Source organism: Candidatus Methylopumilus universalis (assembly GCF_006365315.1).
In the GTDB taxonomy this organism is placed as follows: domain Bacteria; phylum Pseudomonadota; class Gammaproteobacteria; order Burkholderiales; family Methylophilaceae; genus Methylopumilus; species Methylopumilus universalis.
Map to the genome: position 1 here is coordinate 916,957 of NZ_CP040968.1, position 57,016 is coordinate 973,972.

General features: G+C 36.1%; 64 protein-coding genes and 2 tRNA genes (2 of these 66 running past the window's edge). 48 read left to right on the forward strand and 18 right to left on the reverse strand.

The features are described 5' to 3' along the window. On the forward strand, nucleotides 1–1,186 hold the 3' portion of the coding sequence (dnaK, locus tag FIT79_RS04800; RefSeq protein ID WP_139870545.1) for a molecular chaperone DnaK. Its footprint begins 743 nt before the window's first position; only the last 1,186 of its 1,929 coding nucleotides appear in the window; its start codon lies beyond the left edge, outside the window; the stop codon is at nucleotides 1,184–1,186. 61 nt (nucleotides 1,187–1,247) lie between these two features. Further along, nucleotides 1,248–2,369 (forward strand): molecular chaperone DnaJ, encoded by a 1,122-nt coding sequence (dnaJ, locus tag FIT79_RS04805; RefSeq protein ID WP_139875817.1) that lies wholly within the window; start codon nucleotides 1,248–1,250, stop codon nucleotides 2,367–2,369. Here dnaJ and gloA read toward each other — a convergent pair whose 3' ends face one another. Genes gloA through FIT79_RS04835 form a run of 6 tightly spaced genes read right to left on the reverse strand, consistent with a single transcriptional unit; the run spans nucleotide 2,370 to nucleotide 6,722 of the window. Continuing rightward, nucleotides 2,370–2,759: a lactoylglutathione lyase gene (gloA, locus tag FIT79_RS04810; protein ID WP_139875818.1), complete on the reverse strand. Its 390-nt coding sequence runs from the start codon at nucleotides 2,757–2,759 to the stop codon at nucleotides 2,370–2,372. It abuts the gene before it with no gap. Between the two features lie 2 nt (nucleotides 2,760–2,761). Beyond that, nucleotides 2,762–3,019 carry a YfhL family 4Fe-4S dicluster ferredoxin gene (locus FIT79_RS04815; protein WP_139875819.1) on the reverse strand — a complete coding sequence of 86 codons (258 nt, stop codon included), beginning with the start codon at nucleotides 3,017–3,019 and terminating at the stop codon, nucleotides 2,762–2,764. Between the two features lie 2 nt (nucleotides 3,020–3,021). Continuing rightward, a complete protein-coding gene (gene coaD, locus FIT79_RS04820) occupies nucleotides 3,022–3,513 on the reverse strand; it encodes a pantetheine-phosphate adenylyltransferase (RefSeq protein WP_049814349.1) in 492 nt (163 codons plus the stop codon). Beyond that, a complete protein-coding gene (gene rsmD / locus FIT79_RS04825; RefSeq protein ID WP_139868145.1) occupies nucleotides 3,500–4,060 on the reverse strand; it encodes a 16S rRNA (guanine(966)-N(2))-methyltransferase RsmD in 561 nt (186 codons plus the stop codon). The genes coaD and rsmD overlap by 14 nt, the downstream gene beginning before the upstream one ends. Before the next feature lie 3 nt (nucleotides 4,061–4,063). Next, nucleotides 4,064–5,368 (reverse strand): M16 family metallopeptidase, encoded by a 1,305-nt coding sequence (locus tag FIT79_RS04830; RefSeq protein ID WP_189644850.1) that lies wholly within the window; start codon nucleotides 5,366–5,368, stop codon nucleotides 4,064–4,066. Next, entirely contained in the window at nucleotides 5,358–6,722 is a 1,365-nt protein-coding gene (locus tag FIT79_RS04835; protein WP_223259621.1) for a M16 family metallopeptidase, read from the reverse strand. The genes FIT79_RS04830 and FIT79_RS04835 overlap by 11 nt, the downstream gene beginning before the upstream one ends. Nucleotides 6,723–6,815: 93 nt before the next feature. Between FIT79_RS04835 and ftsY the strand changes: the two genes are divergently transcribed. From ftsY to FIT79_RS04880, 9 genes are all read left to right on the forward strand, one after another. Beyond that, the gene (gene ftsY, locus FIT79_RS04840; RefSeq protein WP_139875821.1) at nucleotides 6,816–7,982 is read left to right on the forward strand and encodes a signal recognition particle-docking protein FtsY; all 1,167 of its coding nucleotides are present in this window, start codon (nucleotides 6,816–6,818) and stop codon (nucleotides 7,980–7,982) included. Between the two features lie 15 nt (nucleotides 7,983–7,997). Further along, entirely contained in the window at nucleotides 7,998–8,660 is a 663-nt protein-coding gene (locus FIT79_RS04845; protein WP_139875822.1) for a cell division ATP-binding protein FtsE, read from the forward strand. Then, nucleotides 8,661–9,557 (forward strand): permease-like cell division protein FtsX, encoded by an 897-nt coding sequence (ftsX, locus tag FIT79_RS04850; protein ID WP_139875823.1) that lies wholly within the window; start codon nucleotides 8,661–8,663, stop codon nucleotides 9,555–9,557. Between the two features lie 126 nt (nucleotides 9,558–9,683). Next, a complete protein-coding gene (rpoH, locus tag FIT79_RS04855; RefSeq protein ID WP_139875824.1) occupies nucleotides 9,684–10,544 on the forward strand; it encodes an RNA polymerase sigma factor RpoH in 861 nt (286 codons plus the stop codon). A gap of 68 nt (nucleotides 10,545–10,612) precedes the next feature. Beyond that, entirely contained in the window at nucleotides 10,613–10,993 is a 381-nt protein-coding gene (locus tag FIT79_RS04860; protein WP_223259622.1) for a gamma-butyrobetaine hydroxylase family protein, read from the forward strand. After that, the gene (locus FIT79_RS04865) at nucleotides 10,986–11,738 is read left to right on the forward strand and encodes a class I SAM-dependent methyltransferase (protein WP_139875825.1); all 753 of its coding nucleotides are present in this window, start codon (nucleotides 10,986–10,988) and stop codon (nucleotides 11,736–11,738) included. Before FIT79_RS04860 ends, FIT79_RS04865 begins: the two co-directional genes overlap by 8 nt. Continuing rightward, nucleotides 11,735–12,295: a ubiquinone biosynthesis accessory factor UbiJ gene (locus FIT79_RS04870; RefSeq protein ID WP_139875826.1), complete on the forward strand. Its 561-nt coding sequence runs from the start codon at nucleotides 11,735–11,737 to the stop codon at nucleotides 12,293–12,295. The genes FIT79_RS04865 and FIT79_RS04870 overlap by 4 nt, the downstream gene beginning before the upstream one ends. Further along, nucleotides 12,292–13,836: a ubiquinone biosynthesis regulatory protein kinase UbiB gene (ubiB, locus tag FIT79_RS04875; RefSeq protein ID WP_139875827.1), complete on the forward strand. Its 1,545-nt coding sequence runs from the start codon at nucleotides 12,292–12,294 to the stop codon at nucleotides 13,834–13,836. Before FIT79_RS04870 ends, ubiB begins: the two co-directional genes overlap by 4 nt. A 17-nt stretch (nucleotides 13,837–13,853) precedes the next feature. Beyond that, complete coding sequence (locus tag FIT79_RS04880) at nucleotides 13,854–15,284, forward strand: high affinity choline transporter 1 (protein WP_139875828.1); 1,431 nt, start codon at nucleotides 13,854–13,856, stop codon at nucleotides 15,282–15,284. Here FIT79_RS04880 and mutM read toward each other — a convergent pair. The 5 genes from mutM to FIT79_RS04905 form a co-directional block, all read right to left on the reverse strand. Then, nucleotides 15,281–16,096 (reverse strand): bifunctional DNA-formamidopyrimidine glycosylase/DNA-(apurinic or apyrimidinic site) lyase, encoded by an 816-nt coding sequence (mutM, locus tag FIT79_RS04885; RefSeq protein ID WP_139875829.1) that lies wholly within the window; start codon nucleotides 16,094–16,096, stop codon nucleotides 15,281–15,283. The genes FIT79_RS04880 and mutM overlap by 4 nt on opposite strands. An 8-nt stretch (nucleotides 16,097–16,104) precedes the next feature. Continuing rightward, nucleotides 16,105–16,869, reverse strand: a complete 765-nt coding sequence (locus FIT79_RS04890) for a DUF4340 domain-containing protein (protein ID WP_190243285.1) — start codon at nucleotides 16,867–16,869, stop codon at nucleotides 16,105–16,107. 132 nt (nucleotides 16,870–17,001) lie between these two features. Then, complete coding sequence (locus tag FIT79_RS04895; RefSeq protein WP_028818242.1) at nucleotides 17,002–18,387, reverse strand: GldG family protein; 1,386 nt, start codon at nucleotides 18,385–18,387, stop codon at nucleotides 17,002–17,004. Nucleotides 18,388–18,389: 2 nt separating this feature from the next. Then, complete coding sequence (locus FIT79_RS04900; RefSeq protein ID WP_139868168.1) at nucleotides 18,390–19,136, reverse strand: ABC transporter permease; 747 nt, start codon at nucleotides 19,134–19,136, stop codon at nucleotides 18,390–18,392. Nucleotides 19,137–19,158: 22 nt separating this feature from the next. Continuing rightward, a complete protein-coding gene (locus tag FIT79_RS04905) occupies nucleotides 19,159–20,091 on the reverse strand; it encodes an ABC transporter ATP-binding protein (protein ID WP_139875831.1) in 933 nt (310 codons plus the stop codon). 151 nt (nucleotides 20,092–20,242) lie between these two features. Here FIT79_RS04905 and FIT79_RS04910 point away from each other — a divergent pair, with 151 nt between their 5' ends. The 9 genes from FIT79_RS04910 to FIT79_RS04950 all read left to right on the forward strand — a co-directional run bounded on the left by FIT79_RS04910 (nucleotide 20,243) and on the right by FIT79_RS04950 (nucleotide 27,135). Continuing rightward, nucleotides 20,243–21,913, forward strand: coding sequence for a tetratricopeptide repeat protein (locus FIT79_RS04910; RefSeq protein ID WP_139875832.1), 1,671 nt, complete (start codon nucleotides 20,243–20,245; stop codon nucleotides 21,911–21,913). A 22-nt stretch (nucleotides 21,914–21,935) separates the two neighbouring features. Then, entirely contained in the window at nucleotides 21,936–22,553 is a 618-nt protein-coding gene (locus FIT79_RS04915) for an outer membrane lipoprotein LolB (protein WP_139875833.1), read from the forward strand. Continuing rightward, entirely contained in the window at nucleotides 22,540–23,421 is an 882-nt protein-coding gene (gene ispE, locus FIT79_RS04920) for a 4-(cytidine 5'-diphospho)-2-C-methyl-D-erythritol kinase (RefSeq protein ID WP_139875834.1), read from the forward strand. Before FIT79_RS04915 ends, ispE begins: the two co-directional genes overlap by 14 nt. Nucleotide 23,422: 1 nt before the next feature. Continuing rightward, nucleotides 23,423–23,499, forward strand: a tRNA-Gln gene (locus FIT79_RS04925). Nucleotides 23,500–23,555: 56 nt separating this feature from the next. Further along, a complete protein-coding gene (locus FIT79_RS04930) occupies nucleotides 23,556–24,488 on the forward strand; it encodes a ribose-phosphate pyrophosphokinase (protein WP_189340216.1) in 933 nt (310 codons plus the stop codon). Between the two features lie 74 nt (nucleotides 24,489–24,562). Then, nucleotides 24,563–25,258 (forward strand): 50S ribosomal protein L25/general stress protein Ctc, encoded by a 696-nt coding sequence (locus FIT79_RS04935; protein WP_139875835.1) that lies wholly within the window; start codon nucleotides 24,563–24,565, stop codon nucleotides 25,256–25,258. 61 nt (nucleotides 25,259–25,319) lie between these two features. After that, on the forward strand, nucleotides 25,320–25,895 hold the full coding sequence (pth, locus tag FIT79_RS04940; protein WP_139868178.1) for an aminoacyl-tRNA hydrolase: 576 nt from the start codon (nucleotides 25,320–25,322) through the stop codon (nucleotides 25,893–25,895). A gap of 12 nt (nucleotides 25,896–25,907) precedes the next feature. After that, nucleotides 25,908–26,993 carry a redox-regulated ATPase YchF gene (gene ychF / locus FIT79_RS04945; RefSeq protein WP_139875836.1) on the forward strand — a complete coding sequence of 362 codons (1,086 nt, stop codon included), beginning with the start codon at nucleotides 25,908–25,910 and terminating at the stop codon, nucleotides 26,991–26,993. A gap of 65 nt (nucleotides 26,994–27,058) precedes the next feature. Next, nucleotides 27,059–27,135 (forward strand) — tRNA-Met (locus FIT79_RS04950). 4 nt (nucleotides 27,136–27,139) lie between these two features. Here FIT79_RS04950 and FIT79_RS04955 read toward each other — a convergent pair. After that, nucleotides 27,140–28,270: a GNAT family N-acetyltransferase gene (locus FIT79_RS04955; RefSeq protein WP_139875837.1), complete on the reverse strand. Its 1,131-nt coding sequence runs from the start codon at nucleotides 28,268–28,270 to the stop codon at nucleotides 27,140–27,142. A gap of 31 nt (nucleotides 28,271–28,301) precedes the next feature. Further along, complete coding sequence (locus tag FIT79_RS04960; protein ID WP_139868184.1) at nucleotides 28,302–28,811, reverse strand: EF-hand domain-containing protein; 510 nt, start codon at nucleotides 28,809–28,811, stop codon at nucleotides 28,302–28,304. Nucleotides 28,812–28,976: 165 nt separating this feature from the next. Between FIT79_RS04960 and ompR the strand changes: the two genes are divergently transcribed. Beyond that, the gene (gene ompR, locus FIT79_RS04965) at nucleotides 28,977–29,696 is read left to right on the forward strand and encodes an osmolarity response regulator transcription factor OmpR (RefSeq protein WP_139874744.1); all 720 of its coding nucleotides are present in this window, start codon (nucleotides 28,977–28,979) and stop codon (nucleotides 29,694–29,696) included. After that, entirely contained in the window at nucleotides 29,693–31,009 is a 1,317-nt protein-coding gene (locus tag FIT79_RS04970; protein ID WP_139875838.1) for an ATP-binding protein, read from the forward strand. Before ompR ends, FIT79_RS04970 begins: the two co-directional genes overlap by 4 nt. On the opposite strand, the gene cysG is transcribed toward FIT79_RS04970, so the two are convergent. Beyond that, a complete protein-coding gene (gene cysG, locus FIT79_RS04975; protein WP_139875839.1) occupies nucleotides 31,006–32,385 on the reverse strand; it encodes a siroheme synthase CysG in 1,380 nt (459 codons plus the stop codon). The two genes, FIT79_RS04970 and cysG, sit on opposite strands and share 4 nt — an antisense overlap. A 132-nt stretch (nucleotides 32,386–32,517) precedes the next feature. Here cysG and miaB point away from each other — a divergent pair, with 132 nt between their 5' ends. From miaB to FIT79_RS05030, 11 genes are all read left to right on the forward strand, one after another. After that, nucleotides 32,518–33,840, forward strand: coding sequence for a tRNA (N6-isopentenyl adenosine(37)-C2)-methylthiotransferase MiaB (gene miaB / locus FIT79_RS04980; RefSeq protein WP_139875840.1), 1,323 nt, complete (start codon nucleotides 32,518–32,520; stop codon nucleotides 33,838–33,840). 7 nt (nucleotides 33,841–33,847) lie between these two features. Then, the gene (locus FIT79_RS04985; RefSeq protein WP_139870865.1) at nucleotides 33,848–34,795 is read left to right on the forward strand and encodes a PhoH family protein; all 948 of its coding nucleotides are present in this window, start codon (nucleotides 33,848–33,850) and stop codon (nucleotides 34,793–34,795) included. A gap of 10 nt (nucleotides 34,796–34,805) precedes the next feature. Continuing rightward, a complete protein-coding gene (ybeY, locus tag FIT79_RS04990; protein ID WP_223259623.1) occupies nucleotides 34,806–35,261 on the forward strand; it encodes an rRNA maturation RNase YbeY in 456 nt (151 codons plus the stop codon). Further along, complete coding sequence (locus FIT79_RS04995; RefSeq protein ID WP_139868198.1) at nucleotides 35,258–36,091, forward strand: HlyC/CorC family transporter; 834 nt, start codon at nucleotides 35,258–35,260, stop codon at nucleotides 36,089–36,091. The genes ybeY and FIT79_RS04995 overlap by 4 nt, the downstream gene beginning before the upstream one ends. A 51-nt stretch (nucleotides 36,092–36,142) precedes the next feature. After that, nucleotides 36,143–36,517, forward strand: a complete 375-nt coding sequence (locus tag FIT79_RS05000; RefSeq protein WP_139875841.1) for a hypothetical protein — start codon at nucleotides 36,143–36,145, stop codon at nucleotides 36,515–36,517. Nucleotides 36,518–36,619: 102 nt separating this feature from the next. Beyond that, nucleotides 36,620–38,077 carry an apolipoprotein N-acyltransferase gene (gene lnt / locus FIT79_RS05005; RefSeq protein WP_223259624.1) on the forward strand — a complete coding sequence of 486 codons (1,458 nt, stop codon included), beginning with the start codon at nucleotides 36,620–36,622 and terminating at the stop codon, nucleotides 38,075–38,077. Between the two features lie 27 nt (nucleotides 38,078–38,104). After that, nucleotides 38,105–39,034: a glycine--tRNA ligase subunit alpha gene (glyQ, locus tag FIT79_RS05010; RefSeq protein WP_028818225.1), complete on the forward strand. Its 930-nt coding sequence runs from the start codon at nucleotides 38,105–38,107 to the stop codon at nucleotides 39,032–39,034. Then, nucleotides 39,031–41,130 (forward strand): glycine--tRNA ligase subunit beta, encoded by a 2,100-nt coding sequence (glyS, locus tag FIT79_RS05015; protein ID WP_139875843.1) that lies wholly within the window; start codon nucleotides 39,031–39,033, stop codon nucleotides 41,128–41,130. Before glyQ ends, glyS begins: the two co-directional genes overlap by 4 nt. Nucleotides 41,131–41,133: 3 nt before the next feature. Continuing rightward, the gene (gene gmhB, locus FIT79_RS05020) at nucleotides 41,134–41,676 is read left to right on the forward strand and encodes a D-glycero-beta-D-manno-heptose 1,7-bisphosphate 7-phosphatase (RefSeq protein ID WP_139868206.1); all 543 of its coding nucleotides are present in this window, start codon (nucleotides 41,134–41,136) and stop codon (nucleotides 41,674–41,676) included. 10 nt (nucleotides 41,677–41,686) lie between these two features. Continuing rightward, nucleotides 41,687–42,394, forward strand: a complete 708-nt coding sequence (locus FIT79_RS05025) for a lysophospholipid acyltransferase family protein (RefSeq protein ID WP_028818222.1) — start codon at nucleotides 41,687–41,689, stop codon at nucleotides 42,392–42,394. Then, a complete protein-coding gene (locus tag FIT79_RS05030) occupies nucleotides 42,387–43,109 on the forward strand; it encodes a M48 family metallopeptidase (RefSeq protein ID WP_028818221.1) in 723 nt (240 codons plus the stop codon). Before FIT79_RS05025 ends, FIT79_RS05030 begins: the two co-directional genes overlap by 8 nt. On the opposite strand, the gene FIT79_RS05035 is transcribed toward FIT79_RS05030, so the two are convergent. Then, nucleotides 43,106–43,681 carry an SCO family protein gene (locus FIT79_RS05035; protein WP_139875844.1) on the reverse strand — a complete coding sequence of 192 codons (576 nt, stop codon included), beginning with the start codon at nucleotides 43,679–43,681 and terminating at the stop codon, nucleotides 43,106–43,108. The genes FIT79_RS05030 and FIT79_RS05035 overlap by 4 nt on opposite strands. A 100-nt stretch (nucleotides 43,682–43,781) precedes the next feature. Between FIT79_RS05035 and FIT79_RS05045 the strand changes: the two genes are divergently transcribed. After that, nucleotides 43,782–44,714, forward strand: coding sequence for a branched-chain amino acid transaminase (locus FIT79_RS05045; protein WP_223255700.1), 933 nt, complete (start codon nucleotides 43,782–43,784; stop codon nucleotides 44,712–44,714). 3 nt (nucleotides 44,715–44,717) lie between these two features. After that, on the forward strand, nucleotides 44,718–44,879 hold the full coding sequence (locus FIT79_RS05050) for a zinc-finger domain-containing protein (RefSeq protein WP_139868214.1): 162 nt from the start codon (nucleotides 44,718–44,720) through the stop codon (nucleotides 44,877–44,879). Between the two features lies 1 nt (nucleotide 44,880). Here FIT79_RS05050 and murI read toward each other — a convergent pair whose 3' ends face one another. Further along, nucleotides 44,881–45,690 carry a glutamate racemase gene (gene murI / locus FIT79_RS05055; protein WP_139875845.1) on the reverse strand — a complete coding sequence of 270 codons (810 nt, stop codon included), beginning with the start codon at nucleotides 45,688–45,690 and terminating at the stop codon, nucleotides 44,881–44,883. Between the two features lie 79 nt (nucleotides 45,691–45,769). On the opposite strand from murI, the gene FIT79_RS05060 reads away from it, so the two are divergent. From FIT79_RS05060 to FIT79_RS05110, 11 genes are all read left to right on the forward strand, one after another. After that, nucleotides 45,770–46,318, forward strand: coding sequence for a cob(I)yrinic acid a,c-diamide adenosyltransferase (locus FIT79_RS05060; protein ID WP_028818218.1), 549 nt, complete (start codon nucleotides 45,770–45,772; stop codon nucleotides 46,316–46,318). A 15-nt stretch (nucleotides 46,319–46,333) separates the two neighbouring features. Further along, on the forward strand, nucleotides 46,334–47,596 hold the full coding sequence (gene pcnB, locus FIT79_RS05065; RefSeq protein WP_139875846.1) for a polynucleotide adenylyltransferase PcnB: 1,263 nt from the start codon (nucleotides 46,334–46,336) through the stop codon (nucleotides 47,594–47,596). A 6-nt stretch (nucleotides 47,597–47,602) separates the two neighbouring features. Beyond that, nucleotides 47,603–48,088, forward strand: a complete 486-nt coding sequence (gene folK / locus FIT79_RS05070; protein ID WP_139870569.1) for a 2-amino-4-hydroxy-6-hydroxymethyldihydropteridine diphosphokinase — start codon at nucleotides 47,603–47,605, stop codon at nucleotides 48,086–48,088. After that, nucleotides 48,085–48,732, forward strand: coding sequence for a deoxynucleoside kinase (locus FIT79_RS05075; protein WP_028818216.1), 648 nt, complete (start codon nucleotides 48,085–48,087; stop codon nucleotides 48,730–48,732). The genes folK and FIT79_RS05075 overlap by 4 nt, the downstream gene beginning before the upstream one ends. Next, nucleotides 48,729–49,484: a 3-methyl-2-oxobutanoate hydroxymethyltransferase gene (gene panB / locus FIT79_RS05080; protein WP_139875847.1), complete on the forward strand. Its 756-nt coding sequence runs from the start codon at nucleotides 48,729–48,731 to the stop codon at nucleotides 49,482–49,484. Before FIT79_RS05075 ends, panB begins: the two co-directional genes overlap by 4 nt. Before the next feature lie 3 nt (nucleotides 49,485–49,487). Continuing rightward, nucleotides 49,488–50,324, forward strand: a complete 837-nt coding sequence (panC, locus tag FIT79_RS05085) for a pantoate--beta-alanine ligase (RefSeq protein ID WP_139875848.1) — start codon at nucleotides 49,488–49,490, stop codon at nucleotides 50,322–50,324. Nucleotides 50,325–50,373: 49 nt separating this feature from the next. Beyond that, nucleotides 50,374–50,754, forward strand: a complete 381-nt coding sequence (gene panD, locus FIT79_RS05090; RefSeq protein WP_139875849.1) for an aspartate 1-decarboxylase — start codon at nucleotides 50,374–50,376, stop codon at nucleotides 50,752–50,754. Between the two features lie 6 nt (nucleotides 50,755–50,760). Beyond that, nucleotides 50,761–51,120: a ribosome silencing factor gene (rsfS, locus tag FIT79_RS05095; protein ID WP_139875850.1), complete on the forward strand. Its 360-nt coding sequence runs from the start codon at nucleotides 50,761–50,763 to the stop codon at nucleotides 51,118–51,120. Continuing rightward, nucleotides 51,117–51,578, forward strand: coding sequence for a 23S rRNA (pseudouridine(1915)-N(3))-methyltransferase RlmH (rlmH, locus tag FIT79_RS05100; RefSeq protein ID WP_139875851.1), 462 nt, complete (start codon nucleotides 51,117–51,119; stop codon nucleotides 51,576–51,578). Before rsfS ends, rlmH begins: the two co-directional genes overlap by 4 nt. Next, the gene (locus FIT79_RS05105; protein WP_189644851.1) at nucleotides 51,571–52,977 is read left to right on the forward strand and encodes a cryptochrome/photolyase family protein; all 1,407 of its coding nucleotides are present in this window, start codon (nucleotides 51,571–51,573) and stop codon (nucleotides 52,975–52,977) included. Before rlmH ends, FIT79_RS05105 begins: the two co-directional genes overlap by 8 nt. Before the next feature lie 112 nt (nucleotides 52,978–53,089). Continuing rightward, nucleotides 53,090–53,812 carry an MlaA family lipoprotein gene (locus FIT79_RS05110; protein ID WP_139875853.1) on the forward strand — a complete coding sequence of 241 codons (723 nt, stop codon included), beginning with the start codon at nucleotides 53,090–53,092 and terminating at the stop codon, nucleotides 53,810–53,812. Nucleotides 53,813–53,822: 10 nt separating this feature from the next. On the opposite strand, the gene pmbA is transcribed toward FIT79_RS05110, so the two are convergent. Further along, nucleotides 53,823–55,157, reverse strand: coding sequence for a metalloprotease PmbA (gene pmbA / locus FIT79_RS05115; RefSeq protein WP_139875854.1), 1,335 nt, complete (start codon nucleotides 55,155–55,157; stop codon nucleotides 53,823–53,825). A 75-nt stretch (nucleotides 55,158–55,232) separates the two neighbouring features. Here pmbA and yjgA point away from each other — a divergent pair, with 75 nt between their 5' ends. Beyond that, complete coding sequence (gene yjgA, locus FIT79_RS05120) at nucleotides 55,233–55,733, forward strand: ribosome biogenesis factor YjgA (protein ID WP_139875855.1); 501 nt, start codon at nucleotides 55,233–55,235, stop codon at nucleotides 55,731–55,733. 2 nt (nucleotides 55,734–55,735) lie between these two features. On the opposite strand, the gene FIT79_RS05125 is transcribed toward yjgA, so the two are convergent. Then, a complete protein-coding gene (locus tag FIT79_RS05125; RefSeq protein WP_139875856.1) occupies nucleotides 55,736–56,491 on the reverse strand; it encodes a PDZ domain-containing protein in 756 nt (251 codons plus the stop codon). A 56-nt stretch (nucleotides 56,492–56,547) separates the two neighbouring features. On the opposite strand from FIT79_RS05125, the gene mog reads away from it, so the two are divergent. After that, nucleotides 56,548–57,016, forward strand: the 5' portion of a protein-coding gene (gene mog / locus FIT79_RS05130) for a molybdopterin adenylyltransferase (RefSeq protein ID WP_139875857.1). It continues 107 nt past the right edge of the window; only the first 469 of its 576 coding nucleotides appear in the window; its start codon is at nucleotides 56,548–56,550; its stop codon lies off the right edge, out of view.

A 57,016-nucleotide genomic window follows, 5' to 3' on the forward strand; every position in this document is an offset into this window, starting at 1 on the left:
TGGGCTCGATTTAAGAAATGACTTGCTTGCTAAACAACGCCTTAAAGAAGCAGCTGAAAAAGCAAAGATTGAACTTTCAAGTAGCCAACAAACTGAAGTTAATCTTCCTTATATTACTGCTGATGCGAGCGGCCCAAAACATCTTGTCGTTAAAATCACGCGCGCAAAGTTTGAGTCTCTTGTAGATGATCTTATCGAAAGAACAATTGAGCCTTGCAAAGTTGCAATGAAGGATGCAGGCGTTTCTGGAAGTGACATCACAGATATCATTTTAGTGGGTGGGCAAAGTCGTATGCCTAAAGTCCAAGAAAAAGTAAAAGACATCTTTGGTAAAGAGCCAAGAAAAGATGTCAATCCTGATGAAGCCGTAGCTGTGGGCGCTGCAATTCAAGGAGGTGTTCTTCAAGGTGATGTAAAAGATGTGTTGCTTCTTGATGTTACCCCATTGAGTTTAGGCATTGAAACACTAGGAAGTGTAATGACTAAACTTATTAAGAAAAATACTACCATTCCTACAAAGGCATCTCAGGTATTCTCAACAGCGGAAGATAATCAAAATGCTGTGACGATTCATGTGCTTCAAGGTGAGCGAGAGGTTGCTTCAGGCAATAAGAGCTTGGGTCAATTTAATTTGACTGACATACCTCCTGCACAAAGGGGTTCACCGCAAATTGAAGTAACATTCGACATCGATGCTAATGGTATCTTGCATGTATCAGCTAAAGATAAAGCTACTGGCAAAGAAAATAAAATTACGATTAAAGCAAATAGCGGGCTTAGCGAAGAAGAAATTAAAAAAATGGAAGATGATGCCGTTAAGTATGCAGATGAAGACCGCAAAATTAGAGAGCTTGTAGATGTTAAAAACTCTGCAGATGGCATGATTCATTCAGTAAAAAAATCTATCACCGACCATGGAGATAAATTAGATGCTGCAGAAAAAGAAAAAATTGAAACTGCTATAAAATCTCTAGAAGAATCTTTGAAATCTGACAATAAAGAAGAGATTGAAGCTAAAACAAAAGAGCTTATGGAATCATCGCAAAAACTAGGTGAGAAAATATATGCCGAACAACAAGCACAACAACCTAACTCTAATTCAGCACCTCAGGAAGAAAAAACGGTGGATGCTGAAGTTGTTGATGCTGAATTTGAAGAAGTAAAACAAGACAAACAAGACAAATAACCTTTAACCACTAAAACAACATCAGAAATTCTGATGTTGTTTTATTATTTGAAAAAATACCATGGCAACTAAAAAAGATTATTACGAGATTCTTGGTGTATCTCGTGACGCTTCAGAAGATGAAATAAAAAAAGCTTATCGTAAGCTTGCAATGAAATTTCATCCTGATCGAAATCCTGATAATCCAAAAGCTGAAGAAAATTTTAAAGAAGCTAAGGAAGCATACGAAATACTGTCGGACTCACAAAAAAGAACAAGTTACGATCAATATGGTCATGCAGGTGTAGATCCCAGCATGGGTGGCCCTGGATCTGGAGGATTTTCAGATTTTAATGACGCCTTTGGTGATATCTTTGGTGATATTTTTGGCGGTGGTCGTGGCGGTCAAAAATCTAATGTATATCGAGGGGCTGATCTTCGTTACAACATGGAAATCAGTTTAGAAGATGCGGCAAAGGGAACGGAAACAAAAATACGCATCCCTGTCATGACTTCTTGTGAGCCATGTAAAGGGAGTGGCGCTAAACCGGGCACACAACCCGTCTCTTGTGATACATGTCATGGCCATGGCCAAGTCCGAATGCAACAAGGGTTTTTCTCTGTACAACAAACATGTCCTAAGTGTCATGGCACTGGAAAAATTATCAAAGAACCCTGTTCAACTTGTCATGGAGCTAGTCGTGTCAAACAAACTAAAACACTATCCGTCAAAATTCCTTCAGGCATAGATGAAGGCGATCGTATTCGATTGTCAGGTGAAGGTGAATCCGGCATAAATGGTGGTCCACCAGGAGATCTTTACGTTGTAGCTCATCTTAAAAAACATGATTTATTTGAACGTGATGGTGGAAATTTGCATTGCGAAATGCCAATCAGCTTTTCTACTGCAGCTCTTGGTGGCGAAATTGAAGTACCCACTTTAGACGGACATGCAAAAATGAAAATCCCTGCTGAAACACAAACTGGGGCTGTATTCAGATTAAAAGGTAAGGGCATTAAACCATTAAGACAAAATTCACCTGGTGATCTTCATTGTCATGTTTCTATAGAAACACCCGTTAAGCTGACAGACAGACAAAAAGAATTGTTAAAAGAGCTTGAAGAAATCAATCAATTAGATCGAGGCAAGCACAGCCCAAAATCAAAGGGTTGGCTTGATAAAATGAAAGGCTTATTTGATTAATTAAAAAGTACCTGCTTGAATTAACTCAATTTTATAGCCATCTGGATCTTCAATAAAAGCAATTACCGTTGTCCCATGTTGCATCGCACCAGCTTCACGAACAACTTTTCCACCTTTACTTTTAATTAGCTCGCAAGTTTTATATGCGTCTTCAACTTCAATTGCAATATGCCCAAAAGCGTTACCTTTATCATATGATGTAACACCCCAATTATAAGTAAGCTCAATCACAGCATGGTCTTTTTCATCTCCAAAACCCACAAAGGCTAATGTAAATTTTCCCTCTGGATACTCATGAAGTCTTAAGAGTTTCATGCCTAAAATATTAATATAAAAAGTGAGTGATTTTTCCAAATCACTCACACGAATCATGGTATGAAGGACACGCATATCTAATTCACTTTGTCTTTCTTCAGTTGATGATATTTGAGCATAAGATCTTCTTTAGACTCTGTGTATTCAGGATGGAGAGGAATACAATCTACCGGGCATACTTCTTGGCATTGAGGCTTATCAAAATGTCCAACACATTCCGTACATAACTGTGGATTAATTTCGTAAATGTTAACCCCCTGATAAATTGCATTATTTGGACATTCAGGCTCACATACATCACAGTTAATACATTCGTCCGTAATCATTAATGCCATGATTAACGTCCAGTTTTTTTCATAGCATCCTTGACGATTGGAGATACAAATTGCTCTATATTCCCACCTAAGGTAGCGACTTCTCTAACTAAGCTCGAAGATACAAAAGTAAATTGCTCAGAAGGTGTTAAAAAAAGCGTTTCAACATTTGGATATAATTTACGATTCATGCCTGCTAATTGAAACTCGTATTCAAAATCAGAAACAGCTCTGAGCCCCCTAATAACAACTTGAGCATTTTGTGCTTCAACAAAGTCCATTAAAAGTCCATTAAAACCAATAACTTCAATTTCTTTGTACTCTTTAAATACAGCCTTCACTAAGCCTACTCTTTCCTCAAAAGAGAAAAAGCATTGTTTACTTGAATTGGAAGCGACAGCCACAATAACTTTATCGAAAATTCTTGTGGCACGATGAGCAATATTTTCGTGACCTAATGTAATAGGGTCAAACGTTCCTGGATAGATAGCAATAGCTAGGTTAGATTGAGTCATTATTTTTTAATGTAACTAGATGGTAAAAGACATTGCCTGCTTTTCTTTTTTTTATAATTTTAAATAAACTATATTCATTTAAGCTCACTTCTGATTCAAAGTATATTAGCCCATCCGCCGTTAAATGGTTAGCTAATTGAGGAAATAATTTACCTTCCCAGCCCTCATTAAAAGGTGGATCGCAGAAAATAATATCGAACTTAGTATTATTCTTCTCAAGAAACATGAGCGCATCCGTGAGCAGAAGAGACGCTCGGTCAGCTTGTAGAAGTTTTTTATTTTCTTGAATTGTTTTAAAAACCTGAGGGGATTTCTCAACCATAACTACATTAAGAGCGCCTCTGGAAAGAGATTCAAAGCCGATGACACCGGAGCCCGAAAAGAGATCTAAACAAACTTTACCGGTTAAATCCTGTTCTAACCAATTAAATAGAGTTTCTCTAACTCTGCCTGGGGTAGGCCGCAGTCCTGGAGAATCAATAAAAGAAATATTTTTTCTTTTCCACTCTCCGCCAATAATTTTGACTTGATTTTTTACTGTCTTCAAAAACTATTCTGCACCAACAATTATGGTCGTAAGTTTATTAGGATCAATTTTATTTTTAAATGCTGTCTTTATTTGGCTAGTAGTAACTTTATTAATTTCTTGAATGTAAGTATCTATATAAGATATAGGTAGGTTATAGAAAGCAATCATACTTAGATAATCAACAATTTTTGCATTGCTATCCAACCTTAAAGGGAATCCCCCGACCAAATTTTGTTTAGCAGCAATAAGTTCTTTTTCAGTAGGCCCATCATCGATAAATTTTTTAATCGTGCTATTTACAATAGTAAGCGCTTCATCTGCTTGTTCTTTTTTAGTTTGCAACCCAATTTCAAGGGGGCCTTCAGCGTAGAGAGGCATAAAGTAACTATAGACACTATAAACTAGTCCTTTTTTTTCTCTGACCTCTTCAGTTAGCCTTGATACAAAACCACCACCTCCTAAAATATAATTACCAACATAAAGAGGAAAATAATCTTTATCTCCGCGCTTTAATGCAGGCATGCCCATCAATATATGCGCCTGTTTTGCAGGATGTTGTATTTTTTTAACACCAACATAATTTGAAGCCGTTACAGGACTGATTTTATGTTTTGTATTTCCTTGAGGCAATCCTTGGCTGATTGATTCAGTTATTTTTTTAGCTTCATCAATATTAAGATCACCAACAATTACAATAGAAGCTTCGGATGATAAATAATAGTTTTTATAGAACTGTTTCAAATCTTCTTGATTTAACTTTTGAAGCGTCTCGATGCTACCTGCTTCATCATGCGCATAGGGATGTTCACCATATATAGATTTCATGAATGCCAAATTAGCAATTGCTTCCGGCTGAGTCATGGCTTGCTTAATGCTTGCAATAAATCTATTTTTTTCTCTGTCTATCACTGGCACTGGAAAATCGGGCGAATGAATTACATTTTTAAAAAGAGTAAGCGCTTTGTCCTTTTGAGAAGAGGAGCTTAGTGTTCTTAATTTAAAATAGGCTCTGTCGAGATCAACATCCCCTTTAATGACTGCTCCAATATCTGAAAATTGATTAGCTAACTTTTCCTCATTAATGCCCCCAGCTCCCAAATTCATAAGGTGACGAGTTAAATTAGCAAGACCTTCTTTGCCAGCAGGATCTTGGGCGCTACCTGCAAAAAAATTTATATTGATATCAAGTATAGGAAGGTCATGATTCTCGACAAAAAAAACTTTTGTCCCTGCTTGTGTATTCCATGTATCAATTTTTAATGCAGCAAAAGAATTTTGCATAAAACATACAAACAAGAAAATAATTTGAATGAATTTAATGAACATGAGGCCGCCCCTTCGGTAAGGTAGCTTCCGTCATTGGCTGAGGGTCGAGAATTACTATAGATAATTTATCTCGAGTTAAGTATTTCGTAGCTACATTTTTTATTTGTTCAGAAGTAACGCTATTTACTTTTTCAATATAACCATCACTTAAGTGAAATGAATAACCCATTGTTTCAAGTTGACCAATTTCCATCGCCATCCCGAACATTGAGTCTTTTTGGTATACATCGCTTGCGATGACCATAGATTTAACTCTATCTAATTCTTCCTGGGTTACGCCATCTTTTTTAATTTTCTCAATTTCTTGGAGCAATGCATTTTCAAGCTCATTGATCTTCTTAAAGTCATTTGGAGTGCCCTCCAACTCAAAAAGACTAATTCTTCCTCTGGATGTTGAGTCATATCCAGCGCTCACATTCACTGCCAAACGTTGATTTCTGACAATGTTTTGATTAAGTCTTGATGAACCATTCCCAGCCAGAATATTAGATAACATCTCTAAAGCATAAGGCTCCCAAGATGATTCATTATTGCCCAAAGGATCCATTAGAGTTGGTGCCTGATAACCCATTAACAGATAAGATAATTCACTTGGCGCCTTAATAACCGATCTTCTTTCACCAATTTGTTTAGGCTCAACCTGAGGTTTTCTTTCTGGAATTTTTCGTGCAGGAATTTTTTCAAAATACTTCTTTGCTAAATTAAGCACATCATTAGCTTGAATATCTCCAACTACTACAAGAATTGCATTGTTGGGTGCATACCAGTTTTGATACCATTCTCTCGCATCTTCTACTGTCATGTTTTCTAAATCATTCATCCATCCAACTACAGGCTTGCTATAAGGGTGAGATTTAAAAGCTGTTGACGCAAATTGCTCTTTTACTTGTGAGGTTGGTTTATCGTCAGTCCTCCATCTTCGCTCCTCCATTACAACCTTAATTTCCTTATCGAATTCTTCCTTAGATAAATTAAGATTTTGCATGCGATCGGCCTCTAACCTGAACGAAAGTTCGAGATTTGATTTCTCAAGCTGCTGGTAATAACAGGTATAGTCGGCGCCTGTAAATGCATTTTCTTTTCCACCTGCCTTTGCGATCAACCTTGAAAATTCACCAGCCTTAATTTTCTTGGTTCCTTTAAACATCATATGCTCGAGAACATGAGCTACTCCAGTTTTCCCATTCACCTCATCAAGGCTCCCTGCTCGATACCAAACCTGAGATACAACCACAGGTGAGCGATGGTCTTCTCTCACAAAAACTTTTAACCCATTGGAAAGCTTAAATTCTTGAGTTTGTGCTACGAGCAAACTTGGAAACAACAACAAAAGAAGTAAAATATTTTTTAACAACGCGTCTCGTCCTTGGATGATTTAGCTATTATAATGAATATGAATGTTTCGTAGACTTTTCTTTATCTCATTAAGTTCTTAAAATTTTAAAAAATGTTTGAATTCCTAAAAAAAATCATTAAAAAAGATAGCCCAGAGAAAAAGCCTGCGGTAAAAAAAGAGGCTGTTAAAAAACCAGAGAAGAAGACCTCTGCTGCACCCAAACAAATAGTTACTAAAACACCCAATCTCCCAAAAAAGAAAAAAGCTTTAAAACCTGAGTCCTCAATTAAGCCTCCTCCAAAAGCTTTAAAAAATAAACCTCCCGAGATTAAAGAAGAAAAAGCGCCTCCAAAAGAAGAGAAAAAAGGTGGTTTTTTTGGTTTTGCAGATAAGATAAAGAAGGGTCTTACTAAGACCAGAGAAAAATTAACGACCGAACTTACCTCTTTATTTACTGGCAAAAAAATTGATGAGGCCCTTTTTGAAGAGTTAGAAACTATATTACTTACTTCTGATGTGGGTATTTCGGCTACCACTTACCTCCTTGATAGCATTAGGACCTCGATCAAAAAAAATAAGATTGAAAATGCAGATGAGATTAAAGGCTTGCTTAAAGAAAAATTAATCGAACTGTTAACACCTATTGAAAATCCACTTGTATTACAAGGCACAAGCCCTTTTGTTATTATGGTAGTTGGAGTTAATGGTGCAGGCAAAACAACCACCATTGGAAAGCTGACTAAAATTTTTCTTGAAGCAAATAAGTCTGTCTTAATTGCTGCAGGCGATACTTTTCGTGCAGCCGCCACAGAGCAGCTTGAAGTTTGGGGCGAAAGAAATAATGTACACGTTGTTTCACAAGCTTCCGGTGACCCAAGTGCTGTAATTTTCGATGCAATCAATTCTGCAAAAGCAAAAAATATTGATATTGTTATTGCTGACACAGCAGGAAGATTGCCGACCCAGAAACATTTAATTGATGAAATTACAAAAATTAAACGTGTAATTAATAAATGTCATTTGGAAGCTCCCCATGAAATTCTTCTCGTTTTAGATGCTAATACTGGCCAAAATGCTATCAGTCAGCTCAAAATATTTAATGAAGCCTTAGGAATTACAGGTCTTGCTTTAACTAAGCTTGACGGTACAGCCAAAGGAGGCGTAATTGCAGCTATCGCTAAAGAACAACCTACCCCATTAAGATATGTTGGTGTAGGAGAGTCTATAGATGATCTAAAAGTTTTTAATGCACAAGAGTATGTTGATGCACTTTTTTAAAATCGGCTTTTATCAATGATTAAATTTGACCAGGTTCATAAAAGATATCCGGGAAATTTAGGGGCATTACAAAATATTACTTTTGAAATTAATGCTGGCGAGCTGGTTTTTGTTACCGGTCCCTCAGGAGCAGGAAAATCAACACTATTAAAATTAATAACGGCCATTGAACCTGCTACTCATGGAACGATTATTTTCGAGAATCAAAATTTGGGCCAAGTAAAAAATGCTTCTATTCCTTACATTAGGAGAAAATTTGGTTTAGTTTTTCAAGACCATAAACTTTTATATGATCGCAATTGTTTTGAAAATATTACGCTAGCATTAGAAATTAACGAGGTAGAGGTCAATGATATCAGAGGTCGTGTTCGGGCAGCATTAGACAAGGTTGGATTACTAAACCGAGAAAGATCAATGCCAATTAGCTTATCAGGTGGCGAACAGCAACGTCTCGCTATTGCGAGAGCTATTGCATGTAGGCCTTCCATTCTTCTTGCAGACGAGCCCACAGGAAATTTAGATAAAAAATATGCAGATGAAATTATGAGTCTCTTTTACAGTTTTCAAGAGCTTGGTGTAACCGTAATTATTGCAACACATGAAATGCCAATAGTTTCAAAAAAACATAAACAACTTTATTTGCAAGACGGCAATCTCATAAAAATTACTGAGCAATAAATGAGCTATTTAACTGGTCACTATCAGATGTTTCTTAAAGCGCTTCAGCGAAGTCATGCATCATTACTTTCTACACTTATGATGTTTTTAGTCATAGGCGTTACCTTTATATTACCGAGCATATCTTTTCTTGTAGTGCAAAATTTAAAGTCTATTTCTGAGACCATTCAGCATGAATCACAAATAAGTATTTTTTTAAAAAAAGACACTTCATCCGATGCTAAAAATAAAATTGAAAAAGAATTAAAAAATCGTTCCGAAATTAATAGCTTTCATTTTGTGAAAAAAGAAGAGGCTTGGCCTAAGCTCCAAAAATCGATGGGCTTTAATGATTCAAATAATGGGCTATCTGAAAATCCATTACCTGATGCCTTCTTTATTTCTCCCAATACAGTGAATCCAAATCAAATCGTGGACTTAAAATCATTCATAGAAAAACTTGATGGTGTAGATCAAGTAGTTGTTGATACAGGATGGGTTAAAAAATTGAACTCGGTCCTTCATTTGGCAAATAAAGCTATTCTTTTGGCTTCAGTTTTACTTGCTTCTATGCTTACGGTAGTTATTGGAAATACAATTCGTCTTCAAATGACTTCCCACCATGAAGAAATTGAACTGAGTAAATTAATTGGCGCAACTAATCAATTTATTAGAAGGCCTTTTTTATACAGCGGATTTATTTACGGGCTTGGCGGTGGATTAACTGCTGCCATCTCGCTCAAATTAATTGTAATTTTCTTAAATCAAACCGTCATTGAGGTTGAAGCTCTTTATGGAGCTCAATTTAGTATTATTGACTTAAAACCTTTGGAGTATTTATTCATCGTAGGCGGCTCGATTTTGATCGCTGTCGCAGCATCTTTCATATCCATTAATCAATCGATTAAGAAATTCTAGCCATATAACCTATTGTATTTATTAGGTTAATTTATTATTTAAGGAACCTTATTAGACTAGCACTCTCTAAGGAAGAGTGCTAAAATTGTGTTTAATAATGAAGTTTTTACAAAGGATTTTAAAAAAATGACTTTGGATTTAAGCTTGTCTACATTGGGTTCTATTGATAGCTACGACCGCTATATGCAATCCATTAGAACTATTCCTTCGCTCACTGCGGAAGAAGAGATGGCTCTTGGCATGCGCCTTAAAAAATCAAACGATCTCGAGGCTGCGAAAACCCTCATTTTGTCGCACTTAAAATTAGTAGCTAAAGTAGCTAAAGGCTATTCTGGTTACGGGCTTCCTCAATCAGACTTAGTTCAAGAAGGCAATATAGGCCTAATGAAAGCTGTAAAAAGATTTGATCCCGAAAGGGGTGTAAGGCTTGTATCTTTTGCAATCTACTGGATTAAAGCTGAAATTCAAGAATACATTGTTAAAAACTGGCGTTTAGTTAAAACAGCCACTACAAAAGCACAACGTAAGTTGTTTTTTAATCTACGAAGCATGAAAAAAACTCTTCAACCGCTTAAATCCGATGAGATTAATGCGATCGCAAAAGAGCTTAATGTGAAGCCTGAAGATGTGCGCGAAATGGAATATCGCTTTAATGGTAATGAAATATCATTAGATTATGGATCTGAAGAATCAGAAGATGATGTTTATAGACCCATCGCTTACCTAAAAGATGAGGCGCCTGAACCATCAGAACAAATGGAAATAGACCAATCTGAAAGCAATAGTCTGTCCACCCTTAAAACAGCGCTTTTATCGCTCGATGAAAGAAGTCGTCTTATTTTAGAAGAAAGATGGCTTAAAGATAAAGATGCCTCAACTCTTCACGAACTTGCGGATAAGCTTGGCGTGTCTGCTGAAAGAATTAGACAGATCGAACAATCAGCAATGAAAAAAATTAAATCGTTACTACAATCTTCTATTCATTAATCATTTAATTTTTACCAAAAAAGCCAATAGAACTCCGATAATATAGTTTTTTTAGGCTTCCTCATAAAGTGACAACAAGTAACGCTAAAATATACCCTTTAGAAATTAAGCTTCATCAGTCATCCAATCTGTTAGAAATTAAATTTAACAATCTAACCGAATGCATGCTTTCTTCCGAATTTCTAAGAGTGCATTCTCCGTCCGCTGAGGTAAGAGGTCACGGGCCAGGGCAAGAAACACTTCAAGTACAAAAAGAAAATGTCGCCATTGAAAATATTGAGCCCATCGGCCAGTACGCTATTAAATTAACATTTTCAGACGGCCATAATACAGGCATATATACCTGGGATTATCTTTATGAACTTGCTGCAACTTATGATGCGCTCTGGGAAGAGTATTTAAGAAAATTATCTGTCGCCGGCATTCAAAGAACAAAAACGCATGCCTAATAAAAAAACACATTTTGGCTATAGTGAAGTAGATGAAACGGAAAAAGCCAGCAAGGTAGCCTCTGTTTTTCATTCTGTGGCATCAAATTATGATCTGATGAATGATCTGATGTCATTTGGGATGCATCATATTTGGAAAAAATTTCTTGTAAATACTTCTAACGTAAAGAAAAATGCACGGATTCTTGATATTGCAGGTGGAACAGCAGACTTGTCTATTCTGCTTGCAAAAAAAATAGGGGTGCAATCATCTGATTTTAAAGGGCAGATGATACATTCTGATATTAATTTATCCATGCTAAAAATTGGTCGTGATAAATTAATTGATCAAGGTATTTTTATACCTTCTATATTATGCGATGCGGAATCACTCCCCTTTCCTGATAATTATTTCGACTGCGTCACAATAGGCTTTGGTATTCGTAATATGACCGACAAAAAAAGAGCATTAAAAGAAATTTATCGCGTCTTATCTCCTGGCGGAAAAATTTTGATCCTAGAATTTTCAAAAGTTTGGAAGCCACTACAGTTTTTTTATGATCAATTTTCTTTTAAATTACTGCCAAAATTAGGTAAGTTATTTGCTAAAGATGAATCAAGTTATCAATACCTCGTCGAATCGATAAGAATGCATCCTGATCAAGAATCATTAAAAACTATGATGGAAGCAGAGTCTTTTTTAAAAGTGGAATATCTGAATTTGTCTTCGGGTGTAGTTGCTATACATATGGGATATAAATTTTGATCATTGACACAATTAAAAAAAAACTCACTAACCATTTATTTCAACAAAATGAGTGGTTAAAAAAAGGTCTTACCAAGCATAGATCAAAATCTATTTTATTTAATGTAGGGCCCATTCATTACGCATTAATAATTAATAAGAGCGGCCTCCCAGAATATAGAGATCAAATCGATGCTTATGATGCAGAAATTAAATTATCTATATCCTCAGCAATTGAACTTATGCGTGGAAATAAAAAAGCTTACATTGAAATTAAAGGTGATATCGAGTTTGCCTCGCTAATGAGTAACTTATTAAGAGATGTTGAGTGGGATTATGAAGATGATTTGAGTGAGATTATTGGAGATATTCCAGCATACCATCTCGTAAAACTTGCGAAAAAAGTAGTAACTTCAACAAAAGAAACATCATTTAATATTGCAGACACATTTAAAGAGTACTGGCTCGAAGAGAAGCCAATGATTGCTAAGAAAAGACTAGTAGAACAATTTAATAATGAAGTTGACCGCTTGCGATTTGACGTGGATCGTTTAGAACTTAGGCTTAAAAAGCTATGAAGTACTTTAGATTAATTTATATACTTTATATACTTATTAAGTATCGCCTCGAGGAGTTCATCACATTCAATCGACAACTGAATGTTTTCGCCTATTCTATCTCGATACTATTTTTCTTTAGATCAGTCAAAGAAAATAGAGGTACAAGACTTAGGCTTGCGCTCGAAGAATTAGGTCCAATTTTTGTTAAATTTGGTCAAATGTTATCCACCAGAAGAGATCTCATTCCTTTAGATATTGCAGATGAGCTAGCTAAACTTCAGGATCAAGTGCCCCCCTTTCCGTATAAGAATGTTGAAAAAATTATTACAGCTTCATATGGTATGTCGCCAGATAAAATTTTTAAAACGTTTGACCAAACCCCTATAGCAAGCGCATCAGTTGCCCAAGTTCACTTTGCAACGCTTCATGACGGAAAAGATGTTGCAGTCAAAATATTAAGACCTAATATTAAGCGCGTGATTAATAAAGATATAAATTTACTTTATCTCATTGCTTTCATGCTTGAATTGACATGGTCAGATGGCAAACGACTAAGGCCAAGAGAGGTTGTAGCTGAGTTTTCAAAACATGTTCAATGTGAATTAAATCTAATGTTAGATGCAGCAAATTGCAGTCGCTTAGGTGAGAATTTTAAAGATAAAAAACTGCTTATCGTGCCAGAAGTTTATTGGGATTACTGTAATGAAGATGTCATGGTCATGGAAAGAATGTATGGAACACCTATAAGCCACATCGAAATCCTTCGCAAGAAAAAAATCGATATTAAGCAACTCGCACGCAACGGGGTAGAAATTTTCTTTACGCAGGTATTTAGGGATAGTTTTTTTCATGCAGATATGCACCCCGGCAATATTCAGGTTGCTGATGATGGTCGCTATATTGCAATGGATTTTGGTATCATGGGGTCTCTTAGTGAGAATGATAAAAATTATCTAGCACGCAATTTTTTAGCCTTTTTTAAACGTGATTACCATGACGTAGCACTTGCTCATATCGAATCGGGCTGGGTTCCTAGGAATACTTCTTTAGATGAATTTGAAAATGCAATACGATCAGTATGTGAGCCTATTTTTAATAAGCCTTTAAAGGAAATATCATTTGGTCGTCTTCTTATCAGGCTATTTCAAACATCGAGACGATTTAATATGGAAATCCAGCCTCAGCTTACCATGCTTCAAAAGACACTTTTAAATGTTGAGGGTCTTGGTCGAAACCTAGATCCTGATTTAGACTTATGGAAAACAGCCGCTCCATTTTTGAAAAAATATATGTCAGAACAAAAAGGTATTAAACATATTTTAAAGAGTTTAAAAAATGAACTCCCGCATTGGCTTCACTTAACGCCACAATTGCCAAGACTTATTCATGAGTTTCTCGAACAAAAAAAACATGAAAATATAAATGCATTTAACCAAGATGACATTGATCACCTATTAAAAACGCAAAAAAAACAGAATCGCTGGTTTAAAATTGCTATTACTTTAATTGGAATTACTTTGTTGCTAAATTTAACAATCTTGTTTTATTTTATTAAATAAATTTAGGAAATTTTGATTTGCTTATTTGGTTTGTCTCTCTCTATCTTCTCGTCACAATTGGGATTGGTATTTTTGTATCCTCCCGTGTTAAAAATACGAAAGACTATGCTGTAGCCGGAAGGCACCTGCCACTCCCTATCGTGACTGCAACCGTTTTTGCAACTTGGTTTGGAGCAGAAGCAATTTTTGGTGTGTCGTCTACTTTTGTTAAAGAAGGCTTAAATGGGGTTGTGGCTGACCCTTTTGGGTCAAGTCTTTGTTTAGTTATTGCTGGTATTTTCTTCTCTTCTAAATTATATAAATTAAATATTATTACTTTGGGAGACTTTTACAGGGCGAGATACAACAGAACTATTGAGGTACTAACAACCATCGCAATTGTCATCTCATACTTGGGATGGGTAGCGGCACAGATTAAAGCGCTTGGATTAATATTTAACCTTATTACACATCAATATATTAGCGAAGAACTGGGCATGATTATTGGGATATTAATTGTGCTGACTTTCACTACCTTTGGCGGCATGTTATCTGTAGCCATCTTAGATTTTATCCAAATGATCGTAGTTATTGGTGGGCTTCTATATATTGCATATGCTATTTCTCATTTAACAGGGGGAGTTGCCCCGGTTATTGAAAGTGCCTCTATAAATCATAAGTTAGACTTTTTCCCAAAAGGTAATATTTGGACATGGATAACTTTTTTGGGTACATGGATTACTATGATGCTGGGGTCGGTTCCTCAACAAGACGTTTTTCAACGCGTAACATCAGCTAAAACTGCCAAAATTGCGTTATACGGCTCGATACTTGGCGCTTCAATTTATTTTATATTTACGTTTGTACCAATGTTTATTGCATATTCGGCAACTTTAATTGATGCTGAATATTTTAACGGACTCGTCAATACAAACTCACAGCATGTCTTGCCCATGCTTGTGCTTAACTATATGCCACTCTTTGCACAAGTGATATTTTTTGGAGCTGTTCTATCAGCAATAATGAGTTGCTCTTCAGCGACGCTTCTAGCACCATCTATTTCTTTTGCAGAAAATATTGTTAAAGGTTATTTTCCAAAAATCAGCGACAAACATTTACTCAAAATTATGAGAATTACCCTCGTCTGTTTTTCTGCTGTTGTCTTGCTATATGCCCTTAGTTCAAATCTTTCCATTTTTGGGATGGTTGAATCAGCCTATAAAATTACCTTAGCAGGTGCTTTTGTGCCTCTCGTATTTGGTGCATTTTGGAAAAAAGCTAATAGCCAAGGGGCTTTAATGGCCATTATTGGCGGTATAGGTTCGTGGTTATTCGTAGAAGTATTCTTAGGTGATAGCGCGCTGATTCCTGCTCAACTAATTGGCCTGGGTAATAGTATTATTGGGATGATTGTAGGGTCTTTATTGCCGAAGATTATCAAAGAAACAAATAAGCTTAATATTAATTAGTTCTGACACTTAATACAGAAGAAACTTGAGCGCTGTCCAATTTTCATGTTTTCAATAATTGACTTGCACTTTCGGCAAGGCTTACCTTTCATTCCATAAACATTATAAGTCTGCTGAAAATAACCAGACTGTCCATTAACGTTATAAAAATCTTTAAGAGAACTTCCGCCAAGTTCAATTGCTTTTATTAATGTAGCTTTAATATGTTTAACGATCTTTGTGCATTCGTCCAGTGAAGTGTCTTTACCTAATTTACTGGGAATCACACCAGCTTTAAATAATGATTCACTTGCATAGATATTACCAACGCCAACAACGATATGACTATCCATGATGATATTTTTAATAGGTGATTTTTTATTCTGCGCTTTTGAAAATAAATAATCTCCAGTAAATAAACTTTCTAATGGTTCAGGACCTAACCTAGAAATTAAAAAATGATCTTTAATATCTCCATCTATCCAGAATATAGATCCAAATCTTCTTGGGTCTGTATACCTCAAAATATTTTTTGAATTATGAAACGTGATATCAACATGATCATGCTTTTTAGGAGGTGTCTCTTTGTTTAAGATTTCAAGCCGTCCTGACATGCCTAGATGAATCATGAGGGTGCCTTTTTCAAATTGAATAAGAATATATTTCGCGCGTCTTTTTATGAAGAGTATTTTCTGGTTAGGAAGTGTTTTCTTTAAGTGCGATGGAATTGGCCATCTTAAAGATGGATTCCTGATAATAATATTTGAAATAGACTTTTGAAGAATGGGTTTGAGACCGATACAGGTGATCTCAACCTCTGGAAGTTCAGGCATAAATGAATTTATTTATTAGAATGTTCGACGGGAGGATTCAGCATAGTAAATCCAATATCACTCCCAAAGTGGTACAGTAAACCTTCATCTACTCTATAGAGTTGCGTCTCCGGTGATTCCTGGACACGTAAAAATGTAATTTTTTTCCCATCTGTCGTATGGATATCAAAACTCTTATATGGGATCCTTAAATCAATGGCGAATTTTTCAACCGACTTTGCTGGATTTTTAACCCATGTCATATCAAACCATTCAGCCATATCGCTTTGTTTAAGTTGATTGCCTTCGTTAGCAGACCATTCGTTATTATTGCGCGTGACTTTTAATTTTTTTGATTTCCATTGTTCAAGACGAGAAAAATCGAAATCCTTAATTTGTTCTGACTTGCTTAAGGGAGACTTATCAATGAGCTCAATTGGCTGCGTAGATGCAGATTCAGAATAAGAACCGCTAATAAGGTACACATTGTCTTTATACAAAAGGTATTGGTCTTCTGTTACAGAGTTGTATGTGCCAAAAATAAACTCCTCTTCCACCCCCTTATGAATTAATTTTAAATTCATAGTAGGTTTATCTAAACCATATTTTGCTAGATCGTTTGAAGGTAATTTTTCGCTACTTGATGTTGCTACGATGGATATTATTTTTTGCACTGAAAATTGGTCTGCTCTACCTTTTATAGGCTCAACCATATCCCATGACTCGGTAGATTTTTTAAAAATTACAGAAGCTCTAGATGGAAAATCTACCTTTATAGAGTCAAAATCGCTCAAATTAAAAGTGCTAATTGAAAATTGTTTGGTTTGCTTTATCTGTGAAGGCTTTAGAAATAAAAAGAGTGATATCGATAAAACCATCACTAACAAGATAATATTAATTAGCCAACGATTTTTCATAATTACAAACTAAGCTTTTCTTCGTTTGAACCAAAACAATATGCCTACAACAAAAAAACCAATCGGTATGAAGTATTGAAAACTATGGAATATGGTCCAGGCAATAATGAATGAAATTTTGTTATCAGGAATAGTGACATTGACATCTTTTAATGGCATGGGCTGTATAGAAATTAAATTATCATCGCCTGATAGCCAGTTAATCATGTTGATACCGAGATCTAAATTGCCACCATTTATAATAAATGTATTAGATAAGAAGTTACCATTACCCACTACAACCACTCTTTGGCCCTTTTTTCCATAAACTCTTTGAAGTGCAACTGCTATATTAATTGGGCCAGGCTTATCTTTGCTTTTATCGAAAGTAGGTTTTTGATTTGCCATTACTTGAGTAGACTCCAGCCATCCGTTGGGCGATACCTCTATTAATTTACTAACTTCCCAACCATTATCTAATGTTCCTTTAGCATTAACTTCGTGTGCATTAGAAAATCGAGTTCCTAGCATAAAGTTTTTAGTAATAGCGTGCTCACCATAAGAAGAAGCATAAGCAATATTTTCATTACTCCCCTCACTCCTATCTGCTGGATCTATAACTTGTCCGCTTGAAACGCTTAGTCCAAGATAGGTAGCAATTTCATCTAGGCCATGAAAGTTATTATCATCAAGAAGCCAAAGTAAATTTCCGCCTGACTCTAAGAATTTTTTAATTTTTTTTGCTTCAATTGGAGAAATATTTTTTTGCGGGCTTGCAATCACTAACATCGAACCATTCAAAGGAACTTCTGGCTCAATAGTTAAATTTAAATTAGCGAATTTCAAACCTTTAGATTCTAATTGCTTACCAAATTCGCCTACGTCATTATTCTTCAGACCAATTAAGTTTCTTTCACCATGTCCATCTAAATACATAACTGCCTGTTGGCTTGTTCTTGATAAGCGCATAAAAAGATTTGTCATCTCTTGTTCTGCAAAAGGAGGTTTAATATGCTCAGATCTTTTTTGATATTCAACCACAACTTCGCCGTCTTCTTTAATGCCATTTTCCTGGGCTAATTTTGGTTCTTTTATTGGGCTAATAAATTTAACATTGATATCAGGTTTCGTTCTCTGATATCTGGCCATAAAATTAATAATGCCCTGCCTAAATGTGTCACCGTTATTCACGTCATCTTCCGAAGCAAAGACAGTTAATGTTATTGGGCCTTGCATTTGCTTCAATACATTAATACTTCCGGTTGTTAATGTATTTCTATTAGCTTGGGTTATATCTTTAGCAAACTTGTATTGATTTGCAACAAATCCTAATAAAAATATTAAGGCTATGAATAAAACTACGAAAAAACTATTTTGTATAAGAATCTGTAATCTTAATTTTGGATTAACTTTCATAATTATCCACGAAGCCTTTCTGCATCAAGACGTCTTATAGTTAATGTTAAGAATGTTGAAATGAATAAAAAGAAATATATTAAATCCGAGGTGTCAATCATTCCCCTTGAAAAGCTTTGGAAGTGTTTCATTAAGGATACGTATGCAAACCAGTGATTAGGATCGCTCGCAAACATACTTTCAAGAAAAATTAATGCAAATAAGGAGATAAAACTTAGTATTGCAGCAATAATAGGCTGTTTTGTTAAGCTTGAAAAATAAATACCTAAAGCAGAAAAGCTTCCTAAAAGAAGCCAAAGACCAAATGAATTTGCGATTAAATACCCAAAATCTATATCCGACCAAATATTAAGCGTTATGAGCATCATAAAAATATAAACAATAAGAATGCTTAAGAAAATAATCAATCCGACAAATTTACCTAAAACAATTTCAGTTAACGAAATGGGTGCGCTAAATAAAAATGGCAATGTTTGATTGCGTCTCTCTTCGCTAATAAGACGCATAGTCAAAAGTGGAACGGCGAAAAGCATAATATAGCGCGCTATGCCAAAAACTGTCTGACCTACAAAAATTGTAACTCCAACTCTTTCAGCAGGTCGAACTGCACCCGACATCACTTCAAAGTATTTATTTACTCCTGTCAGATAAAAATTACCAAGCAAAGCCATAAGAAGGGCCAATATAGTCCACCCCATTGGTGAAGCAAATAAACTTTTAAGCTCTTTTCTTGCGATATTTAAAATCATTTTAGCGATCACTCATATTCATTTAATTTGTTTGTTTCTTTTCAGTTAATTGCACAAAAACATCTTCTAGGCTCGTTTGATCAGGAGCTATTTGATAAAGCCCCCAGCGATTTTTTACCGATAACTTCACGATAGCATCTGCTGGAGACTGTTTATTTTTAAAGTGAATGCGATACATACGATCTTCTGCTTTTTCAACTTTAATAACACCTTCAATATCTTTAAGCGCTGAGACTGTAGGTGCTTTTGCAAAGCCCACCATAAGCTTATTGCCTTGCCGATGCTGTTTTAATTCATCAATTGACCCATGAAATACTAAATTACCTTTATCGATAATTTGAACACGATCACATACCATTTCAACTTCAGGAAGAATATGTGTAGATAAAATTACACTATGTTTTTGACCTATTTCTCTAATAAGCGACCTAATTTCTCTAATTTGAATCGGATCAAGTCCTACTGTAGGCTCATCAAGAATTACAACTAAAGGATTATGAATAATTGCTTGAGCAATTGCTACGCGTTGCTGATAGCCATTAGATAAGTTTTCAATTAATCGCTTGCTCATATGGCTTAGGCCACATTTTTGTTTGGCAATTTCTACAGCTTTTTTAATTTGTTTACTAGGTACCTTATGAAGACGGGCAGCAATGGTTAAAAATTCATCCACCGTAAGTTCCTTATATATTGGACGCATTTCAGGCAAATACCCTATTAATGCTTTTGCTTCCTTAGGATTTTCAATCATATCAATGCCACAAATTTTTACGGTACCGATCGAGGGGGCTAAATTTCCCGTAAGCATTCGCATTGTGGTCGACTTACCGGCTCCATTAGGTCCAAGAAAGCCTAGAACCTCACCTTTTTCTAGTTGAAAACTTACATTTTTAACGGCCTCGCGACCCCCAAAAAGGCGCGTTAGCTCAATAGCTTCTAAGGTTAGATTTGACATAGATGTTTTTTTGAATTTTTATTGAAAAAATGAATCATAGATTATACATATTAAAATATCTTGTTTTGCTTTATTAAGCCCCGGATCATTGCTGACAGCTATTTGTCAAATTAGTTTAAACTATTGTGGAAATCAAATCTCAGGAATCTTTATGCATCTGCTTAGAATATTTACACTTATTACCATTCTCCTGTTTAGTATTTTAGCTAATGCAAAGCCGGGCACATCTAGTTCTGCTAATAATTATACCAATCCTGATCTTGTTTTTAGGCTCTTATTAGCTGAAATTGCATCTCAACGCGGGGAGCTTAATCTTGCCAGCGAACTTTTTTTGGATTTAGCCAAGCAAACTGATAACGCTCTATTAGCTGAACGCGCAACAAAAATTACTGGCTACACAAGAAATGCTGCTTTAGCTTTGGAGGCTTCCAAGGTATGGAATGAGCTTAATAAAGATTCTATTGATGCTCAACAAGCCTTAAGTGAAATACTTATAGCCAACAATAAACTTAACGAAGCAAAGCCAGTTTTACAAAAGTTACTCCTCAAAGATAAAACAAGGGCGAGTGGCTTTTTGTACTTGAATAGCATGCTTTCTCGAGTGCCAGATAAGAAAGCTGTATTGACTTTAGTAACCGAGCTTGCTCAACCTTATCCCAAACTAGCAGAGGCACATTTTGCGGTCGTGCATGCAGCTTGGATTGGTAAAGATCAAAAAGTGTACGAAAAAGAATTGGCTGCTATAAATCAAATTAAACCGGAATGGGAGATGCCAGTCTTATTTAAAGGGCAAATCTTGGCTCAAGAAAGTCCAGAAAATGCCCTTAATTTCTATAGTGGTTTCTTAAGTAAATATCCAAAATCAAACGATGTAAGACTCGAATATGCAAAGCTTCTAACAAATGGTCGCAAATTTAATGAAGCTAAAAATGAATTTATTAAACTTGTAAATACAGCAAATAGTTCTGCGGAGGTTACACTTGCTGTGGGTTTGTTATCAGTTGAGCTTGAAGATTACGATCTTGCTGAAAAGTATTTTTTACAAAGCCTTAAAAGAAACCCAAAAGACAAAGATCAAGTCTTTATCTACCTTGCAAAAATTGCAGACAAAAAGAATCTGACTGATGCGGCAATTACTTGGCTTAATAAAGTAGGCAATGGAAATCATTTTATTGAATCAAAATTAATTACAGCAGAAATCATTGCGAAAAAAGAATCCGTCGATAAAGCATTGGAATTTTTAAGTACAATAAAATCTAATTCGGCAGATGAAAAATTAAGTGTCGTTCAATTAAAAACATCTTTACTCACTCGATTTAACCGCCACCAAGAAGCGTTTCAGCTCATGCAGAGTGAGGCGCCTAACTTTGCTAAATCTGCTGAATTCAAATTTGATTATGCACTCCTCGCGGATAAGTTAAATAAATATGACTTAATGGAAAATCTTTTAAGGGAAGCTATCAAGATTAAACCTGACTACGCTGTAGCTTATAATGCACTGGGCTATTCATTTGCTGATAGAAATATTTATTTAGAAGATGCAAGAAAATATATTGAGGTTGCTTTATCGATATCACCTAATAATCATTATATTTTAGATAGTATGGGTTGGTTGTATTTCAGACTTGGCAAATTAGATTCTGCTCTTTCTTTCATTCAGAAAGCCTATGATATTCAAGCGGACCCAGAGATCGCAGCACATCTTAGTGAAATTTTGTGGGCCCAAGGAAAAAAGAAAGAAGCTAGCGATGTTCTAGAATTATCACTTCAATCATTTCCCGATAATGAAGTTCTGAAAGAAACGTTTAAAAGATTACGTTAACTCTTACAGAGCTTTTATTTAATTGAATTTTTCTAGCGCCTCCCTTCTTGTTGTAGTATTTTTTTTCTCAGGCTGCACAACATTGAATGATCCATTTGAGATATTTAGATCTCATTCTCCTGCAATTGAAACCTCGCAAGCGATTGACGAAAATCGTTTTATAGAAAAATTTTCCATAAAAGCTAAATTTTCTTACTCTATCGATTCTAAAGGAGGCTCAGGCCGTCTCATTTGGCACTATGAAAATAATCAAGATGAGATTGATATCTTTTCGCCCTTTAATACCCAAGTTGCAAAAATTATTTACTCATCTCATGATAAACGCATCATTGATGCCAATGGAAAAGTACTATCAGGTGATGACTTTGATCGCTATATACAATCTTTATTTGGTAAGAATATTTCACCAGATCTCTTTAGAAATCTGATTACAAATCATGTTGATCGAATTAAAAATTTACGTAAAGATGAAAATCAACTTAATCGTGCAACTCATTTTTATAATGATGAGTGGAATATTTTAATTAATGCTTTCAAAACTCAGGATGGCTATACCGTTCCATCTAAAATATCAATTACTCAAGGTACATTTAATTTTAATTTTATCGTAGAAGAGATTATTAACATTGCAGGCAAATGAACTTAAAGAAAATGGTTATCAAGAATTTTTGGCGCCAGCAAAGTTAAACTTATTTCTTCATGTAATAAATAAGAGACTTGATGGTTATCACAATATTCAAACAGTCTTTCAGCTCATCGATCTTTATGACAATCTTTTTATAAAGACAAACGAGTCTGGGTTGATACGTCGTACTTCTCATCACGCTAACATTCAAGAAAGTGATGATTTAACCATTAAAGCTGCTCACTTATTAAAGCCATTTGCAAACAAGCAATCAGGTGCAGATATCTTCATTAAAAAAACTATCCCAATGGGCGGTGGTCTTGGAGGGGGAAGCTCAGATGCTGCAACTGCACTTATTGCCCTCAATGCTTTATGGGATTGCCAATTGACTCAGCAAGAATTACAAGAATTAGCTCTTAAGCTAGGGGCGGATGTTCCATTCTTTATTTTTGGTCAAAATGCTTGGGCTGAAGGTATAGGTGAAAAGCTCACCCCTTTCCAGACCACACCGCAAGATTACCTTGTCATAGCGCCTAGGGAGACGGTTTCCACGAGAGAGGTTTTTGAGTCACTTGAATTGACAAAAGACCGGATTCCATTGAAAATAGCAGGCTTTTCCAATGAATTAGACCCTAAAAATTTGGTCAACGATTTGGAAAAAGGAGTCTTAAAAGAATTTAAAGGAATTACCCTTGTTTTTGACTGGTTAAACCAGTTTGGCCGCGCAAAAATGACGGGTTCAGGATCATGTTTTTTTATCTCTTTAAGTTCGGTAGATGAAGGTAAAAAAATAGCAGAGAAAAGGCCAGAACATACACTAGGCTTTGTAGTTAAAGGATTAAATAACCACCCTCATTTTAATTTAATGTTGGGAACAGAATAATAGGGGAGTCGCCAAGCTGGTTAAGGCACTGGATTTTGATTCCAGCATGCGAAGGTTCGAATCCTTCCTCCCCTGCCATTTTTTGAGACTGACCATTCATAACTAGGACCGAGACTTTGGACAATAACAGCGTCATGATATTCACGGGCAATGCCAATCCTATTCTTGCTGAGCAAGTTGCAGAGAATCTTGGTATGCACCTTGGTCGCGCTGACGTAGGGCGTTTCAGTGATGGGGAAATCATGGTTGAGCTCCTTGAAAATGTTCGTGGTAGAGATGTATTTGTGCTTCAGTCTACAAGCCATCCAACCAACGATAACTTAATGGAAATTATGGTGATTGTAGATGCCTTAAGAAGATCGTCTGCATCGAGAATTACGGCAGCCATCCCTTATCTTGGGTACTCAAGGCAAGACAGAAGACCAAGATCAGCGCGGGTTGCTATTACAGCTAAAGTTGTAGCTAATATGCTTACAAGTGTTGGTGTGAATAGATTACTTACTATGGATCTTCACTCTGACCAAATTCAGGGGTTTTTTGATATCCCTGTTGATAACATATACGCAACACCTGTGCTGCTTAAAGATTTGCTTGAACAAAATCATAAAAATCTTGTAGTAGTGTCGCCTGATGTTGGCGGTGTTGTTAGAGCAAGAGCGTGCGCTAAACAATTAGGGTCAGATCTTGCAATCATAGATAAACGTAGACCAAAGCCAAATGTGTCTAAAGTAATGAATATTATTGGTGAAGTAGAAAATAGAACCTGCGTTATTATTGATGACATGGTCGACACTGCAAATACACTTTGCGAAGCTGCAGCTGCTTTAAAAAAGAATGGTGCTATTAAAGTGGTGGCTTATGCGACACACCCAATTCTTTCGGGAGACGCAGCAAAAATTATTACTGAGTCAGCATTAGATGAATTAGTTGTAACAAATACAATTCCACTTAATAAAGTGGCAATGGCATGTAAAAAAATTAGGCAACTAAGTGTTGCTGAACTCTTAGCAGAAACGATTCGTCGAATTAGCCAAGGTGATTCCGTAAGTTCTCTTTTTATGGAATAAAGAATTTGGTCATATTGACCAAGAAACTGCTGCAGTCTGGTCGCGGAATGCAGATTTAATTTAAGGAGTAGTAAATGAAAATCGAAATTAACGCAACAAAACGTGGTGTGAAAGGTACGGGTGCGAGCCGCCGTCTTCGCCACGCTGGAAGTGTTCCTGGAATCTTATATGGTGGAGGCAAAGACCCTATCTCATTAGACCTAGAGCATAAATCTTTATTTTTACAATTTAGACATGAAGCATTTCATGCATCTATCTTAACGCTCAATTTAGAAGGTGCTAAAGAGTCTGTTTTGTTAAGAGATTATCAAATGCATCCTGTAAGAAACACAATTCAGCATATTGATTTTCAACGCGTCAATGAAAATGAGAAGATTCATGTGAAAGTACCGTTCCACTTTATTAATGCTGAAGTATCACCAGGCGTTAAACTTAACGGCGGTATTGTTTCTCATATCATGACTGAAGCAAATATCTCATGCTTACCAAAAAATCTTCCTGAGTTTATTGAAGTTGATTTGGCGACACTTGATATCGGCCAATCAATTCACTTGTCAGAAATTAAAATGGGCGAAGGCGTAGAATTCATTCAACTTTCGCATGGTAACGATGCAGCAGTGGCATCTGTATCTAAACCAAGAGCAATAGTTGAAGAAGTTGTAGCTAAACCAGCTGAAGGCGCTGCAGATGCTGCCGCTCCAGCAGCTGAAGGCGCTAAGGCAGCTGATGCAGCTCCAGCTGACGAAGCTAAATCAGACAAAGCTAAGTAATTTAACTTTTGATATGAATAAGGCGCACTTAATTTAAAAAAAGTGCGCCTTATTTTTTCATATGAACCAAATTAAATTATTTGTAGGCCTTGGAAATCCCGGCGAAAAATACTCAGATACTAGACATAATGCAGGTTTTTGGTGGATTGATCTCGTGGCTCATCACCATAATATCAAGTTACAAAATAGCGATAAGTTTTCTTCAGGTATTGGAAAATTATCCAATGCAGATGAAATTTATTTTGCTAAGCCTAGCACTTACATGAATGATAGTGGAAAAGCGCTTGCAGCAATTTCAAAGTTTTATAAGATAAATCCAAATGAAATCTTAGTCATTCATGACGACCTTGATATTGACGTCGGTCAAGCCAAGCTAAAATTTGGCGGAAGTCATGGCGGTCACAATGGACTTAAAAGTATATTTGCATGCATCGGCTCTCAAGATTTTTGGAGGTTAAAAATTGGTATTGGTCATCCAGGAGAGAAGCATTTAGTCGTTGATTATGTTTTAAAAAATCCTTCATCTAAAGAGAGAAGTCTCATCGATGAATCTATAGAAGCAAGCAGTAAACTTTTTAATGAAATTGCATCAGGTCAATTTGAAAAAGCTATGCTCAATCTTCACACTAACAAATAAAGAAAATAAATTATGAAATGTGGCATTGTCGGATTACCTAACGTCGGAAAATCAACGCTATTCAATGCGATTACTAAGGCCAGTATAGCTGCGGAAAATTACCCCTTCTGTACCATCGAGCCCAATATTGGGATTGTAGAAGTTCCAGACCTTAGAATCGAAAAGCTAATAGCAATAGTTAATCCAGAAAAAACCCAGCCAGCCATTGTCGAGTTTGTTGATATCGCAGGCCTTGTTGCTGGAGCCTCCAAGGGCGAAGGCCTTGGTAATAAATTTTTAGCTAACATTAGAGAAACAGATGCCATTGTGCATGTAGTACGCTGCTTTCAAGACGACAATATTGTTCACGTCTCTGGCAAAGTTGACCCTCTTTCTGATATTGAAGTCATCAATACAGAGCTTATTTTAGCGGACATGGAAACTGTGGATAAAACACTTCATCGCGAAAATAAAAAAGCAAAGTCAGGAGATAAAGAAGCTATTCAGCTAGTTTCAATTCTGACAAAAGTTGCAACACACCTTGACCAGGGAAAACTGGTTAAAAATTTAAATTTAGATCAGGATGAGCTTAAACTGATTAAGCCTCTTTGCTTAATCACTGTGAAGCCTGTCATGTTTGTTGCTAATGTGAATGAAACAGGATTCACTAATAACCCTATACTGGACTCACTTCAAGCATTAGCTCAGAAAGACAATCTTCCTGTGATCTCTATCTGTGCAAAAATTGAAGCTGAAATTGCTGACTTAGAAGACGAAGACAAAGCAATATTTTTAAGCGAGCTCGGTCTTGAAGAGCCAGGTCTCGATAAAGTTATTAGGTCCGCATACACGCTGTTAGGCTTACAAACCTACTTCACAGCAGGCGTAAAAGAAGTAAGAGCATGGACTGTAAAAAAAGGTGCGACTGCTCCTGAAGCTGCCGGGGTTATCCATACGGACTTTGAAAAAGGCTTTATTCGTGCAGAAGTTATTTCTTACAATGATTTTATTACATTTAATGGCGAGCAAAAATCTAAAGAGGCTGGGAAAATGCGCTTAGAGGGTAAAGAATATATTGTTCAAGATGGGGATGTGATGCATTTTAGGTTTAATGTATAGCGATCAATCTTTGACTTTAAGGGCTTAAAAAAATATAATTCAACGCTTCATTTGATTCACAAAAGGGTGATGTAGCTCAGCTGGTTAGAGCGCAGGATTCATAATCCTGAGGTCGAGGGATCGTGACCCTCCATCACCACCATCTTTTAAATATTTAATTCAGTTTTATACGGTGCTCTCTCATTAAGTTCGTTTGTATATTGATCGATTCCAGTCTTTTCTCTTCTTAAAAAATCTTTGATTGCGAGCTCAAATTTTTCATCAAAAATTCTGTGAAATGAAAATGTATTAAATGGCTCAAAACCTCTTGCAAGTTTATGCTCTCCTTGTGCCCCACCCTCAAACGAAACAATTCTATTTTCAATACAAAATTCCTGACCTTGATAGTAAGAAAGTTCAAAATGCAGTCCAGGATAAAAAGATTTTGACCCCCAATATCTTCCATATAAATTTTTATCATCATAAATGAAGAATGACGCTGCGACAGGAAGATCTCCTTCATAGGCCAATATCAATAATAAGTTCTCAGGCATGCTTTCTTTGATAAGACTAAAAAAAATTCTTGTGAGATATGGATGCGAATGATGATCTTGGTAGGTATTACAGTAACAAGCATAAAAAAAATCTAAATCTGATTCTGAAATTTCAGGGCCTTTTATTTTTTTAATCTTAAGCCCTAAGTCATGAATCTTTTTTCTTTCTTGTTTTATTTTTTTGCGCTTATCGTGAGAGAGTTGAGATAAAAATTCTGGAAAATTATTGTAATTTTTATTAAACCATTTAAATTGAACCCCCTCTCTTAGCATCCATTTTGGATCTCCAAATATATCTTTCTCGCTCTCATTGCAAAATAAAATATGACTTGAAGACATTTTATTTTCATAAGCTAGCTTTTCTATTTGTACAACTATATTTTTTTTAATCGATAGATCTAATCCAAAAATTCTAGGTCCGGTGGCTGGAGTAAATGGTATACAAGAAGCGATTTTTGGGTAGTAGTTTTTTCCATATTTTTGGTAGGCTTCTGCCCAAGACCAATCAAATACATATTCGCCGTAAGAATGTTCCTTCAAAAATATAGGCGAAGCGCCAACGAGGCTCCCTTGATCAATGACAATTGCCGGAAAAGGGTGCCATCCTGTACCCTCTCCTATGGACTTCGATGCCTCAAGTGATTGAAAAAATTCAAGCCTTAAAAAAGGGTTGGATTTTGTAAGATCATTCCATTCTTTTTGATTGATATTTTTAAAGCTAGATTGAAATTCTAAGCGTGCCATAGCGATCTATTCTAACAAGATTCACTAAGACTTAATTTATGGGTGTTTTGGTATTTGATGAGGCTTGATTATTTTTACGTTTGTTAATTTCTATATGGGCTTTTTCAAATTCCTTTGCTAACAAAGCAAGCTCATCTAGTGATATAACTTCATTTTCATCGAGATCAAGACGGTTAAATTGACGGGCGACTTGAGGTAAGCATCGGGTTGTTTCTGCTAAATCCAGCGTATTGTCATTATCTTCATCGCAAGCAATAAAACGGGATTCCAAACCCTTTAGCATCTCTCTCTGCTTTTCTTCAATAAGACTACTTTCTTTACCTGATGATTTTGCATACGCTGCAAGAGCACGTCTAATTCTTGCGCGCTCTTCTGGAGATAATGCGCTACTTTCTTTTAATTTAATGAGCTCAGTTGCAACGGATGAATTAGTCTCTGATTCAGCTTTTTGTACCTGATTGTTAGTCCCGCCAAACACCTGAATGGATAAGCCAAAAAACGTAGCCGAGCAAAATAAAACGAGTTTTAATAAATTATGCAATTGATTGATTTTTATCTGAAAAGGAGTCCTATATTCAATCTTAAATGTAAACACTTTATTACAAAAAAATGCATATTTGTTTCTATTTGTAACAATGGATCACAATCACTTTGATGTAAACTTATAAATTAAGTTCAATTCGCACCAACTGATTTAGACTAAACCATGGCAACCAATCCAGCATCTATCTTAATTGTTGATGACGATCCTAAAATAAGGGATCTCACAAGCCAATATCTTATTGATCAAGGCCTGAATGTGCATTCGGCTAATGGCGGTAAGGAGATGGATGCATTTATTGCTAGCAATCAAGTTAGTCTCATCATTCTTGACCTGATGATGCCTGAAGAAAGTGGTCTTGCTATATGCCAAAGATTAAGAGGCTCGGGAAATCTCACCCCTATTATTATTCTTACAGCTAAAGGTGATGAAATTGATCGAATTGTGGGCTTGGAAATGGGGGCAGATGATTATGTATCGAAACCCTTTAATCCTCGTGAACTTTTGGCGCGCATCAATGCAGTCTTAAGACGTAATGATTTAAAACAAGCGCAGGCCTCAAATTCCGAGAGCTTAGCGTTTGGTCCTTTTGTATTTAGTTCAGACACAAGAAGTCTCACAAAAAATGGCGTGCCTATCAGTATTACATCCGGGGAATTCGAATTATTAAAGGTATTTATTGATCACCCCCGCCAACCCTTATCTCGAGATCAAATTATGCAATTAGCGAAAGGGCGTGAACTTGATGTTTTTGACAGAAGTATTGATGTTCAAATTTCAAGACTAAGAAAAATTCTAGAAGAAGATCATACGAGTCCTAAATTTCTTCAAACGATGTGGGGCTTTGGATACATCTTCGTTCCAGATGGTGATGCCGCGCATTGAAATTTATTCCTAATACACTTCTCGCTAGATTTCTTATTCTTATCGCAACAGTGCTTATTATTGCGCAAGTTGTGTCAATTCGAATATTTGACTATTTTGAAAGAGGCCCCAGAGCCGAAGCTGTAGCTCAAGAAATTGAAACGATAGTTAATTTTACAAGAGTCTCCCTTATATCCTCAAGAGAAGATAAAAGACTTGAGCTTCTATCTGAGCTATCAACCAAAGGTGATATTAGAATTTATCCTGCTTATTACTTTGAAGATATTGAGCCGCTAGCTCCAGACCCTTTCTTGCAAGTTATCGTAAGCAAGCTTAAAGAAAGGCTCGGTGAGAATACCATTGTAGTTACTAATCACTATGGTATCCCAGGCCTCTGGGTAAGCTTTGCTATTGATCAAGATGAGTTTTGGGCAGTGATTCCTACACCGGGAGATAGGCCTTTCCCATGGCACTGGATTGGCTGGGGCATTATTGTTGCCGGTCTTTCAATCATTGGTGCATATGCTACTGCAACAAGAATTAATAAACCTCTAAATCTTTTAATCAATGCAACAGAGCAGCTAAAAAAAGGTATGTTTCCTGAAAAACTTCCTTTAGATAGTGTGACTGAATTCCAAGTGATGAGCCAAACATTTAACGAAATGGCGGAGGGTCTTAATAAAGTAGAGCAAGAGAGAAAGCTACTTCTTGCTGGCATTTCTCATGACGTGAGAACACCACTCACCAGACTTAGAATTGCAATTGAAATGCTTCCTGAAAAAATAGCTACCAAACTTAAAAAAAGTATGGAGGAAGATATTGGCGAGATAGATAGTATTCTTAATCAATTTATGGATTACGTTCGTGGCTTTGATCAAGAAAGTAAATCGCTAACAAATTTAAATGATTTTTTTAGTCACTTAAAAGAGCAGCATAAAATGCTTAATCACAATATTGTTTTCGTGAGTAATATTAAGATACCTATTTTTTATGACATCAGGCCTGTTTCATTTAGAAGATTATTTGATAATTTAATCAATAATGCATTCTCATATTCAAACGGAGAGGTATTAATTACACTTAAAAAAAATAAGGATAGCATTTCAATTAGCATTTTAGATGATGGGCCAGGTATACCCCCTGAAGAAATTAAACGGCTCCTTAAGCCTTTTGAGCGCATGGATGAGGCAAGAGGCAACAGCGAAGGATGCGGCCTAGGTCTTGCAATTGCAGAGCGCATTACCCAATCACATGATGGAAAACTTACAATCTCAAATCGAGCAAAAAAAGGTTTAGAAGTTAAGATTATTCTTCCTTTAGTGAGCGAAAGCTAATTAAACCAATTTAATTTTTTTCGAAGTCTAACAACGTCGCCAATAATAATAAGTGATGGTGATTGTAATTTTTTCTTATCAACTTTTTGAGTAATATCAGAAAGGCTTCCACTTACAACCTTTTGCCCTGAAGTAGTTCCCTGTTCAACAACTGCGATCGACAAACCTTTAGAAGCGCCATGTTTAATAAGTTGTTCACAGATTTGCGAAAGTGCTAAGAGTCCCATATAAATGACAATGGTTTGATTAGGCTTAGCTAATGAATCCCATTCGAGGGTCAATCTTTCATCCTTCATATGACCTGTAACAAATGTACAAGACTGCGCATAATCTCGATGGGTTAAGGGAATGCCTGCATAACAAGATACGCCATTGGCAGCAGTAATTCCAGGCACTACTTGAAATGGAATTTTATGTTCCATAAGCATTTCTATTTCTTCGCCGCCCCTGCCAAAAATAAAAGGATCTCCACCTTTTAATCGCAAAACACGCATACCTTTTTTTGCTAACTTTACGAGCAGTTGATTAATTTTTTCTTGTGGCAAAGTATGTCGATCTCTTTCCTTGCCAACATAAATAAACTCTGCATCACGTCTCACAAGATTTAATACATCCTTACTGACAAGCTTGTCATAAATACATACATCTGATCGCTGCATTAAATGGAGCGCTCTGAATGTGAGAAGATCTGGATCGCCTGGTCCGCCACCGACTAAAAAAACTTCGCCCTGTTTTTTTTGTATGCCATTCTTTTTTACTAATGTCATTAATTGCTGGGTACTAAGTTTTTTGGTTTGATTAAGAAACTTTCTAACTAAAGGATGATCAATAAAATTTTCCCAAAAAATTCTCCTAGTCTGTGTTGTTTCATACCTCCCTTTGATGCTATCTCTCATGGAGCCCATAATAGAGGCAAGCTTACTAAAGTTATGTGGAATCAAGGCTTCAATTTTTTCGCGAACAAATTTAGCTAATACAGGGGCATTACCTTCGCTCGAAATTGCAATTAGTAAAGGTGATCGATCTATAATCGATCCCATTGTAAAAGTACAAAGCGCAGGTTCATCAACTACATTGACTGGAATATTAAGAGCTTGAGCAGTTCTGGAAACTAACGAATTAACTTTTTTATTGTCAGTCGCTGCAACCACAAGAACCGAATGAGTTAAATCATTTTTTTCAAAAGACTTTAATCTAACTTGAATTTTTTTTAATTTTTCATAATGCTTTAATTCATTACATAATTTAGAGGCGATTACAGTAATTTTTGCGTCAGCCTTAAGAAGCATATCGATCTTTCTTAAAGCAACATCGCCGCCCCCTACAACCAAAACAGGCTTATGTATTAAATTAATAAAAATCGGGAAACTTTTCATAGCATTATTTTACCTGTTCATTGAAAGGTAAATCTTATCTAAAATGCAATAATTTACCTGTATTATTAATCACTTAAAGCCACTATACTTAACATATACCAATTTTAATGCGCCATCTATTCCTGTAGCTTTATGCTTAAAAAAGTTTTTATTAAAACATTCGGCTGTCAAATGAATGAGTATGACTCATCAAAAATGCAAGATGTATTAAATCAGGCCCACGCCAGCTCTAAAACTGAAAATCCCGAAGAAGCAGATCTTATTATTTTAAATACATGTTCCGTAAGGGAAAAGGCTGAAGAAAAAATATTCAGCCATCTTGGTGAGTATGAAGCCCTTAAGAAGGCTAATCCAAATCTACTTATTGCAATTGGCGGATGCGTTGCAAGTCAGGAAGGTGAAAATATTCTTAAGCGAGCTCCTTTTGTGGATCTAATTTTTGGCCCACAAACTCTTCATCGATTGCCAGATTTAGTAAGCAAAAGAAGATCAGCTGGCTTGTCACAAGTTGATATTTCTTTCCCTGAGATAGAAAAATTTGATAATTTGCCTTCCCCCAGTTTCTCAGGTGCTTCAGCCATGGTTTCAATTATTGAGGGTTGCAGCAAATATTGTTCGTTCTGTGTTGTCCCTTACACGAGAGGGGAAGAGATCTCGAGACCGTTTGAGGATGTATTAGCCGAAGTGATTCATCTAGCTTCCTTGGGTGCGAAAGAAATAACTTTGCTAGGACAAAATGTTAATGCTTATCGATCTCATACTAAGAATGGATCACCTGCAGATCTAGCTTTACTTATAGAGTACATATCTGAAATTGATGAAATTAAACGCATTAAATTTACAACAAGCCATCCAAATGAAATGAGTGACAATCTTCTTGAATGCTTTGGAAAATTTCCAAAACTTGCAGCTCATCTTCATTTGCCTATTCAGTCTGGCTCAGATCGCATATTGTCAGCCATGAAAAGAAACTACACAGCGCTAGAGTATAAAAATATCATAAGAAAATTAAAAAAGAATTGTCCTCAAATCTCAATAAGCTCTGATTTTATTGTTGGATTCCCCAATGAAACGGATGCTGATTTTGATCTGACAAAAAAAATTATGGAAGAAGTGCAATTTGACTTCAGTTTTAGTTTTTTATACAGCCCAAGACCTGGGACTCCAGCCTCATATATTCATGATGAAATTCCACATGAGACAAAATTAAAAAGATTGAATGTATTACAATTGATGAATGAGGCTCAAGGCAAAGCAATTAGTCACCTTATGCTGGGGACTAAACAGCGCATTCTAATTGATGGTCAGTCATGGAAAAATCCAGCTGAAATGGCTGGGAAAACAGATAATAATAGAGTGGTAGATATTAAAACTGATAAATCATTTATTAACCAATTTGTAGATGTAACAATTACTGAGGTAACTTCGAAAAGGCTTCGCGGAGAAATCATTTAATATGGGTATGGAATTCAATTTACCTTCTGACAATAATAGGCAACTATCTAATTTATGTGGTGCATTAGATCAAAACCTAAAACAAATTGAAGCAGCTCTAGAAGTTGATATTGTCAGACGTGGATCAAATTTTATCGTCAACGGCTCTTCAAAAAATATCAAAGCCGCAGCAATGCTTATCCAAAAATTTTATAAAGAAGCGGGCGATCCTATTGGACTGGAAGATATTCAATTAGGGCTTGTCGAAATAAATAAATTTGAAAAAACGGTAAAAGCAACTGCAGAAATTAATGAGCTCAAAACAAAACGAAGTGATCTAAGAGGCAGAACAACAAGGCAAAATGCATATTTAAAAAATATACAAGATTTTGATATTACTTTTGGCATTGGGCCTGCAGGCACAGGCAAAACATATCTTGCTGTAGCTAGCGCCGTGGATGCCATTAACCGAGATAAAATTAAACGTATTGTTTTAGTCAGGCCTGCCGTAGAAGCGGGTGAGCGATTAGGTTTTCTTCCAGGTGATCTAGCACAAAAAGTAAACCCTTATCTAAGGCCTCTTTACGATGCGCTTTATGATCTCGCAGGTTACGATAATGTTCATAAAATGATTGATAAAAGTATCATCGAGATTGCCCCGTTAGCTTATATGAGGGGGCGTACATTAAATCAAAGCTTTATTATTTTAGATGAAGCTCAGAATACAACACCTGAACAAATGAAGATGTTTTTGACGCGCATTGGCTTTGGTTCAAAAACAGTCATTACAGGCGATATCACGCAAATTGATTTAGCAAAAGGTCAAAAAAGTGGGTTGATTGAAGCAAAGAAGATCTTGTCTAAAGTTAAAGGTATTGCATTCACTCATTTCCTATCTGAAGATGTAGTGAGGCATCCACTTGTTCAAAAAATTATTAATGCTTATGAAACCTTCGAAAAAAAAGAAAGTAAGTAATTCACTTTAAATGGAATCGAAACCGATCATTGCCATTCAAGATATGGTGCATAAAAAACCAATCTTAAAAAAAACACAATGTCTAAAATGGCTCTCGCCTATCGTTGATAAAAATGCTGAGATAACTATTCGAATCGTAGATAACGATGAGTCAATAAACTTAAATAATATATATCGCAAAAAAAAATATCCGACAAATGTACTTTCATTTCTCGTAGACGATGAAGTTCATTTGATTGGAGATATTGTTCTTTGTGCCCCAGTTATAGAAAAAGAGGCGCTTGAACAATCAAAAAAACTTGAAGCCCATTATGCTCATCTTATTATTCATGGCGCACTTCATTTATATGGTTACGACCATGAAAATAAAAAAGATGCTGATATTATGGAAGCTAAGGAAATTAAAATTTTAACTAAGTTAGGCTATAAAAATCCATATCTCATAGATGAGAGTAAATCGCAATGAGCGAATTAAAGAAGTCTAAATTAATCGAACGTCTCAGTCACTTTCTCTTGAGGGGGCCTGAAGATCGCGAACAGCTTTTTGAGCTGCTCAAATCATCATATGAAAAAAATTTAATGGATGCTGATTCGCTTTCAATGATTGAGGGCGTATTGCAAGTTTCCGAAATGCAAGTCAGAGATATTATGATTCCAAGATCGCAGATGGATGTAATTGATATCTCTCATCCGCCAGAAAAATTTATCCCTTTTGTTATAGAGACAGCTCACTCTCGCTTTCCTGTTATTGAAGATGATAAAAATGATGTGATAGGCATTTTGCTTGCAAAAGATCTTCTTAAATATTATGCAGGTGATGACTTTGAAATTAGAGATATGCTGCGCCCTACTGTTTTTATTCCTGAATCTAAAAGGCTGAATGTCCTGCTTAAAGAGTTTAGAGGAAGTAGAAATCACATTGCTATCGTCGTAGATGAATACGGCGGTGTTTCTGGTATGGTCACGATCGAAGATGTATTAGAGCAAATCGTTGGTGAGATTGAAGATGAATTTGATTTTGATGAAACCGAAGACAATATTATTCAAGATAAAAATGGTCACTATAGAGTAAAAGCATCGACAGAAATTGAAGATTTTAATGATTACTTTAATGTTAGCTTTAGTAATGAGGAATTTTCAACCATTGGTGGCTTAATTATTCATGCATTTGGCCACCTCCCAAAACGAGATGAAAAAATTACTTTCGAGGGATTTAAGATCACAATTCTCAGGGCTGATAGCCGCAAACTCTATTCCGTACTCCTTGAAATTGACAGCCCCTCTAATAGCGTGTAATTTTTTGAACTAATCGACATATTATTCTTCAAATTGTTTTAGGGATCTTTCATGAAAAAACTACTTTTAGCCATTTTTTTAATCGCGTCACCATATTTACATGCGGCAGAAACGAACTCTGACAGAAGCACTCTTCCGGTAGATGAAAAATCCTTTATTGAAGCTATCAGTCGTTTTAATAAGGATGAAATCCTTAAGGTTCTAGGTGAGCCTGCTTTCAAGGAAGACATTAAAATGAAATCTTCTGAGCAAATTGTGGGGTCTATCTGGCAATATCACAATATCAATACTGCAGAAGATGGGAGCTATTACCCAACAACAGAATTAGATTTTCTAGACGAGTTCGTTGAGACGGTTGTTTTCCAAAATGACACTGATAAGACCTCGAAAAGTCCTTCTCAAACTTATAAAATTCAAAAGCCTTAATTACTTTAAGGCTTTATTCTTGATAATTCAGTACAATTGCCTTAAACGGCATTTTGTATATTGAATAAACATTACCCACTCTTTTATTTAGCTATTTCTTTTTTGCTCGGAGCACTCTCGGTTCTGAGCTTTGCTCCTTTTAACTATCATTTCATTTCGCTTCTTTCTTTAAGTGGTCTTTTTTACATCTGGCATAGGCTAAATAATGCTAGGCAAGGATTTCTCTCAGGCCTCTTTTTTGGTCTAGGTTTATTTGGCTTTGGTATTTCATGGATTTATATAAGTCTCAATACATATGGTGGCATGCCCTCTTGGTTATCTTGTTTGAGTACTTTTTTATTCTTCCTCTTCTGTGCTTTTTTTACTGGTCTTATTGGATGGTTTTCTTTACATAAAAAATCGAGCTTTTTTTTAATCCCATTTATTTGGACGTTCTTTGAATGGATTAAAGGCTGGGTTTTCACTGGCTTTCCATGGCTTACAATGGGTTATTCACAAGTTCCTTCAAGCCCTCTTGTGGGATTTCTCCCTATTATTGGTATTTATGGGCTGACTCTGATACTCACTTCTCTAGCGCTCATTCTTAGCCTCGTATTGCTGAATAAAGATAAACGCTCAAAGCTTTTAAGGATTGGTTTAGTAGCTGCTGTATTAGTGTCGGGGCAGCTTTTAAAAAATATAGAATGGACCGAGTCTACAGGCAAACCTATCTCTATCTCTCTTGTTCAAGGCAATATTGCTCAGGATATTAAATGGCAAAAAGAAACCGTTACACAAACGCTACAAACTTATCAAAAGCTTATTCAAAAAACAAAAGGTCAAATTATTCTTCTGCCAGAAACTGCTTTGCCGCTCCTTGCAGAATATATTCCTGAAACATTTAAAAAATCTATTTTGCTTCACACTTCAAAAGTAAAAGGCCGCGTTCTGATAGGGGCGATTGAACGTCAAGATGCAAAATACTTTAATGTAGTATTAAATTTAGGTGGTGATTCGTCTCAAGTTTATCGAAAATCACATTTAGTGCCGTTTGGCGAATTCATACCGTTAAAATTTATCTTTCAGTATATTTATACGCATTATCTCAATATGCCTATGAATGACTTGTCGAGAGGCAGTAATCGTCAAGAGCCCATGGCAATTGAAAATCAGAAAATTGCTTTTAATATTTGTTATGAGGATGTTTTTGGTGAAGAAATTATTCAAGCACTTCCTTCTGCAACAATTTTAGCTAATGTCAGCAACGATGCATGGTATGGAAGATCTATTGCTGCTTATCAACACTTACAATTTTCTCAAGCAAGAGCCATCGAAACAGGAAGAATGGTAATTCGCGCGACAAATACAGGTGCTACTGCGATTATTGATGAGCACGGTATTGTCAAAGAAATATTACCCGCATTTACTGAAGACATCCTCGAAGGTGATGTGCAAGGATTTAAAAATACAACGCCTTATGTTTTTTTTGGCAATTGGCCAGTTATTGCTTTATGTTTCATTGCGCTTCTTGGTTGGATCATGAGACATTCAAAACTTTTATGGATATTGAAAAAGAAGTAGAATGCTTGAATTAGAGATCAATTCATTATGCAATTAACCTTTCAAGACATTATTCTCAAACTTCAACATTATTGGGCTAGCCAAGGATGTGCCATCCTTCAGCCCTATGATATGGAAGTGGGTGCAGGTACTTCACATACTGCAACTTTTTTAAGGTCACTTGGGCCAGAACCATGGAAGGCAACTTATGTTCAACCAAGTCGCCGTCCAAAAGATGGGCGCTATGGTAAAAATCCAAATAGACTTCAACATTATTATCAATTACAAGTTGTTCTTAAACCTTCCCCATTAAACATTCTTGAGCTTTATCTGGGTTCGCTCAAAGCACTCGGCTTTAATCTGAAAGAAAATGATATTCGCTTTGTAGAAGATGACTGGGAAAATCCAACGCTTGGGGCTTGGGGGTTAGGCTGGGAAGTTTGGCTCAATGGAATGGAAATTACTCAATTCACTTACTTCCAGCAAGTCGGAGGCATTGATTGCAAACCCATCACAGGAGAAATCACTTACGGACTAGAAAGGCTCGCTATGTATATCCAAGGAGTCGACAATGTTTACGATCTCACATGGACTGATAATTTAAAATATGGCGATGTATATCTTCAAAATGAAATTGAACAAAGTGCATATAACTTTGAACATAGTGACGCTGATTTTTTGTTTCAAGCGTTTACTGCACATGAAAAACAAGCCAACCATCTTATAAGCGAGCACTTAGCGCTTCCTGCCTACGAGCAAGTATTAAAAGCAGCACACTCTTTTAATCTTTTAGATGCAAGGGGCTCTATTAGTATTACTGAAAGAGCAGAATATATTGGTCGCATTAGAAATTTAGCCCGTAATGTTGCGAGTAGCTATCTATTAAGTCGCGCAAATTTAGGCTTTCCTTTAGCTGATAAAGGCCACGCGAAAGAAATTATTGATCAACTCAATGCAAAAAAGACGGTTAAATCGTGAAGTTAGATAATTTACTTATTGAGCTTTTAACTGAGGAGCTTCCTCCAAAATCACAAAAGCAACTTGGTATTTCGTTCGCAAAAAATATCAAAGAATTTCTTGCAAAGCATCATCTCGCAAATGAGATATCTGAAGATTCAATCTTTTCAACACCAAGAAGAATCGGCTTATATTTAAAAAATGTTAAAGATGAAGCAGACAATCAGAATGTATCAATTAAACTCATGCCTGCTTCAGTTGGATTTGATAGCTCAGAAAAACCAACTGAAGCTTTATTAAAAAAATTACATGCGATTGGTTTAAATGAAAAAGACGTGAGTGGCATTGTTAAAAAAAATGAAAACAATGCTGAAATTCTATATATCAATAAAAATGAAGAAGGTGCAAAGCTAAAAGATATTATTGCTGAATGCATTTCATCAAGCCTTGCGCGTTTACCTATAAAAAAGATGATGTCTTATCAGCTCTCGGATGGATGGACGACTGTTAACTTTGTGCGGCCAGCTCATGGATTAGTGATTCTTCATGGGGCTAATGTCATCAATGCAAATGTTCTAGGTATTAGTTCAAATAGAACAACATTGGGCCATCGGTTCGAGTCTAAAAAAGAAATAATTGAGATTCCACATGCTGACCAATACGAAGAGCAAATGAAAATCGAGGGCGCCGTGATTGTGTCGTTTGAAGAGAGAAAAGCGTTAATTAAAAATACTTTAAATGAAAAAGCAGCCAGTCTTTCAAATCAACTTACCCCCATTGAAGACGAAGACCTTCTTGATGAAGTTACAGCGCTCGTTGAATACCCAAATGTTCTAGCGGGTGAATTCGAATCTAAATTTCTTGACGTTCCTCAAGAATGTCTTATTTTGAGCATGAAGGCTAATCAGAAATACTTTCCTTTGATTGATAAAAATAAGAAACTATCTAATCAATTTTTAATTGTTTCAAACATATCGCCAAAAAATTCAGATCTCATTATTCAGGGCAATGAAAAAGTGATCAGACCAAGATTATCTGACGCAGAATTTTTTTATGCACAAGATAAGAAAAAACCACTTAAAGACTATCTCTCACAGCTATCACATATTGTTTACCACAATAAACTTGGCTCACAATCTGAAAGATCTGAGAGAGTTAAAACTATTGCATCTCTCATTGTAAAAAATTTAAACCAGTCTAAATTGCTCGATGCTGTAATGCTTGCGTCTGATTTATCTAAAGCAGATTTATCTTCAAACATGGTAGGTGAATTTCCCGAACTTCAAGGCATCATGGGAAGATATTACGCCTTAAATGAAAAAATTTCAGATGAGGTAGCATTTGCTATTGAAGATCATTACAAGCCAAGATTTTCTGGTGATTCCCTTCCAAGAAGCACTGTTGGAGATATCGTTGCGATTGCTGACAAAATTGAAACTTTAATAGGTTTATTCAGTATTGGTGAAAAGCCGACTGGCGACAAAGATCCTTTTGCGCTTAGGCGTCAAGTGATTGGAATCATTCGTATTCTTACTGAAAAAAATATTGGCCTAAATTTAAATACAGTTATTTCTGAGTCTATTCAGGCAACTAAATTAGTAGAGTCAAAAGATCTTAATTCTTTTATTTATGATCGTCTGTCCAATTTCTTCAAAGACCAAGGTTATGCTGCTCTCGATATCGAAGCCGTGCTTGCGATTGAATCAGGCTTAATCAATGAAATACCCCCAAGATTAAATGCAATTAAAGAATTTTTATTACTCTCAGAATCTGAAGACCTAGCATCAGCCAACAAAAGAGTTGGCAATATTCTTAAAAAAGCTGACGTTAAATCAACCTTAAAAGTTGATCAATCTTTACTTAAGGACGACGCCGAAATTAATTTATATAAAACATTAGATTTAGTAGATGCTGAGTCTAGAAAAGAGTATGCCGCAAAAAATTATTCGGGATCATTAAAGTTACTTTGTAAACTTAAAAATCCGATTGATCAGTTTTTTAAAGATGTTATGGTAAATGCTGAAGATGAATCACTCAAAATGAATCGACTTGCCCTTCTCGAAAAACTGTATTCGGCGATGAATTTAGTTGCTGACTTATCGAAACTTTCTTCTTAAATTATGAAATTAGTCATTCTAGATAGAGATGGCGTAATCAATGAAGATAGCGTAAATTTTATTAAAACGCCTAATGAATGGATCCCCATCCAAGACAGTCTAGAGTCAATTGCACTTTTGAATCAGTCTGGCTTCAAAGTCGCAATAGCTACCAATCAATCAGGCATTAGCCGGGGTCTTTTTGATGTATCAACACTTAATCTCATTCATGAAAAAATGTTTAAATTACTCTCCCAACAAGGTGGACATATCGACGCTATTTTCTTTTGTCCCCACAGAGCAGAAGAAAATTGTGAATGCCGCAAACCAAAACCAGGTATGTTAAAAGAGATTGCCCATCGTTTTTCGATCAATTTAAAAAATGTTCCAGCCATAGGAGATTCCTTAAGAGATCTTCAAGCTTTTGATGCAGCAGGGGCTCAGCCTATACTCGTTAAGACAGGCAAAGGAGAAGAGACGCTCGCCAAAGGTGGGCTACCTAAAAATACTTGGGTTTGTGAAAATCTCGCAGAAGCGGCACAAAAAATTATTACGGAGTACGCTTAACTTAAAAATAATGCTTTATTTAAGATCTATTATTTTTTTAATTGGTATGTGGATTTTTACTATTCCATTTACTTTGGCATCCCTTCTTACATTTCCGTTTCCAGCCATTACAAGGTATAAATTTATTTCAATTTGGGCAAAAACAATGCTATATTGGCTTCGAATTTCCTGTAATCTAAATTTTGTTGTCAAAGGGGAGCAAAACATAGGTTCAACTGCATCGATTGTACTTTCAAAACATCAATCAGCATGGGAAACGCTTGCTTTTCAAAAAATATTTCCTCCGCAAGTTTGGGTACTTAAAAAAGAATTATTATGGGTTCCGTTTTTCGGATGGGGCCTAGCCATGACATCCCCCATCGCCATTAATCGCAAAGCAGGACGTAAATCTCTAGAACAAATTCTTACGCAAGGTCTCGATCGACTTAAAAAAGGTTTTTGGATTGTCATGTTTCCTGAGGGCACGCGGACCCTTCCAGGACAAAAAGGTAAATATCACATTGGTGGCGCTTGGGTTGCTTCAAAAACAAATACGCAAGTCATTCCTGTTGCTCATAATGCAGGTTTATTTTGGCCAAAAAATTCAATTCTTAAAAAACCAGGAACTATTCAAGTCAGTATCGGCGAAGCTATAGATGTAAACAATAAAGAACCTGATGAAATTATTAGGCTTACCGAAAATTGGATTGAAAAAGAGGTTTTACATTTAAATGATTAATTTAAAACCTACCAATCTTGAGTTATTTTTACCTAGCGGTAAAAAAATTAAATACCTTCTAAAAAGAAGAAATCGAAGAACTATTGGTTTGAAAGTAGATCACGATGGCCTTGTTATTCATGCGCCTATTCTTATTCCTAGATCTCGCATTGAAGAACTTATTGCGCCAAAACTTGATTGGATTCAAGAGAAGCTCTCCCTTCAATTAAACAAGAAAAAGAAAATCAATTGGAAAACAGGTGAATTAATTCACATTTTGGGTAATAAAGTTATTCTCAGTCTTAAGGCGAGCAAAACAAACTCGGTTCTGCAAGATAAAGACATACTTCATGTCGATACAAATCGTGTGAATGATCAAGTGCATTCCGCTAAGCTCGTATCCAAATGGTTAAAAGAAAAAGCATTGAAAGATTTTGTTCGAAGAGTAGAAGTATTTAGCGTTAAACTTAATGTTCATCCTTCTAGCGTTTACCTCTCAAATGCAAAATCTAGATGGGGAAGCTGTAACTCTAAAAGAGAAATTAGACTTAATTGGAGGCTAATCCAAGCGCCCCCACATATTATCAATTATGTGATCTGTCATGAATTAGCTCACCTAAAAGAAATGAACCATTCAAATCGTTTTTGGGAAGAAGTAGAAAAAGTACTTCCTGAATATCGCTCATCAGAAAAAGAACTCAAAACGCTCTCAAGCGACTTGTATCTTATTGGCTAAATAAGCTTTGCGAGGTCGCTCGCTAAGTCTTCAGGTTTTTGTCCGTTACTTATATGAAGCTTAATGCTCCCCTTCTTATCAATAACATACAAACCTGCACTATGATCAATCGTGTAGCCGGCTTTACTTCCGTCATTCACTTTTTTATTAAAAATCTTTAATTGATTTGCAACTTTATCGATATCACTCTCTGTTCCAGTAAGTCCTAGGAAAGAACTATTAAAGGTTGGAATAAATTTCTTCAAAACATCCTCGGTATCGCGCGCTGGATCTAAGGTAATAAAAATAACTTGCACTGCTGAGGCATTATCCTTGAGGAGAACCATTGTTTTTTTAAGATCAGTCAAAGTTGTAGGGCATATATCAGGACAATGCGTAAAACCAAAGAAAAGCACTACGACTTTACCTTTAAAGTCTTCTAAAGTTCTTATGCGCCCATTAAAGTCTTTTAAACTAAAAGCCGTGTCCATACGAACAGAGCTTATATCTGTACCCACAAAAGTCTGTTGATTAGAGTTTTGACAAGAGACAAGACAAATGAGGATTAAAAATAAAAGTACAATTTTTTTCATAATATGTTTCTCAATAAAAGCGATTCATTTTATCATGTTAATAAATGATAATTAAGCATCAAAAAAACCTAACGAAGATTCACCAATTTTAAGGAAAACTATGGCAATCCCAAGTTCAATGGAAGACCGTGACGGACACATTTGGTTTGATAACAAAATGACGCCTTGGCGTGAGGCTAAAACTCATGTGCTTACTCACACTCTTCACTATGGTATGGGTGTGTTTGAGGGAGTAAGGGCCTATAAAACCAATGAAGGCACTGCCATTTTTAGACTCAAAGAACATACGGATCGATTCTTTAATTCTGCGCATATTCTTGGAATGAAAATGCCTTATGACAAAAATGTCATTATGGATGCTCACAAAAAAGCCGTTAAAGAAAATAAATTAGAATCGGCTTACATTAGGCCTATGGCATTTTATGGCGCTGAAGCCATGGGAATTTCTGCAAAAACTTTATCGACACATGTCATCGTTGCAGCATGGGAATGGGGCGCTTATATGGGCAAAGAAGCCCTTGAAAATGGCATTCGCGTAAAAACATCGTCTTTTTCAAGACATCACGTCAACATCACCATGTGTAAAGCAAAAGCAAATGGTAACTATATGAATTCAATTCTCGCGCATCAAGAAGCATGTCAAGACGGCTATGACGAAGCATTATTGCTTGATGTAAATGGTTTGGTTACTGAGGGTTCAGGTGAAAATATATTTATCGTCAAACATAACAAACTGATGACGCCTGATCTTACGAGTGCATTAGAGGGTATTACCCGCGATACGATCATTCAAATTGCAAATGATTTAAAAATACCAGTGATTGAAAAAAGAATCACACGAGATGAAGTCTATACTGCTGATGAAGCTTTCTTTACAGGAACAGCTGCGGAAGTTACGCCTATTAAAGAACTAGACAGAAGAATGATTGGCAAAGGCCATCGCGGAGAAATAACTAAAGAATTACAAAGTATTTATTTTGATGCTGTTACAGGAAAATCAAAAAAATATGCAGATTGGCTTACTCACGTTTAGCACATGAATAATAAAGTGATAAGCGTAGATAAAAAAAGTCTTCCATTGTTTTGTCCTACGCAAAAAGAAAATTTATTCTCATCTCATCCAAGGGTGTTTTTAGATATCACGCAAACGGGCATGGTGTCCTGCCCCTATTGCGGTACAACTTATAAGCTAAAATAAATTAAACCCAAAGACCTCTGTAATTAAAGCTTTCCGGGCCTTGCCCCCAAAGTTCCGCTATAACCTTATCCGCATTTTGATCTAAGCTATTTGTCCAGAAATGAGTTGTCCCTGAGGCGCTATTTTGATTTAGTAAATCCTTTTCTATTAATACATGTTTTAAATAACTTGCTACTGCTTCGCCTGTGTCTACAATCTTAATATGATCCTGTATTAATGTTTGAATTACGGGCTTTAAAAAAGAATAATGCGTACACCCCAGCACTAGGGTATCAATTTTTTCTTTTAAAAGAGGGTCGATATACTTTTTTAAAAGTGCAATAAGCGCTGGACTACCTAAATCACCTTGCTCAATAAGTTCAACCAAGCCAAAACATGGCTGCGTAATAAAATGAATATCATTACTATGGTGTTCGAGAAGTGCTGAAAATTTTGCACTTAATAAAGTGCCTGATGTTGCCAATATGCCAACTATTTTATTTTTTGACATCAGTGAGGCGGGCTTAACTGCTGGCTCCATACCTATAATCGGAAAATGAAAGCGTTCTCTAAGTATCTGAATTGAGGCAGCTGTAGCTGTATTACAAGCTACGACAATGCACTTAACGTCTTGTTTATTTAAAAAATCAAAAGCAGTTAAGACGCGACGCGTAATTTCTTCGTTTGATTTTTCACCATAAGGTGCAAACTTAGAATCTGCAACATAAATGAGATTCTCATGAAGCAAATGCGCTCTTATACACTTAAGAACTGAAATGCCCCCTACTCCGGAATCAATCACACCAATAGCATTATTTTGAGATGGAGACATGGGTTTAATCTAAAGTTTTATTCAAATCTAAATATAGATGATAGCAAGCTTAATGTACAATAGATTGAAAAGGAAAATCATGGGTTACCGTTTATCAAAAATATTCACCAGGGGTGGAGACAAAGGATCCACAGGCCTCGGCGATGGATCAAAGACTAGTAAATTTAGCGATCGTATCGTAGCCTTAGGTGCGATAGACGAGCTTAATTCAATGATTGGGCTTATGCTTACAGAAAGTCTCCCGCCAAAAATCAATAAAATTTTAACTGTTGTACAGCATCACCTATTTAACTTAGGTGGCGAAATATCAATGCCAGGACACAAAATTATCCTAAAAAATGATGTTCTTGAATTAGAAGAAATTATCACCTCATACAATAAAGATTTACCTCCCTTGAAAGAATTTATTCTTCCGGGAGGCTCAAGAGCTGCAGCATTTTGTCATATGGCCAGAACAATTTGCAGAAGATCCGAACAAGCTATATTTAAACTCAACGCAAAAGATCCGATTAACGCTTACTCTCTTCAGTTTATTAATAGGCTCTCAGATCTTTTATTTGTGCTTGCGAGAGTTATCAATAAACATAAAAAAGTTAAAGACGTTTTTTGGAAAAAAGATATTAGTTAATACAGATCTTCATTAATGTCATCGACCCCTCCTATACTTAAAGCCTTTTTTAAAAAATTTAAAAAAACTAAAAAATCTAACTTTGAAATCGATTTCAAAAAAATTGATATCAGTCTTATCAGCGTTCATGCAATCAAAACCATAGAAGTTCTAGAAGATAACGGTTTTGAAGCTTACCTTGTAGGAGGAGCAGTCAGAGATCTTCTTTTTGGGATTAAGCCAAAGGACTTTGACGTAGTTACAAACGCTACGCCCGATCAAATACATCATTTATTTAGGCGCTCTAGGATGATCGGACGACGTTTCAAATTAGTTCATGTGATATACGGACGAGAAGTCATTGAAGTCTCTACATACCGCTCCCAGCAAAAAGAAATTCCTCAGCCTGATGGTTCTATGATTAGGGATGATAATCATTACGGAACCATAGAAGAAGATGCGATGCGACGCGACTTCACTATTAATGCAATGTTTTATAGTCCAACGAATCATAAGCTTGTTGATTTTCATGAAGGACTAGAAGATCTTAAACATGGGATTATTCGGATGATTGGCGATCCAGAAAAACGCTATCAAGAAGACCCTATTCGTATATTAAGAGCATTCCGTGTATGTGCAAAACTCAATATGACTCTTCATAACCCTTCAAGAAGTCCTATAAAAAAAATTATCCCTCTACTTCATGACATTCCTCATTCAAGGCTGTTTGATGAAGTTATTAAATTTTTCTTAACAGGTCACGCATTAAACAGCTATAAAGTAATGCAAGATGAAAGTATCTACTCACAGTTTTTCTTATCACCAACATTTAAATCAGAAGAAATTAATTTTTTCATTTCGAATGGCCTTAAAAATACTGACTTAAGAATTAACCAAGACAAGTCATGTAACCCGAGTTTCTTATTTTCATTTTTATTGTGGCATCAAGTTCATTTATTGTGGGACCAATACAAAGTCGAGCTTAAACATTCTATAGCGGGCCTTAACCAAGCGATTGATGAAGTGATCGAAAAACAAATTAAACTTTTCCCTATTCATAAACGCTTCACAATTACTATGAAAGAAATATGGCGATTGCAGCCACGATTTGAAAATCAATCTCCAAAAAAAATATACCGATTATTGCTTCATCCAAGATTCAGGGCTGCTTATGACTTTATGCTATTGCGATGTCAATCTAATCAGCTTGATCAGAGTATCGGCATATGGTGGACAAGTTTTATCGATGCTGATCACCATGAAAAATCATTAATGGTTAAACAACTTACCCGCAAATAATCAAAGATGGGCACCTTAGCTTACATTGCAATAGGAAGTAATCTTGCAAATCCACTAAATCAAGTTACCTCTGCATTCAATGAAATTGGAAACATGCCCAAAAGCAGACTTATAAAAAAATCAAGTTGCTATAGCAGTTCGCCTCTAGGTTATAAAGACCAACCCGACTTTATAAATGCTGTAGTATCAATTGAAACTGATCTCAGCCCTCATCAGCTCTTAACGGAACTACAAATGATAGAAATCTCACACAAAAGAGAGCGTCCATTCCCTAACGCGCCTAGAACGCTTGATTTAGATATTCTTCTTTATGGGGACATGAGGCTGGTTGAGCCTAAACTTACGATACCGCATCCAAGAATGCATGAGCGGGCCTTTGTTATTTTCCCCTTACAAGAAATTAATGAAAATATTTCTATTCCCCCTTTCGGAGATATCGCTAAAATAGCCAAAGGATTAGACCCAGAAAATACTAAACGCATAACTCTATGAATATTTTTGATAGATTTCCTTATATCGTAGTTGAAGGGCCTATTGGCTCAGGAAAATCAACGCTAGCAAAAATTTTAGCTGACCGATTTTCAGTCAATTTTTTAAGCGAAAAAGCCGAAAAAAATCCTTTTTTGCCAAAGTTTTATGAAGACATGAAGCGCTATGCTTTATCAACTCAGTTATTTTTTCTTTTTCAAAGAGCGGATCAGATCCAAAAAATTTCACAGATAGATATGTTTAAAGAATCAACGATTGCTGACTTTTTTCTTGAAAAAGATCCTATCTTTGCAAAAATTAATTTAGATCAAGAAGAGTTTAATCTTTACCATCAAATCTTTTCCCACTTGCAATTAAAAGCTCCAAAACCAGATCTCATTATTTATATTCAAACATCGATAGAAACTCTAGAAAAAAGAATTAAAGATAGAAGCATTGATTTTGAGATGGATATTTCAACTGAATATTTAGAAGCGATTGCTGAATCATATAGCCAATTTTTTCATAGTTATGATCACTCACCTGTTTTAATTCTTAACAATGAAAATTTAAATATTCTCAAAGATAAAAATGCAATTGATCTCTTGGTTGAACGAATCATGAACATCAAAAGTAATCGTGAGTTTTTTAATCCTCAGCTTCTATGAACTCAATACCTCTTAAATCTACAGTAAAAAATGGTAAAAAAATTACTATTCTCACTTGCTACGATGCATCTTTTGCAAGGCTCTTAGAGTCAATAGAAGTTGATGCTATTTTAGTGGGAGATTCTCTGGGTATGTTTATTAAGGGCGATGTGAATACGCATGATGTTTCTTTAAACGATATGATTTATCACACGAGAGCGGTCGCGCACGGTGCTAAATCTACACTAATTATCAGTGATCTACCTATCCATACTTATGAGACCAATGACCTTGCATACAAAAGTGCCATAGCGCTTATTGAAGCAGGGGCACATATGGTTAAGCTCGAGGGTGGTGCATCATTGGCATCTATCGTTAGCCACTTAAAAACAAAAAATATTAAAGTATGTGGTCATATAGGATATATGCCACAAAGCATTAAAGATATGGATAGCAATGAAATTCAAACTTCATTAGAAAAAACTCTAGAAACTATTGTTGAGGATGCAAAAGCGCTTGAGAAATCTGGGGCAGATATGTTGGTGCTATCTTCTGTCCCTGAGAATGTTGCCAAGAGAATTACGCAAGAAATATCTATTCCGACGATTGGATTTCATTCGGGCTCATCATGCGATGGCGAGGTTTTTATTTTGTATGATTTATTAATAAATTCGAATACATCTCATGATCTTTATTTAAACAAAACATCCACACCAAGTAAAAATAGCGACGTCAAAAACCTTCTTTTACAGTTCATGAAAAATCATTCTTAAAGTATGGATGTCATTCATACTCAAAACCAATTAATTCAAACATTAAAGGGATTAACACATATTGCTTTTGTACCTACCATGGGGAATCTCCATGAAGGACACATTAAACTTATTCAAGAAGCGTCAAAAGTTTCAAGAAATATTGTCGTGAGCATTTTTATTAATCCACTTCAATTTAACTCAAAAGAAGACTTTAAAAATTATCCGCGGACATTAAAAGAAGACTTATCTATACTTAAAGAATTGGACATACCTTTCGTATTTGCTCCATTCGAAGAAGATATTCTTGATTCATTAGAAACAATTGAAATTAAGCTCCCTGGCATTGCAAACGATTTGTGTGGAAAATTTAGACCAGGGCATTTTAATGGCGTCGCCACTATTGTCTGTAAATTATTTAACCTTATTCAGCCCGACATAGCTTTTTTTGGAAAAAAGGATTTTCAACAACTTTTTTTGATTAAAGCATTGGTAAAACAGCTTAACTATCCTATTGAAATTGTTGGAATCGATACAGTTCGAGATCATGACGGCCTAGCAAAAAGCTCAAGAAATAATTTACTTTTCAAAGAGGATAGAAAAAAAGCCCCTCAATTATTTGAGCAATTGAATACTATGAAGGAAAAGGTGATACAAAAAACTTCTTCATTTAAAGAAATTGAAGCGCACGCATTGAGCGTATTAAATACTTCTGGATGGTCAGTCGATTATCTATCGATTCGCTCAGCTCAATCACTTGAAAATCCAGTTCATGATGAAAATCAGATAGTTATTTTAGGAGCCGCCACCCTAGGGTCTGTTCGCCTCATTGATAATATTGAATTTTGCATCCAGGATTGAACTGGCTATAATAGGACATCCTTTATACCTGGTTTTGTAGCCCAAATATATGCAAAGAATCATGCTCAAATCTAAACTTCATCGTGTTCAAGTTACGCATTCCGAACTTGAATATGAAGGCTCATGTGCGATTGACGAAACATTGCTTGAGGCAGCTCAAATTAGAGAATATGAGCAAATTGCTATCTACAATATTACGAACGGCGAACGTTTTACAACATACGCTATTAAGGCACAAAAAAATTCAGGTGTTATTTCGATTAATGGAGCAGCAGCGCACAAAGCTAACCCTGGTGATCTTATTATTATTGCAACCTATGCAAATTACTCTGAGCTAGAGCTAGAAAAATATAAACCAGCGCTTATTTACGTTAACGAAAAAAACCAGATTATTGCAAAAAAAGATTTTATTCAGATTCAGGCTGCTTAATCATCAATGACCTTGAATGATATTAAAAAAGCGGTAGTTGAGGCGCTTGAGGATATTAAAGCGTTCGATATTGAAGTTATTGATGTAAGAAAAATTACAACGGTTACAAGTTTTATGGTGGTTGCAAGTGCCAACTCAACGAGACAAACAAAAGCTCTCGCTCACAATGTTTGCGAAAAAATGAAGTCGCTTAATATTCATGTTAATGGGGTTGAGGGTGAAAAAGAAGGTGAATGGGTTCTAGTGGATGCGGATGATGTCATTGTTCATATCATGCTCCCTACCACGCGCGCCTATTATAATCTTGAGCAGTTATGGATAGAGCCTCCAAAAAAATCTCCAAAAAAAATTAATTCGCTTCATTGAAAATTAAAATCATCTCAATTGGCAATAAAATGCCAGGCTGGATTAACGAAGTTTTTGATGGATACATTTCAAAGCTCAATCACGATTTTTCTCCTCAGCTCGTAGAAATTAAACCAGAAAAAAAATTTGACTCCATAGAGCAAAAAAAAATGAGTGAGGCTGAAAAAATTTTATCTCATCTCGATAAAGAGTTTTTAATTGTGCTTGATGAAAAGGGAGTTCAGTTCACATCGCAAGAACTAGCTCAAAAATTAAATCATTGGTCAGAACATTTCAAACATATTGCCTTTGTGATTGGGGGTGCTGATGGTATACATGAAGACGTTCTTCAGAAAGCCAATCTTACATGGAGCCTATCCAAATCAACGTTCCCCCACGCTCTTGTAAGAGTCTTAGTGGCAGAGCAGCTATATCGAGCCCACTCAATTTTAGAAAATCATCCTTATCATCGTGAATAAAAAATATAACAATTCACTAGTTTGGTTTAGAAGAGATTTGCGTGATTATGATCATGCTGCTCTTTCTCATGCGCTTCAAGAGTCTAAACAAGTTTTTTGTATTTTTATTTTTGATAAAGAAATTTTAGACGCCTTAAAAAATAAAGAAGATAGGCGCGTTGAATTTATTTGGGAAAGTATTAAAGAGCTTAAAGAAAGTCTTATTCAAAAAAAATCTGATTTAATTGTGATGCATAGCTTGGCTTCTGATGCAATTTCTCGTGTCATTGATGAATTTAAGATCGAAGCAATTTATGCCAACAGAGATTATGAGCCGCAAGCTATCAAACGAGATGAAGAAATAAAAAATATTGCGATTAAAAAAAATGTCGTATTTTATGGCTTTAAAGATCAGGTGATTTTTGAACAAGATGAGATTCTGACTGCGCTAGATAAGCCCTATACTGTTTTTACGCCTTACAAAAATAATTATTTAAAAAAACTTACTCAAACTACGATACCTCGCTTCGATATTGAGCCGTTTATCGAAAATCTTGCTCAATTTAAATCTGATCCTCTATTGAGCCTCGAGGACATGGGATTTAAAAAAACCAATCTTCATCAAATAAAAATTTATACTGGCATGACTGGAGGAAAATTACTCGCTGAGGATTTTAAAGAGAGAATAGCGCTCTACAAAAAAACGCGCGATTTCCCAGCGATTAAAGGTGTCTCATACCTTTCTGTCCACTTACGATTTGGGACGCTCTCCATAAGACAGCTTGTTCGGCTAACCCAAGAATCCTTTAGTGAAGGCGCTGAAGCATGGCTTAATGAATTGATTTGGCGTGAATTTTATTTTCAAATTCTATTTCATCGTCCAGACGTAGCGCTCGGTAGAGCTTTCAAAAAAGACTATGAATCGATCGCTTTTGAAAATAACCCTGACTATTTCAAAGCATGGACAGAAGGCCAAACTGGATTTCCGATTGTTGACGCTGCGATGAGACAACTTAACCAAACGGGCTTTATGCATAATCGCCTTAGAATGATTGCCGCTTCTTTTTTAGTCAAAGATCTTCTTGTCGATTGGCGATGGGGTGAAGCGTATTTTGCAGAGAAGCTTATTGATTTTGACTTAAGCGCTAATAACGGCGGTTGGCAATGGGCAGCCTCTACAGGTTGTGATGCTCAACCATGGTTTAGGATTTTTAACCCAAATACGCAGTCCTTAAGATTCGATCCTCAAGGTAAATTTATTAAAAAATATATCCCTGAGCTTGATCATTGCAGTGATGATGAGATTCACGCTCCATGGCTCAGTCAAAACGCTCATAAAATAAGCTACCCAAAGCCCATCATTGACCATGCCTCACAAAGAATTAAAGCGCTGGCCCTCTATAAATCGGTCAAAAACTAGGTTGTTGTTTTTATGCAACACCAAAGGCCTCTAGGCTTTAATTTTCAATAAGTTATAGACAAAAAAACAACATTAATAGATAATTTGCCTAAGATTAATGAATCCTTTTGACATGACAAAACACATCAGCAAATTCCTCGTAGCAATCTTAGTCACTTTCGTCATGTTTGGTTGTGCTTCACAACAAAACAAAGATCCTCTCGAAGGTCTTAATCGTACAGTTTACAAATTTAATGATGTCGTTGATAAAGTAGCGTTAAAACCTGTGGCTCAGGGCTACCAAGCAATTACACCTACCCCTATCCAAACGGGTGTGAATAACTTCTTTAAAAATATTCGCGACGTCGTAACACTCGTAAACGAATTATTCCAATTCAAATTCAAGCAAGCTGCTAATACAACGGGTCGAGTTGCTTTAAATACAACCGTGGGTGTCCTTGGTATATTTGATGTGCATTCAAAAGCAGGTGGTGCTCGTTCAAAAGAAGATTTTGGCCAAACACTTGGTTACTATGGTATTGATAGTGGGGCGTATTTAGTACTTCCTCTTCTCGGTCCGTCAAGCACCAGAGATGGTATTGGATTTGCGACTGATGCATTCTTCTTCGATGCAATTGGTTATATCAATGATGACACAACTCGATGGGCTACAATTGCAGTCGCGGTGATCGATAAACGTGCAGACCTAATGGATGATATCGACATTCGTGACAAATCTTTCGATCCCTATGCTTATATGCGTGATAGTTATTTGCAAAATAGAGAAAACTTAGTGAAAGATGGCGTAGAAGATCCAAAAGGTGTCAGACCTTACACACTGCCTCTTGGCAATTAATTAGCTTTCATCAACTAGAAGCAATACTCATTTCTTCTAGTAAGATCGAACCCGTATGTTTCGATCCGTTTCTGTAAACATCATTTCCAATAGCTAAAATCTGTTTCAACATATCTTTCATATTGCCTGCAATCGTAATTTCTTCAACGGGATAAGCAATCACCCCGTCTTCAACCCAGAACCCTGCAGCACCTCTAGAGTAATCACCTGTGACCATATTGATGCCGTGACCCAGTAGCTCTGTTACAAACAGACCTTTATGCATTTGTTTAATAAGATCTTTTAGGTTTTGATTGCCCGTCTTCACAATGAGATTATGCGCACCACCGGCATTACCTGTTGATTGCATGCCAAGCTTTCTGGCGGAGTAAGAAGATAGAAGGTATCCATTGATAGTACCTCGGTCAACTAATAGTCTTGAATTTGTCGCTACCCCTTCATCATCAAACATAGAACTTGCGTCTCCCCGCAAAAAGAAAGGGTCTTCTTCAATCGTTAATTGATCGCTTGCTACTTTTTCGCCGAGCGAGTTTAGAAGAAATGAAGATTGGCGATATAAATTACCGCCAGAGATGGCTGAGATAAGAGATGAGATAAGTCCGGTTGCTATCGGCGCTTCAAAAATAACTGGCGCATGGCATGTCTGAATTTTTTTAGCGCCTAGTCGAGAGAGCGTTCGTGTGCCTGCTAATTTTCCTACCGATTCAACTGACTCTAAATCTTCAACATGTCTTGCTGACGAGTACCAATAATCTCTTTGCATCATCGACTTTTCTTCTGCAATCACAGAGCAGCCAACCGAATGTCTCGATGTGGGATAGCCTCCCATAAAACCATGACTATTAGCGTAAATAAAAATACCCTCGGAAGATGAAATGCTAGCCCCTTCGGAATTTGTAATTTTTTGACTTACACCAAGCGCTGAAGCCTCACATGTTTTCGCAAGGTCAATCATATGGTCAATAGAGATGTCCCACGCATTATACAAATCAAGATCTTGCATGTTTGTCGCCATCAGATTTTTATCAGCTAAGTCAAAAAAAGGATCGGGCGCTGTATAGCGCGCAATATTAAAAGCAGCCTCTACGGTATCTTCAATACTTTGCATGGATAGATCAGATGAGCTTGAACTGCCCTTCCGCTGGCCATTATAAAGGGTGACAGAAAATCCTTTATCTCTATTGATTTCAAGAGTTTCAAGCTCACCTAAACGTACAGAAACATTTTTACCTGTACCATAACTTAGCTCAACTTCAGATGCGGTAGCACCTATACTCTTTGCATAATGCAATGTGTGGTCAGCAATTTTTTTTAATTGTTCTAAATCAAATTGATTTTTTTTCATGTCTCTATAGGTAGGAAAGTAAACCCTGTTATCATAACTTAGAAATAGTCACTCTATTAAGTCACTTACATTCATATGGCAAAAGATAAAGATTTCGAAAATAATACCGTCAGCAGGACGCAGCTTAAACTTGAAGCTGAAAAACTTCAATCACTTGGATTGAAATTATGTGATTTATCAGTATCCAAATTAAAGGCTTTGAATTTACCCCCCGATTTATTCGAAGCAATTATAGCCATGCAAAAAATTACGAGTAATGGCGCCAAAAGGCGTCAGAGTCAATATATTGGCAAGCTCATGAGAAATTTTGATGCTACTGAATTAAATACGATTATGACTTTTTGGGATCAGCAAGAAATTAAAGAAAAACAACATTTTCACAATATAGAATTGTGGCGGAAAAAATTAGTTGAAGATCCTGGAAGTGTTAATGATTTCTTAATTAAGTTTCCTACGGAAGAAAAATTAATTTTATTAAACACAATCAAAGAAGCAGCTGAAGAAAAGACTAAAGATAAAGCGCCTAAATATAGTCGAGAATTATTTAAGCTTATAAAAAAAATTATAGAGAAATAAAATTATCTGCGGTTAAGTTCAGTAACTACAACCTTTTCCTCATTATCTCTTGCATATTTAATTTTCACTTTATTGCCTTGCTGTTTGAATACTGATTTAGCGAACTCTTCAGGCGACTCAGTACTAACATCATTTAATACAAGTATCACATCACCTTTTTGAATGCCTGATTTAAAAGCGGGTGAATCTTTAATCACTGCAATGACTTTCAAGCCCGCCTCTTCCTTCTTCTCTTTGGTGTCTGAGTTTTTCTTAATTAACTTAATGACATGTAATCCTAAAATTGGCTGAGGTAGCTTGGCCCAATAGGTTGCATAAAAGTCAAACTTACTATTTTTATCTTGTAAGTCCGCTTCACTCACCTCAATCACACTATTTTTTTCACTCTTGCTGCTTTTTTTCATTTCAGCATGAATCTGTCTTAAGCGCTCTGTTCGGGTCATTTCATTAATTTTACGGTCGTAGACTAAAACCACATCTGCTTCGATCGATTGGGCATGTTTAAGCGCTTGGTTAGGTTCCGTAAAAGGTCCCTGAAATGCAGAGGTTCCCATAAGGTCATAGCCATCTTCTAACATTCTAATATTATCTTTTTCTTTATTCATGCCAGCATAAATTTTTGTATCAGGCTTTTTTTGCAGCGAATGAAGACTGTCATTACTTTGCGTAAGATAATTTACTTGAAATAGATTGGTCTCTTCAGCAAATGCCAGAGTGCTTAATAAATTGAGGATGACAAAAATAAGTTTAAATTGCATAGAATTCCCTTAAAGCGATAATGTTATGATCGAACTTTCACTAATTATGACCCATCATGAAAAATAAGTTCACTAAAATTGGACTCATTTCAATTAGCGATCGAGCTTCAAAAGGCGAATATGAGGATCAAGGCATTCCTCATCTGAAGGCTTGGCTTCAAAAAGCCCTCATTTCACGCTTCGAAACAATAGAAAAAATTATCCCTGATGAAAGACCAATCATTGAATCTTCTTTGATTCATTTTGTAGATATCGATTTGTGCGATCTTATTCTTACGACAGGCGGAACAGGCCCTGCTCTAAGAGACGTCACGCCTGAGGCCACCTTAGCAATTGCGGATCGTGAGATGCCTGGCTTTGGTGAGCAAATGCGTCAAATCAGCTTACATTTCGTCCCCACTGCCATTCTATCGAGGCAGGTTGCAGTTGTGCGTAAAAATACCCTTATTATTAATTTGCCTGGCCAACCTAAATCTATTGCGCAAACACTTGAGGGATTGAAAAATGACCAAGGAGAAGTGATGG

Excerpts from the sequence above, each read along its gene's own strand:
- FIT79_RS05110 (WP_139875853.1), top strand. The coding sequence starts at position 53,090 with ATGACAAAACACATCAGCAAATTCCTCGTAGCAATCTTAGTCACTTTC.
- panB (WP_139875847.1), top strand. The coding sequence starts at position 48,729 with ATGAACTCAATACCTCTTAAATCTACAGTAAAAAATGGTAAAAAAATT.
- FIT79_RS04900 (WP_139868168.1), bottom strand. The coding sequence starts at position 19,136 with ATGATTTTAAATATCGCAAGAAAAGAGCTTAAAAGTTTATTTGCTTCA.
- murI (WP_139875845.1), bottom strand. The coding sequence starts at position 45,690 with ATGTCTCCATCTCAAAATAATGCTATTGGTGTGATTGATTCCGGAGTA.
- FIT79_RS05035 (WP_139875844.1), bottom strand. The coding sequence starts at position 43,681 with ATGAAAAAAATTGTACTTTTATTTTTAATCCTCATTTGTCTTGTCTCT.
- FIT79_RS04895 (WP_028818242.1), bottom strand. The coding sequence starts at position 18,387 with ATGAAAGTTAATCCAAAATTAAGATTACAGATTCTTATACAAAATAGT.
- panC (WP_139875848.1), top strand. The coding sequence starts at position 49,488 with ATGGATGTCATTCATACTCAAAACCAATTAATTCAAACATTAAAGGGA.
- ybeY (WP_223259623.1), top strand. The coding sequence starts at position 34,806 with ATGGAATCGAAACCGATCATTGCCATTCAAGATATGGTGCATAAAAAA.
- FIT79_RS05030 (WP_028818221.1), top strand. The coding sequence starts at position 42,387 with ATGATTAATTTAAAACCTACCAATCTTGAGTTATTTTTACCTAGCGGT.
- FIT79_RS04935 (WP_139875835.1), top strand. The coding sequence starts at position 24,563 with ATGAAAATCGAAATTAACGCAACAAAACGTGGTGTGAAAGGTACGGGT.
- FIT79_RS04985 (WP_139870865.1), top strand. The coding sequence starts at position 33,848 with ATGGAATTCAATTTACCTTCTGACAATAATAGGCAACTATCTAATTTA.
- FIT79_RS04995 (WP_139868198.1), top strand. The coding sequence starts at position 35,258 with ATGAGCGAATTAAAGAAGTCTAAATTAATCGAACGTCTCAGTCACTTT.
- FIT79_RS04930 (WP_189340216.1), top strand. The coding sequence starts at position 23,556 with ATGATATTCACGGGCAATGCCAATCCTATTCTTGCTGAGCAAGTTGCA.
- ftsX (WP_139875823.1), top strand. The coding sequence starts at position 8,661 with ATGAGCTATTTAACTGGTCACTATCAGATGTTTCTTAAAGCGCTTCAG.
- mutM (WP_139875829.1), bottom strand. The coding sequence starts at position 16,096 with ATGCCTGAACTTCCAGAGGTTGAGATCACCTGTATCGGTCTCAAACCC.
- dnaJ (WP_139875817.1), top strand. The coding sequence starts at position 1,248 with ATGGCAACTAAAAAAGATTATTACGAGATTCTTGGTGTATCTCGTGAC.
- FIT79_RS04905 (WP_139875831.1), bottom strand. The coding sequence starts at position 20,091 with ATGTCAAATCTAACCTTAGAAGCTATTGAGCTAACGCGCCTTTTTGGG.
- FIT79_RS04830 (WP_189644850.1), bottom strand. The coding sequence starts at position 5,368 with ATGTTCATTAAATTCATTCAAATTATTTTCTTGTTTGTATGTTTTATG.
- rpoH (WP_139875824.1), top strand. The coding sequence starts at position 9,684 with ATGACTTTGGATTTAAGCTTGTCTACATTGGGTTCTATTGATAGCTAC.
- FIT79_RS05045 (WP_223255700.1), top strand. The coding sequence starts at position 43,782 with ATGGCAATCCCAAGTTCAATGGAAGACCGTGACGGACACATTTGGTTT.
- gmhB (WP_139868206.1), top strand. The coding sequence starts at position 41,134 with ATGAAATTAGTCATTCTAGATAGAGATGGCGTAATCAATGAAGATAGC.
- FIT79_RS05125 (WP_139875856.1), bottom strand. The coding sequence starts at position 56,491 with ATGCAATTTAAACTTATTTTTGTCATCCTCAATTTATTAAGCACTCTG.
- gloA (WP_139875818.1), bottom strand. The coding sequence starts at position 2,759 with ATGCGTGTCCTTCATACCATGATTCGTGTGAGTGATTTGGAAAAATCA.
- FIT79_RS04865 (WP_139875825.1), top strand. The coding sequence starts at position 10,986 with ATGCCTAATAAAAAAACACATTTTGGCTATAGTGAAGTAGATGAAACG.
- FIT79_RS05000 (WP_139875841.1), top strand. The coding sequence starts at position 36,143 with ATGAAAAAACTACTTTTAGCCATTTTTTTAATCGCGTCACCATATTTA.
- panD (WP_139875849.1), top strand. The coding sequence starts at position 50,374 with ATGCAAAGAATCATGCTCAAATCTAAACTTCATCGTGTTCAAGTTACG.
- yjgA (WP_139875855.1), top strand. The coding sequence starts at position 55,233 with ATGGCAAAAGATAAAGATTTCGAAAATAATACCGTCAGCAGGACGCAG.
- cysG (WP_139875839.1), bottom strand. The coding sequence starts at position 32,385 with ATGAAAAGTTTCCCGATTTTTATTAATTTAATACATAAGCCTGTTTTG.
- FIT79_RS05050 (WP_139868214.1), top strand. The coding sequence starts at position 44,718 with ATGAATAATAAAGTGATAAGCGTAGATAAAAAAAGTCTTCCATTGTTT.
- FIT79_RS04955 (WP_139875837.1), bottom strand. The coding sequence starts at position 28,270 with ATGGCACGCTTAGAATTTCAATCTAGCTTTAAAAATATCAATCAAAAA.
- pmbA (WP_139875854.1), bottom strand. The coding sequence starts at position 55,157 with ATGAAAAAAAATCAATTTGATTTAGAACAATTAAAAAAAATTGCTGAC.
- FIT79_RS04815 (WP_139875819.1), bottom strand. The coding sequence starts at position 3,019 with ATGGCATTAATGATTACGGACGAATGTATTAACTGTGATGTATGTGAG.
- ychF (WP_139875836.1), top strand. The coding sequence starts at position 25,908 with ATGAAATGTGGCATTGTCGGATTACCTAACGTCGGAAAATCAACGCTA.
- glyQ (WP_028818225.1), top strand. The coding sequence starts at position 38,105 with ATGCAATTAACCTTTCAAGACATTATTCTCAAACTTCAACATTATTGG.
- pth (WP_139868178.1), top strand. The coding sequence starts at position 25,320 with ATGAACCAAATTAAATTATTTGTAGGCCTTGGAAATCCCGGCGAAAAA.
- rsfS (WP_139875850.1), top strand. The coding sequence starts at position 50,761 with ATGACCTTGAATGATATTAAAAAAGCGGTAGTTGAGGCGCTTGAGGAT.
- FIT79_RS04910 (WP_139875832.1), top strand. The coding sequence starts at position 20,243 with ATGCATCTGCTTAGAATATTTACACTTATTACCATTCTCCTGTTTAGT.
- FIT79_RS05025 (WP_028818222.1), top strand. The coding sequence starts at position 41,687 with ATGCTTTATTTAAGATCTATTATTTTTTTAATTGGTATGTGGATTTTT.
- folK (WP_139870569.1), top strand. The coding sequence starts at position 47,603 with ATGGGCACCTTAGCTTACATTGCAATAGGAAGTAATCTTGCAAATCCA.
- coaD (WP_049814349.1), bottom strand. The coding sequence starts at position 3,513 with ATGACTCAATCTAACCTAGCTATTGCTATCTATCCAGGAACGTTTGAC.
- ubiB (WP_139875827.1), top strand. The coding sequence starts at position 12,292 with ATGAAGTACTTTAGATTAATTTATATACTTTATATACTTATTAAGTAT.
- ompR (WP_139874744.1), top strand. The coding sequence starts at position 28,977 with ATGGCAACCAATCCAGCATCTATCTTAATTGTTGATGACGATCCTAAA.
- miaB (WP_139875840.1), top strand. The coding sequence starts at position 32,518 with ATGCTTAAAAAAGTTTTTATTAAAACATTCGGCTGTCAAATGAATGAG.
- FIT79_RS04845 (WP_139875822.1), top strand. The coding sequence starts at position 7,998 with ATGATTAAATTTGACCAGGTTCATAAAAGATATCCGGGAAATTTAGGG.
- FIT79_RS05075 (WP_028818216.1), top strand. The coding sequence starts at position 48,085 with ATGAATATTTTTGATAGATTTCCTTATATCGTAGTTGAAGGGCCTATT.
- FIT79_RS05060 (WP_028818218.1), top strand. The coding sequence starts at position 45,770 with ATGGGTTACCGTTTATCAAAAATATTCACCAGGGGTGGAGACAAAGGA.
- ftsY (WP_139875821.1), top strand. The coding sequence starts at position 6,816 with ATGTTTGAATTCCTAAAAAAAATCATTAAAAAAGATAGCCCAGAGAAA.
- pcnB (WP_139875846.1), top strand. The coding sequence starts at position 46,334 with ATGTCATCGACCCCTCCTATACTTAAAGCCTTTTTTAAAAAATTTAAA.